Annotated in this window: 52 protein-coding genes and 2 pseudogenes (1 of these 54 running past the window's edge); 34 read left to right on the forward strand and 20 right to left on the reverse strand. The window is 69.5% G+C overall.

The window, feature by feature from the left end; genetic code table 11:
• Positions 1-158: 158 nt before the first annotated feature.
• The 7 genes from ACIQU4_RS38260 to ACIQU4_RS38290 form a co-directional block, all read right to left on the reverse strand.
• Positions 159-1,544 carry a nucleobase:cation symporter-2 family protein gene (locus ACIQU4_RS38260; protein ID WP_403741204.1) on the reverse strand — a complete coding sequence of 462 codons (1,386 nt, stop codon included), beginning with the start codon at positions 1,542-1,544 and terminating at the stop codon, positions 159-161.
• Between the two features lie 329 nt (positions 1,545-1,873).
• On the reverse strand, positions 1,874-3,277 hold the full coding sequence (locus ACIQU4_RS38265; RefSeq protein ID WP_403741207.1) for an 8-oxoguanine deaminase: 1,404 nt from the start codon (positions 3,275-3,277) through the stop codon (positions 1,874-1,876).
• Between the two features lie 191 nt (positions 3,278-3,468).
• Entirely contained in the window at positions 3,469-4,392 is a 924-nt protein-coding gene (gene pucL / locus ACIQU4_RS38270) for a factor-independent urate hydroxylase (RefSeq protein WP_403741210.1), read from the reverse strand.
• A 1-nt stretch (position 4,393) separates the two neighbouring features.
• Entirely contained in the window at positions 4,394-4,798 is a 405-nt protein-coding gene (gene uraH, locus ACIQU4_RS38275) for a hydroxyisourate hydrolase (RefSeq protein WP_403741212.1), read from the reverse strand.
• Positions 4,799-4,800: 2 nt separating this feature from the next.
• Complete coding sequence (gene uraD, locus ACIQU4_RS38280) at positions 4,801-5,319, reverse strand: 2-oxo-4-hydroxy-4-carboxy-5-ureidoimidazoline decarboxylase (protein WP_403741214.1); 519 nt, start codon at positions 5,317-5,319, stop codon at positions 4,801-4,803.
• Between the two features lie 153 nt (positions 5,320-5,472).
• Complete coding sequence (locus ACIQU4_RS38285; RefSeq protein WP_403741217.1) at positions 5,473-5,856, reverse strand: helix-turn-helix domain-containing protein; 384 nt, start codon at positions 5,854-5,856, stop codon at positions 5,473-5,475.
• Entirely contained in the window at positions 5,853-6,104 is a 252-nt protein-coding gene (locus ACIQU4_RS38290; RefSeq protein WP_403741220.1) for a thiamine-binding protein, read from the reverse strand. Before ACIQU4_RS38290 ends, ACIQU4_RS38285 begins: the two co-directional genes overlap by 4 nt.
• Positions 6,105-6,230: 126 nt before the next feature.
• On the opposite strand from ACIQU4_RS38290, the gene ACIQU4_RS38295 reads away from it, so the two are divergent.
• From ACIQU4_RS38295 to ACIQU4_RS38310, 4 genes are all read left to right on the forward strand, one after another.
• A complete protein-coding gene (locus tag ACIQU4_RS38295; RefSeq protein ID WP_403741223.1) occupies positions 6,231-7,064 on the forward strand; it encodes a TIM barrel protein in 834 nt (277 codons plus the stop codon).
• Positions 7,065-7,139: 75 nt separating this feature from the next.
• Positions 7,140-8,039 (forward strand): 2-hydroxy-3-oxopropionate reductase, encoded by a 900-nt coding sequence (locus ACIQU4_RS38300; RefSeq protein WP_403741226.1) that lies wholly within the window; start codon positions 7,140-7,142, stop codon positions 8,037-8,039.
• Positions 8,040-8,246: 207 nt separating this feature from the next.
• Positions 8,247-9,704: a catalase gene (locus ACIQU4_RS38305; RefSeq protein WP_403741227.1), complete on the forward strand. Its 1,458-nt coding sequence runs from the start codon at positions 8,247-8,249 to the stop codon at positions 9,702-9,704.
• A 660-nt stretch (positions 9,705-10,364) separates the two neighbouring features.
• Positions 10,365-11,156, forward strand: a complete 792-nt coding sequence (locus ACIQU4_RS38310; protein WP_403741230.1) for a class I SAM-dependent methyltransferase — start codon at positions 10,365-10,367, stop codon at positions 11,154-11,156.
• A gap of 77 nt (positions 11,157-11,233) precedes the next feature.
• Here the strand turns inward: ACIQU4_RS38310 and ACIQU4_RS38315 are convergent, their stop codons facing one another.
• Together ACIQU4_RS38315 and gcl are read right to left on the reverse strand one after the other, a co-directional pair.
• On the reverse strand, positions 11,234-11,872 hold the full coding sequence (locus tag ACIQU4_RS38315) for an ATP-binding protein (RefSeq protein ID WP_403741232.1): 639 nt from the start codon (positions 11,870-11,872) through the stop codon (positions 11,234-11,236).
• Between the two features lie 105 nt (positions 11,873-11,977).
• Positions 11,978-13,765 carry a glyoxylate carboligase gene (gene gcl, locus ACIQU4_RS38320; protein ID WP_403741235.1) on the reverse strand — a complete coding sequence of 596 codons (1,788 nt, stop codon included), beginning with the start codon at positions 13,763-13,765 and terminating at the stop codon, positions 11,978-11,980.
• Between the two features lie 292 nt (positions 13,766-14,057).
• On the opposite strand from gcl, the gene ACIQU4_RS38325 reads away from it, so the two are divergent.
• Both ACIQU4_RS38325 and ACIQU4_RS38330 read left to right on the forward strand, forming a co-directional pair.
• On the forward strand, positions 14,058-14,909 hold the full coding sequence (locus ACIQU4_RS38325; RefSeq protein ID WP_403741237.1) for a hypothetical protein: 852 nt from the start codon (positions 14,058-14,060) through the stop codon (positions 14,907-14,909).
• Between the two features lie 115 nt (positions 14,910-15,024).
• Complete coding sequence (locus ACIQU4_RS38330) at positions 15,025-15,516, forward strand: glutathione peroxidase (protein ID WP_403741240.1); 492 nt, start codon at positions 15,025-15,027, stop codon at positions 15,514-15,516.
• An 86-nt stretch (positions 15,517-15,602) separates the two neighbouring features.
• Here the strand turns inward: ACIQU4_RS38330 and ACIQU4_RS38335 are convergent, their stop codons facing one another.
• Together ACIQU4_RS38335 and ACIQU4_RS38340 are read right to left on the reverse strand one after the other, a co-directional pair.
• Positions 15,603-17,285, reverse strand: coding sequence for an AMP-binding protein (locus ACIQU4_RS38335; protein ID WP_403741242.1), 1,683 nt, complete (start codon positions 17,283-17,285; stop codon positions 15,603-15,605).
• A gap of 45 nt (positions 17,286-17,330) precedes the next feature.
• Positions 17,331-18,467 carry a winged helix DNA-binding domain-containing protein gene (locus ACIQU4_RS38340; RefSeq protein ID WP_403741245.1) on the reverse strand — a complete coding sequence of 379 codons (1,137 nt, stop codon included), beginning with the start codon at positions 18,465-18,467 and terminating at the stop codon, positions 17,331-17,333.
• 135 nt (positions 18,468-18,602) lie between these two features.
• Here ACIQU4_RS38340 and ACIQU4_RS38345 point away from each other — a divergent pair, with 135 nt between their 5' ends.
• The 3 genes from ACIQU4_RS38345 (at position 18,603) to ACIQU4_RS38355 (ending at position 21,395) form a co-directional block, all read left to right on the forward strand.
• Positions 18,603-19,775 carry a magnesium and cobalt transport protein CorA gene (locus ACIQU4_RS38345; RefSeq protein WP_403741248.1) on the forward strand — a complete coding sequence of 391 codons (1,173 nt, stop codon included), beginning with the start codon at positions 18,603-18,605 and terminating at the stop codon, positions 19,773-19,775.
• Between the two features lie 328 nt (positions 19,776-20,103).
• Positions 20,104-20,634: an SMI1/KNR4 family protein gene (locus tag ACIQU4_RS38350; protein WP_403741251.1), complete on the forward strand. Its 531-nt coding sequence runs from the start codon at positions 20,104-20,106 to the stop codon at positions 20,632-20,634.
• A gap of 224 nt (positions 20,635-20,858) precedes the next feature.
• A complete protein-coding gene (locus ACIQU4_RS38355; RefSeq protein ID WP_403741254.1) occupies positions 20,859-21,395 on the forward strand; it encodes a hypothetical protein in 537 nt (178 codons plus the stop codon).
• Here ACIQU4_RS38355 and ACIQU4_RS38360 read toward each other — a convergent pair.
• The 3 genes from ACIQU4_RS38360 to ACIQU4_RS38370 form a co-directional block, all read right to left on the reverse strand.
• Entirely contained in the window at positions 21,380-22,639 is a 1,260-nt protein-coding gene (locus tag ACIQU4_RS38360; RefSeq protein WP_403741257.1) for a tyrosine-type recombinase/integrase, read from the reverse strand. The two genes, ACIQU4_RS38355 and ACIQU4_RS38360, sit on opposite strands and share 16 nt — an antisense overlap.
• A gap of 44 nt (positions 22,640-22,683) precedes the next feature.
• Positions 22,684-23,001 carry a helix-turn-helix transcriptional regulator gene (locus ACIQU4_RS38365; protein ID WP_403741259.1) on the reverse strand — a complete coding sequence of 106 codons (318 nt, stop codon included), beginning with the start codon at positions 22,999-23,001 and terminating at the stop codon, positions 22,684-22,686.
• A gap of 119 nt (positions 23,002-23,120) precedes the next feature.
• Positions 23,121-23,405 carry a helix-turn-helix domain-containing protein gene (locus ACIQU4_RS38370; protein ID WP_403741261.1) on the reverse strand — a complete coding sequence of 95 codons (285 nt, stop codon included), beginning with the start codon at positions 23,403-23,405 and terminating at the stop codon, positions 23,121-23,123.
• Positions 23,406-23,646: 241 nt separating this feature from the next.
• Here ACIQU4_RS38370 and ACIQU4_RS38375 point away from each other — a divergent pair, with 241 nt between their 5' ends.
• The 4 genes from ACIQU4_RS38375 (at position 23,647) to ACIQU4_RS38390 (ending at position 26,911) form a co-directional block, all read left to right on the forward strand.
• Positions 23,647-24,540 carry a hypothetical protein gene (locus ACIQU4_RS38375; protein WP_403741469.1) on the forward strand — a complete coding sequence of 298 codons (894 nt, stop codon included), beginning with the start codon at positions 23,647-23,649 and terminating at the stop codon, positions 24,538-24,540.
• 71 nt (positions 24,541-24,611) lie between these two features.
• Complete coding sequence (locus ACIQU4_RS38380) at positions 24,612-25,235, forward strand: ATP-binding protein (protein WP_403741472.1); 624 nt, start codon at positions 24,612-24,614, stop codon at positions 25,233-25,235.
• A 29-nt stretch (positions 25,236-25,264) separates the two neighbouring features.
• On the forward strand, positions 25,265-26,143 hold the full coding sequence (locus tag ACIQU4_RS38385; protein WP_403741264.1) for a DUF2637 domain-containing protein: 879 nt from the start codon (positions 25,265-25,267) through the stop codon (positions 26,141-26,143).
• A gap of 117 nt (positions 26,144-26,260) precedes the next feature.
• Entirely contained in the window at positions 26,261-26,911 is a 651-nt protein-coding gene (locus ACIQU4_RS38390) for a plasmid mobilization protein (protein WP_403741266.1), read from the forward strand.
• A 92-nt stretch (positions 26,912-27,003) separates the two neighbouring features.
• Here the strand turns inward: ACIQU4_RS38390 and ACIQU4_RS38395 are convergent, their stop codons facing one another.
• Both ACIQU4_RS38395 and ACIQU4_RS38400 read right to left on the reverse strand, forming a co-directional pair.
• Entirely contained in the window at positions 27,004-27,552 is a 549-nt protein-coding gene (locus tag ACIQU4_RS38395; protein ID WP_403741269.1) for a GNAT family N-acetyltransferase, read from the reverse strand.
• A gap of 23 nt (positions 27,553-27,575) precedes the next feature.
• Complete coding sequence (locus ACIQU4_RS38400; protein WP_403741271.1) at positions 27,576-28,850, reverse strand: Tat pathway signal protein; 1,275 nt, start codon at positions 28,848-28,850, stop codon at positions 27,576-27,578.
• Between the two features lie 166 nt (positions 28,851-29,016).
• Between ACIQU4_RS38400 and ACIQU4_RS38405 the strand changes: the two genes are divergently transcribed.
• The 7 genes from ACIQU4_RS38405 to ACIQU4_RS38435 all read left to right on the forward strand — a co-directional run bounded on the left by ACIQU4_RS38405 (position 29,017) and on the right by ACIQU4_RS38435 (position 34,681).
• Entirely contained in the window at positions 29,017-29,409 is a 393-nt protein-coding gene (locus ACIQU4_RS38405; RefSeq protein ID WP_403741274.1) for a hypothetical protein, read from the forward strand.
• A gap of 192 nt (positions 29,410-29,601) precedes the next feature.
• Entirely contained in the window at positions 29,602-30,462 is an 861-nt protein-coding gene (locus tag ACIQU4_RS38410) for a glycosyltransferase family 8 protein (RefSeq protein WP_403741276.1), read from the forward strand.
• Positions 30,459-31,367, forward strand: coding sequence for a phosphotransferase (locus tag ACIQU4_RS38415; protein WP_403741279.1), 909 nt, complete (start codon positions 30,459-30,461; stop codon positions 31,365-31,367). The genes ACIQU4_RS38410 and ACIQU4_RS38415 overlap by 4 nt, the downstream gene beginning before the upstream one ends.
• Positions 31,364-32,095, forward strand: a complete 732-nt coding sequence (locus ACIQU4_RS38420; RefSeq protein ID WP_403741281.1) for a glycosyltransferase — start codon at positions 31,364-31,366, stop codon at positions 32,093-32,095. Before ACIQU4_RS38415 ends, ACIQU4_RS38420 begins: the two co-directional genes overlap by 4 nt.
• The gene (locus ACIQU4_RS38425) at positions 32,092-32,988 is read left to right on the forward strand and encodes a PIG-L deacetylase family protein (protein ID WP_403741284.1); all 897 of its coding nucleotides are present in this window, start codon (positions 32,092-32,094) and stop codon (positions 32,986-32,988) included. The genes ACIQU4_RS38420 and ACIQU4_RS38425 overlap by 4 nt, the downstream gene beginning before the upstream one ends.
• Positions 32,982-33,599, forward strand: coding sequence for a hypothetical protein (locus ACIQU4_RS38430; protein WP_403741287.1), 618 nt, complete (start codon positions 32,982-32,984; stop codon positions 33,597-33,599). Before ACIQU4_RS38425 ends, ACIQU4_RS38430 begins: the two co-directional genes overlap by 7 nt.
• Entirely contained in the window at positions 33,596-34,681 is a 1,086-nt protein-coding gene (locus ACIQU4_RS38435) for a glycosyltransferase (RefSeq protein ID WP_403741290.1), read from the forward strand. The genes ACIQU4_RS38430 and ACIQU4_RS38435 overlap by 4 nt, the downstream gene beginning before the upstream one ends.
• On the opposite strand, the gene ACIQU4_RS38440 is transcribed toward ACIQU4_RS38435, so the two are convergent.
• Positions 34,678-35,664: a phosphotransferase gene (locus tag ACIQU4_RS38440; RefSeq protein WP_403741292.1), complete on the reverse strand. Its 987-nt coding sequence runs from the start codon at positions 35,662-35,664 to the stop codon at positions 34,678-34,680. The genes ACIQU4_RS38435 and ACIQU4_RS38440 overlap by 4 nt on opposite strands.
• Positions 35,665-35,901: 237 nt before the next feature.
• On the opposite strand from ACIQU4_RS38440, the gene ACIQU4_RS38445 reads away from it, so the two are divergent.
• The 9 genes and pseudogenes from ACIQU4_RS38445 to ACIQU4_RS38485 form a co-directional block, all read left to right on the forward strand.
• Positions 35,902-36,978, forward strand: coding sequence for a serine hydrolase domain-containing protein (locus ACIQU4_RS38445; protein ID WP_403741294.1), 1,077 nt, complete (start codon positions 35,902-35,904; stop codon positions 36,976-36,978).
• 224 nt (positions 36,979-37,202) lie between these two features.
• On the forward strand, positions 37,203-37,697 hold the full coding sequence (locus ACIQU4_RS38450) for a Pycsar system effector family protein (RefSeq protein ID WP_327134103.1): 495 nt from the start codon (positions 37,203-37,205) through the stop codon (positions 37,695-37,697).
• A gap of 19 nt (positions 37,698-37,716) precedes the next feature.
• The gene (locus ACIQU4_RS38455; protein ID WP_403741297.1) at positions 37,717-38,421 is read left to right on the forward strand and encodes a Crp/Fnr family transcriptional regulator; all 705 of its coding nucleotides are present in this window, start codon (positions 37,717-37,719) and stop codon (positions 38,419-38,421) included.
• Positions 38,422-38,531: 110 nt separating this feature from the next.
• Positions 38,532-39,317: a hypothetical protein gene (locus ACIQU4_RS38460; protein WP_327134101.1), complete on the forward strand. Its 786-nt coding sequence runs from the start codon at positions 38,532-38,534 to the stop codon at positions 39,315-39,317.
• Positions 39,314-41,308, forward strand: coding sequence for a hypothetical protein (locus ACIQU4_RS38465; RefSeq protein WP_403741299.1), 1,995 nt, complete (start codon positions 39,314-39,316; stop codon positions 41,306-41,308). The genes ACIQU4_RS38460 and ACIQU4_RS38465 overlap by 4 nt, the downstream gene beginning before the upstream one ends.
• Positions 41,305-42,081 carry a hypothetical protein gene (locus tag ACIQU4_RS38470; protein WP_403741302.1) on the forward strand — a complete coding sequence of 259 codons (777 nt, stop codon included), beginning with the start codon at positions 41,305-41,307 and terminating at the stop codon, positions 42,079-42,081. The genes ACIQU4_RS38465 and ACIQU4_RS38470 overlap by 4 nt, the downstream gene beginning before the upstream one ends.
• A gap of 348 nt (positions 42,082-42,429) precedes the next feature.
• Complete coding sequence (locus ACIQU4_RS38475; protein ID WP_403741304.1) at positions 42,430-43,932, forward strand: ATP-dependent nuclease; 1,503 nt, start codon at positions 42,430-42,432, stop codon at positions 43,930-43,932.
• A gap of 836 nt (positions 43,933-44,768) precedes the next feature.
• Positions 44,769-46,172 (forward strand): TerD family protein, encoded by a 1,404-nt coding sequence (locus ACIQU4_RS38480; protein WP_403741307.1) that lies wholly within the window; start codon positions 44,769-44,771, stop codon positions 46,170-46,172.
• Positions 46,173-46,390: 218 nt separating this feature from the next.
• A pseudogene (locus ACIQU4_RS38485) lies at positions 46,391-46,576 on the forward strand (CorA family divalent cation transporter); the annotation flags it as partial.
• Positions 46,577-46,856: 280 nt separating this feature from the next.
• On the opposite strand, the gene ACIQU4_RS38490 reads toward ACIQU4_RS38485, so the two are convergent.
• Together ACIQU4_RS38490 and ACIQU4_RS38495 are read right to left on the reverse strand one after the other, a co-directional pair.
• A complete protein-coding gene (locus tag ACIQU4_RS38490; RefSeq protein ID WP_403741310.1) occupies positions 46,857-48,029 on the reverse strand; it encodes a serine hydrolase domain-containing protein in 1,173 nt (390 codons plus the stop codon).
• 62 nt (positions 48,030-48,091) lie between these two features.
• Positions 48,092-49,198, reverse strand: coding sequence for a serine hydrolase domain-containing protein (locus tag ACIQU4_RS38495; protein WP_403741313.1), 1,107 nt, complete (start codon positions 49,196-49,198; stop codon positions 48,092-48,094).
• Positions 49,199-49,409: 211 nt separating this feature from the next.
• On the opposite strand from ACIQU4_RS38495, the gene ACIQU4_RS38500 reads away from it, so the two are divergent.
• The 3 genes from ACIQU4_RS38500 to ACIQU4_RS38510 all read left to right on the forward strand — a co-directional run bounded on the left by ACIQU4_RS38500 (position 49,410) and on the right by ACIQU4_RS38510 (position 51,968).
• Positions 49,410-50,654 carry a sensor histidine kinase gene (locus ACIQU4_RS38500; protein ID WP_403741316.1) on the forward strand — a complete coding sequence of 415 codons (1,245 nt, stop codon included), beginning with the start codon at positions 49,410-49,412 and terminating at the stop codon, positions 50,652-50,654.
• Positions 50,651-51,358, forward strand: a complete 708-nt coding sequence (locus tag ACIQU4_RS38505; protein ID WP_403741318.1) for a response regulator — start codon at positions 50,651-50,653, stop codon at positions 51,356-51,358. Before ACIQU4_RS38500 ends, ACIQU4_RS38505 begins: the two co-directional genes overlap by 4 nt.
• Positions 51,359-51,806: 448 nt before the next feature.
• Entirely contained in the window at positions 51,807-51,968 is a 162-nt protein-coding gene (locus ACIQU4_RS38510) for a hypothetical protein (protein WP_403741321.1), read from the forward strand.
• Here ACIQU4_RS38510 and ACIQU4_RS38515 read toward each other — a convergent pair.
• Positions 51,899-52,090: pseudogene (locus ACIQU4_RS38515) on the reverse strand (short-chain dehydrogenase); the annotation flags it as partial. The gene ACIQU4_RS38510 and the pseudogene ACIQU4_RS38515 sit on opposite strands and share 70 nt — an antisense overlap.
• Before the next feature lie 139 nt (positions 52,091-52,229).
• Between ACIQU4_RS38515 and ACIQU4_RS38520 the strand changes: the two are divergent.
• A complete protein-coding gene (locus ACIQU4_RS38520; RefSeq protein ID WP_403741324.1) occupies positions 52,230-57,344 on the forward strand; it encodes a caspase family protein in 5,115 nt (1,704 codons plus the stop codon).
• Positions 57,341-57,671 carry the 5' portion of a hypothetical protein gene (locus tag ACIQU4_RS38525; RefSeq protein WP_403741327.1) on the forward strand. 35 nt of this gene lie beyond the right edge of the window, so 331 of the gene's 366 nt are visible here — the first part of the coding sequence; the start codon lies at positions 57,341-57,343; the stop codon falls past the right edge of the window. Before ACIQU4_RS38520 ends, ACIQU4_RS38525 begins: the two co-directional genes overlap by 4 nt.

Raw genomic sequence — 57,671 nt, forward strand, 5'->3', positions numbered from 1 at the left:
GGGGGGGTTGTTGTTCACCACCCCCGGGGGCGGCCCCCCCCCCCCCCCCCCCCCGCCGGGCCCCCCCCCCCGCCGGGGGGGCCCCGGCCGGGGGGGGCCCCCCCCCCCCCCGCGGGGGGGGGCCCCCCCACCGCCGTGGGCGGCCCGGACGGGCCGGGTCAGTGCACCGGGACCGGTTCCGGCGCAGCCGCCGAGGCCCGCTGGGCGCCGAAGTGGTTGAAGGCCAGGTTGAGCACGATGGCCACCACGCAGCCGGTGCTGATGCCGGAGTCCAGGACGACCAGCAGGTCCTTCGGGAACGCGTGGTAGAACTCCGGCGCCGCGATCGGGATCAGGCCGATGCCGACCGAGGCTGCGACGATCAGGGCGTTCTCGCCCTTCTCCATGGCCGCGCCCGCCAGGGTCTGGATCCCGCTGGCCGCGACCGAGCCGAACAGGACGATGCCGGCCCCGCCGAGCACCGGCAGCGGGACCACGCCGATGACGGAGGCCGCCATCGGGCACAGGCCCAGCAGGATCAGGATGCCGCCGCCCGCGGCGACGACGAACCGGCTGCGCACCTTGGTCATCGCCACGAGCCCGATGTTCTGCGCGAAGGCACTGCACATGAAGCCGTTGAACAGCGGGCTGAGCGCGCTGCCGAGCGTGTCCGCGCGCAGTCCGCCCTCGATGGTCTTCGCGTCCGCCGGCCGTCCGACGATCTTGCCCAGCGCCAGGATGTCGGCGGTGGACTCGGTCATGCACACCAGCATCACGATGCACATGGAGACGATGGCGGCCACCTGGAACTGCGGGGCGCCGAAGTGGAACGGGGTCGGGAAGCCCACCAGCGAGGCGTTCTTGACGGTGTCGAAGCTGGTCATCCCCAGCGGGAGCGCGATCAGCGTGCCCGCCACCAGGCCGAGCAGGATCGAGATCTGCTGGAGGAAGCCGCGCAGGAACTTGCGCATCAGCAGCACGATGACGAGGGTGACGGCGGCCATGCCGATGTTCTGCATCGAGCCGTAGTCGGTGGCGGTGCGGTTGCCGCCCTGCGACCAGTTGAAGGCGACCGGCAGCAGGGACACGCCGATCAGGGTGATGACCGTACCGGTGACGACCGGCGGGAAGAAGCGGACGAGCTTCCCGAAGTACGGGGCGGCGAAGAAGCCGACGACCCCGGCGACGATGATCGCGCCGAAGATGACGGGGATGGCGTCCGCGCCCTCCCCCTTGCCTATGGCGATCATCGGGGTCACGCCGGCGAACGAAACGCCGTTGACGAAGGGGAGTTTGGCGCCGATCTTCCAGAAACCGAGGGTCTGGAGGAGGGTGGCGAGGCCGGCGGTGAAGAGCGAGGCGCCCATCAGGAACGCGGTCTCGGTGGCGGAGAGTCCGACGGCAGGGCCGACGATCATGGGCGGGGCGACGACACCCGCGTACATGGCGGCCACGTGCTGGAGGCCGCTCGTGAACATCTTCAGAGGAGGCAGGGTCTCGTCGACCGGGTGCTTCTCCTCCGGTACTGCGACTGCATCTTTGCGAAACCTGGGCGTGTGTGCCACGGCTTCCTCCGGTCGGGTAACACGTCAGCAGGGACGTGGGTGTCTTGGAGGTGGTGCGAAAGCTGTGCAAGTCGAGCCTGTATGGAGTTGTGGGTGGTGGGGGTGGTGGGGGTGGAGGTGGGGGGGTGTTGCGAGTGGTGCTCGTTCTTGTCCCAAGAGGCGCGGAAACGATTCGCCCAAACCGTTCCAGCGAAGTAGTGGCACGAGTCACCGCCCCGGGAACGCCCTCGGAAAACCTCGGGCGCTTCCCGGGAACGGCTGCCGCGGACCCCGCTCGGGTCCGCGACGACCGGCCGGGGGCCGTCCCCCCCGGCCGGACTCCGAGGGGATCAGCCCTGCGCGGTGATGCGCGCGAGGCGCTGGGCCTCTTCGCGGGTGGACACCGCGATGGCGTCCTCGTCGGCGAAGAGGAGTCGGTTGTTCTCGACGATCTGCCTGCCGTTGACGAACGACGCCGTCACCGGGGCGGCCGCACCGAAGACCAGCGCGGTGACCGGGTCGGCGATCGAGGAGTGCAGGAAGGTGCTGATGTTCCAGAGCACCAGGTCGGCGCACTTGCCGGCCTCCAGCGAACCGATGTTGTCGGCGCGGCCGAGGACCTGCGCGCCACCGTACGTACCGAGGCGCAGGGCCTGGCGGGCGTTGAGCGCGGCCTCGCGGTGGACCGGGTTCAGCCGGTTGATCAGCAGCGCGTTGCGCAGCTCGGTGTGCAGCTCACCAGACTCGTTGGAGGCGGTGCCGTCCACGCCGAGGCCGACCGGTACGCCGGCGGCCAGCATGTCCGGGACGCGGGCGATGCCGGCGGCCAGACGGGCGTTGGAGGACGGGCAGTGCGCGACACCGGTCTTGGTACGGGCGAACGCGGCGATGTCGGAGTCGTTCATGTGGACGCTGTGCGCCATCCACACGTCCTCGCCGAGCCAGCCGGTCGACTCGAAGTAGTCGGTCGGGCCCATGCCGAAGAGCTCGTGGCAGAACTTCTCCTCCTCGACGGTCTCGCTGCCGTGCGTGTGCATCCGCACACCGAGGCGGCGGGCCAGCTCGGCGCCCTGCTTCAGCAGCTCGGTGGAGACCGAGAAGGGGGAGCAGGGGGCGACGGCGACCTGGGTCATCGCGTCGAAGGAGGCGTCGTGGAACTTCTTCACCGTCGCCTCGGTGTCGGCGAGCGCGCCTTCGAGGGTCTCGACGGCGTGGTCCGGCGGCAGGCCGCCGTCCTTCTCGCTGCGGTCCATCGAACCGCGGGCGAGGGTGAAGCGGACGCCCATCTCGGACGCGGCGCGGATGATCGAGCCGGAGAGGTCGCCGGCGCCCTTCGGGTACACGTAGTGGTGGTCCATGGCGGTGGTGACACCACCGCGGGCCATCGCGGCGAGGGAGCCCTGGGCGGCCGTGTACGCCATCTGCTCGTCGATGCGCGCCCACGTCGGGTACAGCGCGACGAGCCAGTTGAAGAGGTTGTGGTCGGTGGCCAGGCCGCGCGTGATCCACTGGTAGAAGTGGTGGTGCGTGTTGACCAGACCGGGAGTCACGAGGTGCCCGGTGCCGTCGATGCGGCGGACGACGTTGTCGAGGTTCTCGGGGGCCCTGCCCGCACCGATGGACTCGATCTTGTTGCCGGCGATGACGATGTGACCCGAGGCGTACTCGGTGTCGTTGGCGTCAACGGTTGCGATCGCGCAGTTCTCGATGACGATGCGCTCTACTGCGCCGTCCTGGGCTGCCGATGCTGCCATGGGACTTCCTCGTGCTTTCAGTGGCGGTGCGGGCACGGCAAAACCCAGGGGATTTGAGTGCCGGAGCCGGGGGCCTGACAGCTGACAGTACTGTCGCCCCGTGTGTTGCGTCCGGGTGCCGATTCAGGAAGTGGGGGGCGTGTCGTGCGGTCCCGGGGCCACTGCGGGGCCCCGGGACGCGCGTGCCGCGCTCAGAGGTTGGTCATGTCCACGGGGATGCGGGCGTCAACGCCGTCCCGCAGGACCGTGGCCTCGATCAGACCGTACGGACGGTCCGCGGCGAAGTAGACCTCGTTGTCGTTCTTGAGGCCGAAGGGCTCCAGGTCGACGAGGAAGTGGTGCTTGTTCGGGAGCGAGAAGCGGACCTCGTCGATCTCCGAACGGTGGTTGATGATGCGCGAGCCCATCTGGTACAGGGTCTGCTGCAGCGAGAGGGAGTAGGTCTCGGCGAAGGCCTGAAGCATGTGCTTCTTGGTCTCGGCGTAGGACTTCTCCCAGTTGGGCATCCGCTGCTCGTCGTCGGTCCAGTTGAAGCGCCAGCGACCCGACACCTGGGTGGCCAGGATGCGGTCGTACGCCTCCTGCAGGGTCGTGTACTTGTCCTTCACGTAACCCCAGAACTCGGAGTTCGTGGAGTTCATGACGATCAGGTCCTTGAGGCCGGAGATGACCTCCCAGTTCTGGCCGTCGTACGTGATCTGGGTGACGCGGGTCTCCATACCCTTGCGGATGAAGGAGTGGTTGACTTCGTCGGAGCCGATGAACTTGGAGTTGGCGTCCGAGGTGGCGATCCGGTCCCAGGCGTACTCCTCGATCCGGATGCGCGCACGCTGGATCGGCTCCTGGCTGTTCACGAACCAGCGGGCCAGGTGGATGCCGAACTGCTCGGCGGACTCGATGCCGTACTCCTTGGCGAACGCGTACACCGTGTTCTTGGTGGTGTCCGTCGGCAGGACGTTGGCGTTCGAGCCGGAGTAGTGGACGTCGTCCATGTCGCCGGAGAGGGCGACCGAGACGTTCAGGTCCTTGATGTGGTGGGTGTCGCCGTCCCGCGTGATCTTGACGACGCGGTTCTCTGCTTTGCCGTACTGGTTCTGGCCCAGAATCGTGGCCATGCTAGCTCCCTCGGTAAACGGAGTAGCCGAACGGGTTGAGCAGCAGCGGTACGTGGTAGTGCTCGCCGGGAGTGACCGCGAAGGTGATCGTCACTTCCGGGAAAAACGCACCGCTGTCCCTTACGCGGGGGGCGTCCTGCTGCGCCTCGGCTTGCTTCTTGGAACTGTGCTTATCAAAGAAGTACGTCTCGGTCTCGAAGTCGAGACGTACGTGGGTGGTGCCCTCCGGCAGCGCCGGCAGGTCCTTGCATCGCCCGTCCGCATCGGTGGCGGAGCCGCCCAGGGCCACCCACTCGCCGTCCAGACCCGTACGGGCCGACAGGGAGATGGCGACGCCCTCGGCGGGGCGGCCGATGCTGGTGTCCAGGATGTGCGTGGACACCGACGCGGTGGTCGCGGTGCTCATGCTCACGCTCCTTCTTCTGCGAGTTCGACGAGGCGGGTCAGACGGATCCGGTTGATCTTCACCAGCTCGCCGCGGGCGATCTCCCGCTCCTGCTCCGGCGAGTTGTCGATCCGGACCCTGACCGCGTCCCGCATGAACTCACCGGTCGCACCGGTGGCGCAGACGAGGAAGACGTGGCCGAACTTGTCCTGGTACGCCAGGTTCAGTTCGAGGAGTTCGTTCTTGAGCTCCTCCGAGGCACCGGCCATACCGCGCTGCTCGCGGGCGGAGGTCGGGTCCCCCGGCTTCGGCCGGCCGATCGGCGCGTGGCCTGCCATCGCTTCGGCCAGGTCCTCGGCGGTGAGCTCCGCCATGGCGGCCTCGTTCGCGGAGAACAGGGAGTCGGCGCCGGCGAAGGGGCGCTGGGCGAGCAGCTTGCTCCCCCATGCCGAACTGGCGCACACCTCGTGCAGCTCAGCCGTGGCCGCACTGTCGTCCAAGGCGTTGAACCGGGTGAGACCCGGGGTCGGACTCGAAGTCACGGTAGGCCTCCGTGGCCTGTTGTTGCTTGACGGGCTGCGCATAGCTAACGCCCTCGACAACACGGCGTCAACACTTTGTTGAAACTTCCCGTACACAAAAGCCGCCGCCCGGATGAATTGGGCGGCGGCTCGTCACCATGCGTCAGGAGGGTTTCACGATTGGTTGCCTTTGCTGGCGTTTTCCCTGTTCAAGTAGTTGTAGACCGTGAAACGGCTTACGCCCAGGGCGCCCGCGACCGTCTCCACGCCGTGCCGCACGGAGAAGGCGCCGCGCGCCTCCAGTATCCGTACGACGTCCTGCTTGGACTTCCGGTCGAGCTGTGACAACGGTACGCCGTGCCGGCGCTCCAGCGCCGCCAGGATGTGGTCCAGCGAGTCGGACAGCTGGGGCAGCCGTACGGCCAGCAGGTCCTGACCCTCCCAGCTGAGCACGACGTCGTCGGGCTGCGCCAGGGCCGGATCCATCAGCTCGCCGCCCATCGCGTCGACCAGCGGCTTGACCGCGGTGACGAACGGGTGGTCGCGGGGCTCGGTCATGGGGTGTCCTCCCCGATCACGTTGACCTGGAGCGAGACGCGGGTGGCCCCGGACTCCAGTGAGTCGCGCAGCAGCGCGGCCACCGCGGCCAGCACCGCGTCGGCGTCACCCTCGGCGGTGTTGCCGAACGGGCCCACGTCGACGGCGTCCAGCTGGGCCTTCTGGATGACCTCGCGAGCGGCCACGGCATGGGCGGGGGCCTCTTCGAGATCGAAGGGCTCGGTCGTGAACTCCACTCTCAATCGCACGCTGGTCAAGCTACCTCCCGGTCACTCTTTTTCGGCAGTCCGGGCTTGACATCCACGACGAGCCCGATGCAGTCTTCCATCAAGCAGAAACTAACTTCCGCAATACGGAAGGAGCGCACACCCCTCATGGGATACACGGACCAGCGCTTCGATGTGAACCTTTCGATCCTCTTCACGGAACTCCCGCTTCTGGAGCGTCCCGCGGCAGCCGCCGCGGCGGGCTTCACAGCGGTCGAGCTGTGGTGGCCCTGGATCGAGACCCCCACCCCCGCTCAGGAGGAGCTCGACGCCCTCAAGAAGGCTCTTGAGGACGCCGGCACCCAGCTGGTGGGCCTGAACTTCTACGCCGGCCGGCTGCCGGGCCCGGACCGCGGTGCGGTCTCGGTACCCGGCGAGGAGTCGGACCGCTTCAACGCCAACATCGACGTGGCCGCGGACTTCGCCGCGTCGGTGGGCTGCAAGGCGCTCAACGCCCTCTACGGCAACCGGGTCGAGGGTGTGGACCCGGCCGTTCAGGACGAGCTCGCCCTGGAGAACCTGGTCGTGGCGGCCCGGGCCGCGGACCGCGTCGGCGCGATCCTGCTGATCGAGACCCTCAACAAGCCCGAGTCGCCGCTCTACCCGCTGGTGAGCGCCCCGGCCGGCATCGAGGTCGTGGACAAGGTGAACGGGGCCACCGGCCTCGGGAACGCCAAGTTCCTGCTCGACCTGTACCACCTGGCGATGAACGATGAGGACCTCTCCGAGGTCATCGAAAAGTACGCCGCCAAGACCGGCCACGTCCAGATCGCGGACAAGCCGGGACGCGGTGCCCCCGGCACCGGCGAGCTGCCCCTCGAGGAGCTGCTCGACCAGCTGAAGAAGGCCGGATACGAGGGCTACGTAGGCCTGGAGTACAAGGCCGCCGACGCCGCCGCCTCCTTCGCGTGGCTGCCGTCCGAGGCCCGCGCCGCGAAGTAGGCGGACCAAGTCCGGGCGATCAGCCAGGCACCTCACGAACTTTTCGTACGAAGCATTAAGAGAAGGACCCTCATCATGAGCAACCCCACTGCGCTCCCGTCGATCGCCTGGATCGGGCTCGGAATCATGGGCTCCCCCATGGCCGAGAACCTCCTGAAGGCCGGCTACCCGGTCACCGGCTTCACGCTGGAGCAGGACAAGCTCGACCGCCTGGCCGCCGCCGGCGGCGCCGCCGCCGGCTCGATCGCCGAGGCCGTCAAGGACGCCGACGTCATCATCACGATGGTGCCCGCCTCCCCGCAGGTCGAGGCCATCTCGTACGGCGAGAACGGCATCCTGGAGAACGCGAAGTCCGGCGCGCTGATCATCGACATGTCGTCGATCACCCCGCAGACCTCGATCGACCTCGCCAAGAAGGCCGCCGAGAAGGGCATCCGCGTCATCGACGCCCCGGTGTCCGGCGGCGAGGCCGGCGCCATCGAGGCCGTGCTGTCGATCATGGTGGGTGGCGAGCAGGCCGACTTCGACGCGGCCCTGCCGATCCTCGAAACCCTCGGCAAGACCATCGTGCTCTGCGGTCCGCACGGCTCCGGCCAGACGGTGAAGGCCGCCAACCAGCTCATCGTCGCGGTGAACATCCAGGCGTGCGCCGAGGCCGTGGTCTTCCTGGAGAAGTCCGGTGTGAACCTCACCGCCGCCCTGGACGTCCTCAACGGCGGTCTGGCCGGCTCCACGGTCCTGACCCGCAAGAAGGACAACTTCCTGAACCGCGACTTCAAGCCCGGCTTCCGGATCGACCTGCACCACAAGGACATGGGCATCGTCACCGACGCCGCCCGCAACGTCGGTGCGGCCCTCCCGGTCGGCGCGGTCGTCGCCCAGCTGGTCGCCTCGCTGCGCGCCCAGGGTGACGGCGGCCTGGACCACTCGGCGCTGCTCCGCGCGGTCGAGCGCCTCTCCGGCGCCCAGATCTGAGCGCCTCCCCTCTCGCAGGGGCTCTGAGTTTCCGGATGGTGCCGGTGCTGACACCTGTCCTGTCGCGCCCAGGCGCCGGCACCGTCCGGATCACCTCTCTCCATCTTTGTTCAACAAACTGTTGACGCTGCGTTCGGCCTGAAATTAGGCTGTTCCGCATGACGGAAGACGCTTTCCGTCAGCAGGTTTCCCGTACGGAAGGTCACCATGTCGAAGCGCACGCTGACGACCGAGTCCGGCGCCCCGGTCGCCGACAACCAGAACTCCGCCACCGCCGGCGTCGGTGGCCCGCTCCTGATCCAGGACCAGCAGCTCCTGGAGAAGCTGGCCCGCTTCAACCGCGAGCGCATCCCGGAGCGCGTGGTGCACGCCCGCGGCTCCGCCGCGTACGGCCACTTCGAGGTGACCGACGACGTCACCGCGTACACCAGCGCCGCGTTCCTGAACACGGTCGGCAAGAAGACCGAGACCTTCCTGCGCTTCTCCACCGTCGCCGACTCCCTCGGTGGCGCGGACGCGGTCCGCGACCCGCGCGGCTTCGCGCTGAAGTTCTACACCGAAGAGGGCAACTACGACCTCGTCGGCAACAACACCCCGGTGTTCTTCATCAAGGACCCGATCAAGTTCCCCGACTTCATCCACTCCCAGAAGCGCGACCCCTTCACGGGCAAGCAGGAGCCGGACAACGTCTGGGACTTCTGGGCGCACGCCCCCGAGGCGACGCACCAGATCACCTGGCTGATGGGTGACCGCGGCATCCCTGCCTCGTACCGTCACATGAACGGCTACGGCTCGCACACCTACCAGTGGACGAACGAGCAGGGCGAGGCCTTCTTCGTCAAGTACCACTTCAAGACGAACCAGGGCATACGCTGCCTGTCGGGCGAGCAGGCCGCCGAGCTCGTCGGCAAGGACGCCAACTCGCACCAGACCGACCTGCTCCAGGCGATCGAGCGCGGTGTGAACCCGAGCTGGACCCTGTACGTCCAGATCATGCCGGCCGCCGAGGCCGCGGACTACCGCTTCAACCCGTTCGACCTCACCAAGGTGTGGCCGCACAGCGACTACCCGCTGCAGCGCGTGGGCCGCCTGGTCCTCGACCGCAACCCGGACAACGTCTTCGCCGAGGTCGAGCAGTCCGCCTTCTCCCCGAACAACTTCGTCCCGGGCATCACCGCCTCGCCGGACAAGATGCTCCAGGGCCGCCTCTTCGCGTACGCCGACGCCCAGCGCTACCGCCTCGGTGTGAACCACACCGTGCTGCCGGTCAACGCCCCGAAGGCGACGAAGGCCGAGAACTACGGCCGCGACGGCGTCATGGCGCTGCGCAACGGCTCGCGCCACGACAAGAACTACGAGCCCAACTCGTACCAGGGCCCCGCCGAGACCGGGCTCGCGCTCGGCGCCCCGAAGGCCGTCTCCGGCTACACGGGCACCCACGAGGCCCCGGCCCACACCAAGGACGACGACTTCTTCCAGGCCGGTGAGCTCTACCGCCTGATGTCGGAGGCCGAGAAGCAGCGTCTGGTGGCGAACATCGCCGGCGGCCTGTCTCAGGTCACCCTCGAGGATGTCATCGAAAAGAACCTGGCTCACTTCCACGCCGCGGACGCCGACTACGGCCGCCGCGTCGAGGAGACCGTCCGCGCCCTGCGCGACGCCTGAGCCACACAGCTGCACCGGGGACCTGGCGGGAGGTCAGGTCCCGGGTGCCGAGCCCGAACCGCGGACCCGGATGAGGGGTGGTACGCGGTAAGGGCCGGACGAGGACCGCGACGGGCGTGTGAGCCAGTGCGGTGGTAATGGGTGCCGAGGCCCGTCTCTTGACCTGAGGGAGACGACGCCGGAGCTCTCGTCACCGCCCGTCGCGGTCCCAGCCGCTCCTCCCACCTTCTCCTTATATACAGGGGGCCACGCACAGAGCCCCCTGTATATGAGCCGCCATACTCCGCCCGGCGGCGCGAATGTCCTGTCGCGCCAGCCTCGCACCGTCGGGCGGTCACACTCAAAGCGCCGAGTCACGGACGGTCCCGTGACTCGGCGCTTTGTCATGCGTGTCGTCTTCTCCGAACTGCTCGACCGGTGCCGACGCCGTCTGACCATCGGCCCCTGAACGTGGTCACGGTCCAGGTCACGAGACTCTTCGAAATACTTCCGCGACCCCGTCAACCAGCGCCTACGCACCCGCTGCGCAACCACCCGGCGAGCTCGTGGGCACCTCGACGCCCGCTAATTTCGTTGAGCCCGCACCTGTGATCGTGTTGGCTAGCGACGCCGAACCGTCGGTACCGCTGGTGTCCGCTTGGCTGTAGCAGGGAGTTACGCGTGCAGGACCATGTCGTCGACCCCGGTGCCCATAATCGGGCAGCCTGGGACAGGTATGTCCAGGAGGGCAACGAGTGGTCGAGGCCGGTGAGTGCTGAGGATGTCGAGCGCGCCCGCATGGGCGACTGGTCGATTGTTCTCATCGGGCGTGAGCCGGTCGACCGCTCCTGGCTGCCGACGGACCTGACCGGCAAGGACGTGTTGTGCCTGGCCTCCGGCGGTGGCCAGCAGGGTCCGATCCTCGCCGCCGCAGGGGCACGGGTCACCGTGTTCGACAACTCGCCCCGCCAGCTCGGCCAGGACCAGATGGTGGCGGCGCGCGACGGACTTGAGCTGCGCACCGTACTGGGCGACATGCGCGACCTCAGCGCCTTGGGCGACGCAGCATTCGATGTTGTGTTCCACCCGGTCTCGAACCTGTTTGTACCCGACTTGGCACCGGTGTGGCGTGAGTGCTTCCGCGTCCTGCGACCGGGCGGAACTCTGCTCGTGGGCTTCCTCAACCCTGATGTGTACTTGTTCGACCACGAGGCCCTCGACGAGCGCGGCGAGCTGGTCGTCGTGCACAAGCTGCCCTACAGCGATGTCACGCATTACTCCGCCGAGGAACGCGCCACGAAGTTCGGCGCGGATGCCGCTCTTGAATACAGTCACACCCTCAGCGACCAGATCGGCGGGCAACTCGCCGCGGGGTTCGTCCTCGCCGGCTTCGCAGAAGCACCGGACCAATCCAATGCATCCGCCCAATACATGTCGAACTATTTTGCGACGCTGGCGGTCAAGCCAGGCTGACCCAACCGCGGCGCCGAGATACCCAACTGACCTGCATAGTCTCATGAGTTGGTTCGGTCAACAGGCCATACGTGCGATCAGGCGGCGCGGCGGTCGTCGATCTCCACGGACAGGTACGGCCACACGTTCGCGAGAGCGGCCAGTTCGTCGGGGGTCGGTGCGCCGCCCGCTGCGCGCAGGGACTCGGCGGGGCGGAAGTGGACGGTCGTACCGGTCGTACCGGTAGCGCCGGCGTCGGCGATCGGCGTCAGGTCGGTGGTGGGAACGCCGTGTTCGTAGCGCTGGACCCAGGCTCCGCCCGCGCGGCGGTTGGTGTGGACGAGCCACTCGCTCAGCGCCGCCACGACGGACATGCCGCGCCGCGGGTGGCCGTCGGGAAGGATCTGCGCCTCGGGGTGGTCGAAGAACCGGAGGTCCTTCGTCGCCATGATCGGCTTCTTCACCGGCCGGCCGTGACCGTCGAGGCGGGTGTCGGTGCCCCGGCCCTCGTCCGCCACGGACACCGAGCCGTCGGCGTGGAGCGTGACGGTACAACGCCCTCCGCCGGTGCACTCCGCCTCGTCGGCCGCGTACGCGACGACTTCGAGCAGCAGGTGGGGAAGGCCGCCAGGGGCGAACACGGCCTGGTCCTGACGGATACGGCCGAGGTGGTCGGCGTCCACGGAACGTGCCCAGTCGTGCGTCGTGTTGCGCCAGGAGGCCACTGATCTGTCCATGGGAGCAGTATGCCGACCCGCTGCTCTCCGTCGGACAGCGCAGAGCGGCCCCCGCTCCTCCTCGCGGAGGGACGGGGGCCGCTTCGTACCGCAGTCGTCAGGCGATCAGACGGACAGCGGGCGGATCGCGGTCGGGGCGTGGCCCGGCTCGGTCGCGAGCTCCTCGAACTCGGTGACGTCGCTCATGTCGACCGTCTTGCTCATCGAGATGTTGGTGATGCGCTCCAGGATGGCCTCGACGACCACCGGGACGCTGTGCTCCGCGGCGAGCTTCTTGGCCTCCTCGAAGGCCTCGCCCAGCTTGTCCGGGTCGGTGACGCGGATGGCCTTGACGCCCAGACCCTCGGCGACCTTGACGTGGTCGACGCCGTAGACGCCCAGCTCGGGGGTGTTGATGTTCTCGAACTCGAGGTTGACCTCGAAGTTGATGCCCAGGCCGCCCTGCGCCTGGCGGATCAGGCCCAGGTAGGCGTTGTTCACGAGGACGTGGACGTAGGGGACCTTGTGCTGGGCGGCGACCGCCAGCTCCTCGATCATGAACTGGAAGTCGTAGTCGCCCGAGATCGCGACGATCGGGGTCTGCGGGTCCGCGGTGGCGGCACCGATCGCGGCCGGGATGGTCCAGCCGAGCGGACCGGCCTGGCCGCAGTTGATCCAGTTGCGCGGGCGGTAGACGTGCAGGAACTGCGCGGCCGCGATCTGGGAGAGCCCGATGGTGGTGACGTAACGCGTCTCCGGGCCGAAGGCCTTGTTCATCTCCTCGTAGACGCGCTGCGGCTTCAGGGGGATGTTGTCGAAGTGCGTGCGGCGCTGCAGGGTGGCCTTGCGCTCCTGCGCGGACGCGGCCCAGGCGGAGAAGTCCGGCAGCTTGCCCTCGGCCTTGAGCTCCTTGGCGACCTCGATGAAGAGCTCCAGCGCGGCCTTGGCGTCCGAGGCGATGCCGAAGTCCGGGGCGAAGATCTTGCCGAGCTGGGTCGGCTCGATGTCGACGTGGACGAACTTGCGGCCCTTGGTGTAGGCGTCCAGGTTGTAACCGGTGTGACGGTTGGCCCAGCGGTTGCCGATGCCGAAGACGAAGTCCGACTCCAGGAAGGTCGCGTTGCCGTAGCGGTGCGCGGTCTGGACGCCGACCATGCCGGCGGCCAGCTCGTGGTCGTCCGGGATGGTGCCCCAGCCCATGAGGGTGGAGATGACCGGGACGCCGGTCAGCTCGGCGAACTCGACCAGCAGGTCGGTGGCGTCGGCGTTGATGATGCCGCCACCGGCGACGATCAGCGGGCGCTCGGACTCCAGCAGGAACTGCAGGGCCTTGACGGCCTGGGCGCGGGACGCCTGCGGCTTGTAGACCGGCAGGGGCTGGTAGGTCTCCGGGTCGAACTCGATCTCGGTCAGCTGAACGTCGATCGGGAGGTCGATCAGGACCGGGCCCGGACGGCCGGAGCGCATCAGGTGGAAGGCCTGCTGGAACACGCCGGGGACCTGCGCGGCCTCCAGGACGGTGGTCGCGGCCTTGGTGACCGGCTTGGCGATCGAGGCGATGTCGACGGCCTGGAAGTCCTCCTTGTGGAGCTTCGAGACCGGAGCCTGACCGGTGATGCACAGGATCGGGATCGAGTCCGCGATGGCCGAGTACAGACCGGTGATCATGTCGGTGCCGGCCGGGCCCGAGGTGCCGATGCAGACGCCGATGTTGCCCGCCTTGGCTCGGGTGTACCCCTCGGCCATGTGCGAGGCGCCCTCGACGTGGCGGGCCAGCGTGTGCGCGATGCCGCCCACGTTCTTGAGCTCGCGGTAGAACGGGTTGATCGCAGCACCGGGGACACCGAACGCTTGTTCGACACCCTCGAGCTTGAGGATCTCCACTGCAGCGGCGGCAGCTGTCATACGAGGCATCGAGTTCTCCTGCGGGTCAGGCGGTCAGGCGGTCAGGCTGCTTCCGGATTCCAGAGTGTTTCCGCAATACGGAAGTTATGTTCTGCTATACGGAACAAGCTAAGCGGCCAGTCCCGGCACGTCAAGGAGCTTCAGGACCCCGGAACACACCAAAAGCCGCGTGTCACGCAAGCGACTTGTACGAACCACCGGGACGCGGCGGAATATCAGCGGAAAATCGAGGGCACGCTCGCCGCGGTGGTGGCCGGTGGTGGAGCATGGGCCTACGCAGAGCGACGGAGGGGCAGTACTCATGGCGGAAGCGGTACCGGTGCGCTGCCCGGCGTGCCTGCGCGAGAACGAATACGCCGCCCCGGTCTTCCCGTGCGCCTGCGGGAGTCCGGTGGCCCCGCCGCTGGACCTGGCGGCGCCGCCCCTGCCGCTGACGCACCGGACCTGGTCGGACACGTGGGTGGCGGTGCGCTGCGCGGCCTGCGGGCGGGTGAGCGAGTGGCCGCATCCGGAGCTGGGCTGCGCGTCGTGCGGGACGGTGGTGCGGATTCCGGTGCATCCGGTGGAGCCGGAGTCCGCGCCGGGCGGAGGCGTACGGGACGGGCTGCGTCCGCGTCCCGACGTACGGGGAGAGGTAGGGGGCGACGTACGGGGAGAGGTACAGGGAGACGTCCGGGGGCAGGCGCGGGCGGGGTCGGGTGACTCCGGCGGCCCCGGGCCGGCCGGACCCGGCGCTCCCGGCCGGCCTCCGGCGGCTCCCGCGCAGCGGCCCGCGTTCCGCCCGGTGACCATCCGTACCGCCCGGGACGCGGTGGCCACGGCCGCGCTGTACCTGCGGTGGCTCGGCTTCCAGGACGTCCGCCAGCCCGACGGGCGGCCCATCCCCTCGGCGGCCGTGGACCTGCGGGCCCCCGGACTGGTGGCCCAGGTGGACCCGACCACCGCGCCGGCCGGGCTGCGGGCCGTGGAGTGCGTCTGGCTGAACGGGCTGACGGCCTCCGCGACCAGCGTCTACTTCTCGCTGGCCGGGTACACGCAGGACGCCCGCTCCCGCGCTGACGACCTCGGGATACCGCTGTTCGTCATGGACCTCACGGGCATGCCGCAGCCGGTCAACGACCCGGCCGACGCGCTGGTGGGCACGGGGGCGTAGGGCAGTCGGGGGCCGGGCCGACCGGGCCGACCGGGCCGATCAGGCCGCGGGGACAGGACGTAGGCTCGGAGCACATGGCGGAACACGTATCCGTATCTGTGCCGAGGAGAGCCCGATGAGCCTGTACGACATCCCGCTGACCACCCTGTCCGACGAGCCCACCAGCCTGGCGGCCCACAAGGGCAAGGCGATCCTGCTGGTGAACACCGCCTCGCAGTGCGGTCTCACCCCGCAGTACTCGGGACTGGCTCGGCTCCAGTTCAAGTACGAGGAGAAGGGGTTCACCGTCATCGGCGTGCCCTGCAACCAGTTCGGCGGGCAGGAGCCCGGCACCGCCGACGACATCGCGACCTTCTGCGCGGCCGGCTTCGGCGTGACGTTCCCGATGCTGGAGAAGACCGAGGTCAACGGCGAGAACCGGCACCCGCTGTACACGGAGCTGGTGAAGGCCTCGTACGCCGACGGCGAGGCGGGCGCCGACATCCAGTGGAACTTCGAGAAGTTCCTGATCTCCCCCGCCGGTGAGGTCGTGGCGCGCTTCCGGCCGAGCGTCGAGCCCGAGGCCCCCGAGGTCATCGCGGCGATCGAGGCGCAGCTGCCGGCCTGACCGGACGTACGGGGGCGGGCCGGCCGTACGGGGGCGGGCCGGCCGTACGGTCGGCGGTCCGCCCCGGCGGTATCCGTACGCGCTGCTCAGCCGAGTTCGGCCTCGTCGTACTCGGCGCCCGACCCGGCCGCGGTGAGCTCCCGAAGCTCCACGCGGCGGATCTTGCCGGACACGGTCTTCGGCAGCTCCGCGAACTCGATGCGGCGGATCCGCTTGTACGGGGAGAGCACGGCGCGGGAGTGCGCGAACAGCGCCCGGGCCGTCTCCGGCCCGGGCTCCCAGCCGGCGGCGAGCGCGATGTACGCCTTCGGCACGGCGAGGCGCAGCGGGTCGGGGGCCGGGACCACGGCGGCTTCGGCGACGGCCTCGTGTTCGAGCAGGGCGCTCTCCAGCTCGAACGGGCTGATCTTGTAGTCGGAGGCCTTGAAGACGTCGTCCGAACGCCCGACGTAGGTGAGGTACCCCGCGTCGTCGCGCGAGGCGATGTCGCCGGTGCGGTAGAGCCCGTCCGCCATGGCCTCGGCGGTGCGCTCGGGGTCGTCCCGGTAGCCGGTCATCACCCCGGCGGGCCGGGGGCGCAGGTCCACGCAGAGCTCGCCCTCGTCCGGGGACTCCTTGCCGGTGACGGGGTCGAGCAGCACGATCTCGTACCCGGGCGCCGGACGCCCCATCGAGCCGGGCTTGACCGCGGCCCCCGGGAAATTGCCGACCTGGAGGGTGGTCTCGGTCTGGCCGAAACCGTCGCGGATGGTGATGCCCCAGGCCTCGCGGACCTTCTCGATGACCTCGGGGTTGAGCGGCTCGCCCGCGGCGACGGCCTCGCGGGGAGGGGTGCGGAGCGTGGTGAGGTCGGACTGGATCAGCATCCGCCACACGGTGGGCGGGGCGCAGAACGTGGTCACGCCGTGCCGGTCCATCTCCGCCATCAGACGCTCGGCGTCGAAGCGCGCGTAGTTGTGGACGAAGACGGTGGCGCCGGCGTTCCACGGGGCGAAGAGGTTGGACCAGGCGTGCTTGGCCCAGCCGGGCGAGGCGATGTTGAGGTGCACGTCGCCGGGGCGCAGCCCGAGCCAGTACATGGTGGAGAGGTGCCCGATGGGGTACGAGGCGTGCGTGTGCTCGACGAGCTTGGGGCGGGCGGTGGTGCCGGAGGTGAAGTACAGCATCAGCGGGTCGGTGGCCAGGGTCTCGCCGTCCGGGCTGAAGTGGGCGTCGGCCGCGTACATGTCCTCCAGCCGCCGCCATCCGGTGGGTACGTCGGCTCCGGCGGCGATCCGGGTGTAGGTGCCGGGGACCTCGTCGAACTTGCCGGTGTCGTCGGCGCGCACGATGACGTGCCGTACGTTGCCCCGCTCGATGCGGTCGCGCAGGTCCGCCGCGCCGAGGAGGGGGGTGGCGGGGATGACGACGGCGCGCAGCTTCATCGCGCCGAGCATGACCTCCCACAGCTCGCGCTGGTTGCCGAGCATGACCAGGACCCGGTCGCCGGCCGCGACGCCCTGGTCGCGCAGCCAGTTGGCGGCGGAGGACGACCGTACGGACAGCTCCCCGAAGGAGACGGACCGGCTGGTCCCGTCCTCCTCGACGATGCGCAGGGCGTCGGCGGCGTTGCCGGTGGCGATGTGGTCGAACCAGTCCAGGGCCCAGTTGAAGCGCTCGGGGCGGGGCCAGGTGAATCCGGCGTGGGCGGCTTCATAGTCCCCGCGGCGTTCGAGCAGGTAGTCGCGTGCGGCCAGGAACTCGGCGGTGGCGCCGGTGTTGTGCGTCATGGAAGGCATCGTGCCGTGCCGCCGGTGCGCCCCACCAGAGCGGCGTCAGCCGTGGATTGACCCGAAGCGTACTGAGGGGCGGCCGCCGGTCTCGGCCGTCTCGCTCTGCTCGCCCATCTCGCTCTGCTCGCCCATCTCGGCGATCATGCGCTCCCCTTCGGCGACGATGTGCTCCTTCTCCGCCTTCGAGACCTTTCCGAAGAGCTCGATGGTCAGTGTCCCCTCTTCCCACAGCCACAGCCCGGCGACGAAGCCGTCCACGAGGAGGGTGCGGTGGGACTGGTTCCCCGTCCAGGTGCGCCCCTTGAGCTCGGGGGCGATCACCCGGGTCCGGTCGGCGTGGGAGAGCAGCAGGTTGTCGAACTCCGGGAGGAAGCGGGGCGGGGCCGGGGTGCCGGCGTCGGGTCGGGGCGCGTCGGGCAGGTCGAACAGCTCGACGCCGTTCTCGTCGCGGAAGACGGCGAGCCGGGGGCGCAGCCGCTCGAAGGCGTCCCGCAGTCGGGTGAGCCCGGCCCAGGTCTGCATGTCCTTGACGGAGGCGGGCCCGAAGGCACCGAGGTAGCGCAGTACGACATCGTCGACCTGGTACTGCGGCGCGGCTTCGCCCGCCGCCGGCCTGCCGATCCACTGCTGCAGGGTGGTGAGCCGTACCTGCCCGCTGCGCCCCCAGACCCCGCGCGGCGTGACCTGGACGAGCGGCAGCCGGCACCGCGCGGCGACGGACAGCGACTGCGGATCGGCGTCCGGCCAGTGCCCCAGCAGCTCCTCGCGGATCTCGCCCATCGTGCGGGGCTCAGCCTCGACGAAGGCCCGGGCGAGCTCGCCGAGCCGCTGCGGGTCGACCCCGGCAAGGCCCTTGCGGAAGGCGTTGACCTCGCGGTCGCGGGCGGCCTGGACCAGCGGGCGCAGGGTCAGCGCGTCGTGCGCGGTGTGGGTGTGGATGGTGGACCGCATGGTGACCATCCGGACCACCTTCCGGGACTCCATCAGCTCCGCGAGGGCGGCGGGCCGGAATCCGACGAGCCGGGCGTGCAGCTGGAAGTACGGCGGCTTCACGTTCTGCGCCTGGAGTCCGAGCAGGTGCGCGACGGCGTCCTCGGCGGACAGTGCGGCGCGGCCGAGAAGCAGCTGGCGCGCGAGCGTGGCACGGTTCAGTGAACGGGTGTCGAGTACGGAGCCCATACCGGCAAGCTACTCGCACTTGCGGACGGATACTGTCCGCAACGAGAAGGGTCAGAGCGGCCCAGAACGACCAATATCCTTCCGATATCCTTCCTCTCGCCGAAGGAAAGATGCCGACTGGGGAGCTGACCTGCGATGCCGGAGCGCCCGGACCACCGCCACCGCCGCCCCGCACCGTCCGGGAAGCGCGCCGGATGGCGCCGTCCCGCGGCCCCGCCCGCCACGCCCCCCGCCTCCCCGCCGGCCGGCCCGGAGCCCGCGCCGGCGCCGGCGACTCCCCCGGACCACCGCAGCGTGATCGACTCCGCCGTCTACCGCGACGGCCGGCGCATCGCCTCCCCCGCGACCCTCGCGGAGACCTTCCGCCGACTGCGCGACCAGCCCGACGGCATGGCCTGGATCGGCCTGCACCGCCCCACCGAGCCGGAGCTCCACTCCCTCGCCGCCGAGTTCAACCTCCACGAGCTCGCCGTGGAGGACGCCCTGGAGGCCCACCAGCGCCCCAAGCTGGAGCGCTACGGCGACACCCTCTTCGTCGTCCTGCGCGCGGCGCGCTACCTCGACGCCCCGGAGGAGGTCGAGTTCGGCGAGCTGCACATCTTCGTCGGCCCGGACTTCCTGATCACGGTCCGCCACGGCGCCGCCCCCGACCTCTCCGCGGTCCGCCGCCGCATGGAGGAGACCCCCGAGCTCCTGTCCCTCGGCCCCGAGGCCGCCCTGTACGCGATCCTCGACGCGGTGGTCGACGGCTACGCCCCGGTCGTCGCGGGCGTCCAGAACGACATGGACGAGATCGAGACGGAGGTCTTCCGCGGCGACCCGGAGGTCTCCCGCCGCATCTACGAACTCTCCCGCGAGACGGTCGAGTTCCAACGCGCCACCCGCCCCCTGGTCGGCATGCTCCACGCCCTGATGGCGGGCTTCGCGAAGTACGGCACGGACGAGGAACTCCAACGCTACCTCCGCGACGTGGCCGACCACGTCACCCACACCAGCGAGCGCGTGGACGGCTTCCGCCAGGCCCTGACCGAAATCCTGACGGTCAACGCCACCCTGGTCTCCCAACAACAGAACGCCGAAATGCGAGCCCTGGCCGAAGCCGGCTTCGAACAGAACGAGGAGATCAAGAAGATCTCCTCGTGGGCAGCCATCTTGTTTGCACCCACGTTGGTGGGAACGATCTACGGCATGAACTTCGAGACGATGCCGGAGCTGCACTGGGCGGCGGGCTATCCCTTCGCGATTCTGCTGATGGCAGTGGTGTGCACGAGCCTGTACGTCATCTTCAAGAAGCGCGACTGGCTGTAGACCGCACACCAGCACCGTTGATCAACTTAGCTCTTGCGAACCCTCAAAGGTGGCCCGCAGGGCCCCCTGGGGAGAATCTGGGGAGAATCCGCAGGCCGCCCATGCCAGGCACTCCCCCGCACCTTGGGGCTGGCCCTCCCGTACTGCCGACTGCCTTCGACTGCACACGGTTACGGAAGGTAACGGCAACGGGTGGCACAGCATCTTCTGTGCCACCCGTTGTCGCGACCAGGTTTGCCCTGCCTCCCCCGACGCCTACAAACCGGCAGTCGTCCAACAACCTGGACCGTAGAGCGTCGATGTCCGACCCCCTGGCTAGCCTGTCCCAGTGACGCCCACCGATGACCGACAGTTCCCCGCCGCGCTGGCCACCGCGATGGCCGTTCGATTCGACTACGCCGACGGGAAGACCGGGGTCGACTTCGAGCCCTTCCCGGCCTTCCTGTCCGCTGCCGAGACCACCGACTGGTTCCAGGCGTGGACCGGGAACAGCGAGCTGGACGGCGGCGACTTCCGCGTGTTCGGACAGGACGGCACGGGCGGGTACGCGGCGTTCTGGCTCATCCGCCCGAGCCGGCCGCTGGCCGAGCAGCCCGTCGTCTTCCTCGGGTCCGAAGGAGAGACCGGTGTCGTCGCCCGCGATCTGGGCGACTTCCTGTGGCTACTGGCCGACGGCTTCGGCCCCTGGGAAGCCGCCACCTCGTACGAGCCCGACTGGAGGGCGCACCCCAATCCGGAGTTGGCAGCCATCGCCGAAGGATTCGCACCGCAACAGCGCCGGTCGGCGGCAGCCGTGATCGACCTGGCGTCCCAGGAGTTCCCCGACTTCGACGACACCATCATGGGGCTCTGCCGCTGAACCCAGCATCGTCACCCGCACGACCGGCCGGAATCACTGGACAAACCCTCGATCGGACGCGAGTGATCACCGCCGACCTCGCTGCTTCGGCACGCCGCCCTTGGCAGGAGAAGGGGAGGCCGCTCACTCAAGTCGCCACGCCCTGCCGCGTTCGAGCATCGCTGTAGCCTCTGGCCATGAACCATGGGGAAGGCGAGGACGCGCTGGTTCTGGAGGCTCGCGAGATGCTGGCCACCGGACAGGGCGAGGAGGCGGTCTTCGCCGAACTGGCCGCGCGCACCGGTGAGTGGGGCGCATGCGCGTTGGCCCTATGTCTGGCCCTGGGAGTGCCTCGGCCGGACGCCGAAGTCCGGATCCGCGAGGTTCGGCTCCTCTTCGACGAGTTCGAGGTGGGAGAGGAAGACCTCGTCGCCATGTTTCTCGCCTGTGGGCATGTGTTCGTCGTAGACCGGGTGCTGGACGGTCGCGGTGAGCGGATCCGCGACCTGTTGTGGACTGCCGCCTGCGCCCGCGGAGGCTTTCCTGGCGGCATGATCCCCTGGTTTCGTACCGGGGAGCTCACGAAGATCTTCCTGCTCTTCGCGCAGACCCGGTTCCGGGACGGGCGGGGCTCCCCTCCCGAGTTCTGGGCGGCCATGGTTGCGGCCGGGGAACTACTGGCGACCGAGGACGGCCCGGACCAGGCAGAGGTGACGGCTGGACTGGAACATTCCCGGGCGCAGGCGACCGCTGTCGGTACGGGCTCTCAAATGCGGCCGTGAGAGGAAACCAGGGCCTCAGGTACGTACTCGGGTACCGTGCCGAGCAGCGCGTCGATGGCCGCGCGGCCCTTGCCACCGGCCTCGGGCATGAAGTGGGCGTAGTGGTCGAGGGTGATGGTCGGGCTGGAGTGGCCGAGCCATCGGGCGAGGGTGACGACGGATTCACCCGCCTCGAGGATCACGGAGGCGTAGGTGTGCCGGAGTACGTGGAAGCCATCCTTGCGGGAGGCCTTCCAGCGCTGGCCCTTCTCCCGCACGGGGATCACGCCGGCCTTCGCGAGGGCGGGCTTCCACACCTCGTCGTTGAAGATGTTGGCGCGGATCGCGTTGCCGTAGGTTGTGGCAAGGACCAGCGGGAAGGAGCGCTTCTCCCGATCGGCTTCGGGGCCGCCCCAGGGCAGCTCGACCTCAACAGCCGGATGCTGCAGGAAGTGTGCGCGCAGCTCGCCGGCCACCGAAGGCGGCATGTCGACGACGCGGGTCTTCCCGCCCTTGGGAAGGGTGAAGTACAGGCGCCCGTACAGGAGCTGGACCTGTCGACGGACGCGGATGAGGCCGCGCTCGAAGTCGACGTCCGTCGGCGACAGCCCGAAGACCTCCCCCTGGCGCAGCCCACACCCGAGGGCGACGACGACGGCGATCCGGTACCGCTGGTTGATGACGTCCCGTACCCGCTGCGCGGTCTCCAGCAGCCACGCCTCCCGCTGGTCCTCGGGAGCCTTCGGCCAGCGCACCGACTTGGCCCGCATCGGATTGCGGACCAGGCGCTTGTCGTCGATCGCCGTCTCGAAGACGTTCGAGAGGGTGGTGAGGATCTGCCGGGCGTAGCGCGGTGCGCACTCGCCTTCGAGCGTGGCGATGTAGCCGCGCAGGACGGACGCGGAGACGTCCCGCAGCGCCACCTCGCCGATGTGCGGAAGGACGTGGAGGCGCACGCGCTCGTCGACCCGCTTGACCGTGCCCGGTGCTCCACGGACGCCCGCCTGCCAATGGTGCGTGACGTAGTCGGCGATGGTGATGGAGCCGTCGCGCGGATCGACGAACTCGCCCCGCTCGCTGTCGGTACCGGCCCTGCGGAGCCACGCCTTGGCGTCCTCCAGGGTGTCGAACGACATGCCGCGGACACCGGGAATGCCCGCGACCCGGTAGCGACTCCCCTTTCCGTACCGAGCCGTGCGCTCGCGCTTGCCGGTGACGGGGTCCTTCTTCTTGTTGATCCAGCGGTCTTCGATGTAGCCGGCCAAGTGTTTCCTTGCGGGTAGGGGTCGGGAGGGGCGGCCGGGAGGCGTCAGACGGTTGCCAAGTAGGTGGCGCGGCGCTGCGGTGCGGCGTTCACCGGGTTGAGGGCGGAGTTGGATCGGGAATCCGCCTGCTCCTGCTCCCGTATCCAGGCATCGAGCGCATCGATCCGGTACGTCACTCGCCCGCGGGCACCCATGCGGAAACTCGGCGGACCCTGACGCCGGTGACGCCAGACGTAGAGCGTCTTGGGCGAAATACCGAGGTATTCAGCCGCGTCCTGCACCCCGAGAAACGCGCGACTGATGGGCGGACGGTGACGGAATTCGGCAGCACTGACGGAGGAGACCGGGTCGACAGGAGACAAGCGAGAATCCTTAAGGCAGACGAAGGGAATGAAAGAGCCCCGCCGCCATGGGCGGCAAAGACGTACAGGACCACCAATGGTCCGGAGAATCCCCGGTTTCGGAAACCGGGGATCGTCGGCTATATTCCGCCCACCCCGGCGGGAGCCGGGTGCATCGGCACCGTCGTCAGCAAGATCTGCGGAGGGGTTCCGAGGGCGGCAGCGATGGCGACGAGGTCGTCGATGTCGCAGCGCCGGACCGTGCGTTCGATACGTGAGAGCGCGGTGAAGGTCATGGGGCGACCGAGTGCGGTGACGCGGGCGGCGAGCTGGCGCTGGGAGTAGCCACGGGCGACGCGGGCGCGTTCGATGGCGTGGGCGGCGGCCCGTCCGGCAGGTCCGATTTCAAGGGGGCGTGGCGGCATTGCTGTGTTGTAGCTTGCGCGCCCGAGCCTTCGGAAGGCTTTCCTGTCTGCCGTGAGCGATGCCAGCAAATTTCAGGGGAGATTTCGGCGACCGGGATTTCAGGTCTACCCTGCAGCCGGAAAGCCTTTCAGGAGTCCTAGAACCAGCTCTGGACTTCCGGGGCAGGGGTGTGGCTGTGTTGTCCACGCACCACTGCCCCGCTGTCTCCACGCCCCCAATTTCGAAAGGCGGTCGATCCTCATCGCCCGTATCCGCACCATCAAGCCCGAGGCCTTCGCCTCCGAGTCCCTGGCGGCCGTGTCCTTGACGGCCGAGCGGACCTTCTTCGGCCTGCTCACCCAAGCCGACGACAGAGGTCGCATCCGCGACCAGGCCGCCGTCATCGCCGGACAGCTGTGGTCGCTACGCCGCGAGCACGGCCCGGTGGAGGTCGAGGACGACCTGACGCAGCTCGACGCTGCCGGCCTGATCTGCCGATACGAGGGCGAGGACGGAAGGCAGTACCTGCACATCGTCTCCTTCGGCCGCCACCAGAAGATCAACCGCCCCAGCGCCAGCAGGATCTCGGACTGCCCGCACCACGACCTCGGCCTTCCCCGTGAGACCTCACTGCCTATGCGCGGAGCAGTCGCTGAGGCTTCCGTGAGAGGTCCGGGAGAAGACACAGAGCCCACCATGAGCCGAGAATCTGCAGGTCAGAGGCGATTCAGTGAGTCGTCACCGCGTGCTCAGGGAGGGCGCGTAGAGGCTGCGGTGAGCCCTCAGCGTCCGGATCTAGGACCTAGGAACAGGGAACTAGGAACTACCCCGTTGGGGGGCGCGAGCGCCCCCGCGCCCCAGACCGTCTCTGCGAAGGACCTCGTCACCGAGTACGCCGCGGCCTGCGAACACCGTCCGCCCACGAGCGTGCTCGGGCAGCTCGGACGGGAAACCGCGAAGCTCCTCGCCGAGGGCATCGACCCCGCCCACGTACGAGCCGGTCTGGACCGCCACCGGACCAAGGGCCTTCATCCGAAGACCCTGGCCAGTGTCGTGCACGAGGTCATGAACGCGGGGGCGCCCACGACCGCCGTCACCCACCGTCCCTGGACCAACCCCACCGACGTCGCCGCTGCCTACGGGGGTGCGCTCTGACCGCCACCACCCTGCCCCAGCCCTCCGGTCAGGCCGTCCGGGCCGTGGCGGGCATCCTGGCCCGCCGGGGCATGGACCCCGTCATCGGCTCGGAGGAACCGGAGCCCACACCCGAGCCTGTCAGCGCACTGGAACTGGCCGACGCCCGGATCCCCCCGCGATACCGGCATGTCCTCGCCGATCACCCCCAAGTCATCGCTTGGGTCGACGAGATCGCGTGTGCCGGACGCCCCGGCCCGAGCGGGACGCGGGGCATCGCAGAGGGTCCGTCGCTGCTGATCGCAGGTCCCACCGGCACCGGCAAGACCCACCAGGCCTACGGGGCCGTCCGTGCCCTGCTCGCTGCTGGCGTCCGCCTGCGCTGGGAGGCGGTCACAGCCGCCGACCTGTACGCCCGCCTGAGGCCGCGCCCAGGGCTCGACGCGGAACGTGAGCTGCACACCTTGGCCCGCTGCCCGCTGTTGCTCCTGGACGACCTCGGCGCCGCCAAGGGCAGCGAGTGGACGGAGGAGCTCACCTACCGGCTGATCAACCACCGATACGAGTACCTGCGCCCCACCCTTCTCACGACCAACCTTCCCATCCCCGAGCTCCGCACCGCCCTCGGCGACCGCGTCGCTTCCCGCCTCTCCGAGATGACCCACCGGGTCGTCCTCGACGGCGCCGACCGCCGCCGCACCTCCTCTGCCGCTTGAACGCGCCCACCCTTTGGAGCACCACCCGCTTGACCACCACCTCCCACCGCACGCAGACGGCCGAGCGGTACGCCCTGGCCTTCGCAGGCTGCGTCATCGTCGCTCTCACCGCCGCGGGCTTCTGGCTCTCCTACGCCCACCTCGCCGAAGTCGCAGGTCTGCACGGCCTTGGGGCTTCCCCCACCCGCCAGTGGGCATGGCCCGCCACGCTCGATGCCTTCATCGTCGCCGGGGAAGTGCTCATGCTCCGCGCCAGCCTCCGCCGGGAAACCGATGGGTGGGCGATCGTCCTCACCGCAGCCGGATCGCTGGGCTCCATAGCCCTGAACGTCGCCGGCGTCAGCAGGACCGACGGCGCCCCGACCCCAGCCCTCGACTACATTGTCGCCGCTGTCCCACCAGCAGCCGCGCTCTTCGCCTTCGGCGTCCTCATGCGGCAGATCCACCGCCACGTCGCCGACGACGAGTCCCGCCACAGTCGCCGCCCGGCAGGGGAATCCTCAGCGCATCCTGCGGACCTGGACGGTCCCCGCGCGCACCCCGCCACAGCGCGGCTCCCATACCCAGAAGGGTTCGTGGACCCTCACAGCCCTCCACGCGAGGGTGGCCGCCCCGCTCCGGCTGACGCCCTGCAGGATGCATCAGGCGATGTGGCGGAAGAGACCGATCAAGTGGCGGAAGCCCACGTCCCGCCGAAGAAGCGCACCGGTCGCAAGCCCGCCGCCACCGACGACGAACTCCGCGCCATCGCCCGCATCGCCCCGCTCGGACGCAACGGACGCGCGTCAAGCCGCCACATCGAGACGGCTGTCCGCGCACGCGGCCTCTCCATCGGCAAGGACCGCCGGGACAAGATCACCCGGCAGGTCCAGGCCGAACTCGACAGCGGCAGAGCCGACGCTGCGTAAGCCCCGTCCGAAGTCATGCTGCTCCCCCGCGCATCCGTCGCGGGTCGAGCTGGCGTTCGTACGCCACATCCCCACAGCACCGAAGCCGTTGCAGCCCGACCAACAGGAGGCACTCTCATGCACGACGACCCCAAGGCCACGAGTCCCAACGACCACCAGCAGGCGGCCCCTACCCAAGCCCGAGACGGAGCAAGTTATCCCTTTGGACACTCCACCATCGGCGGAGTGTCCAAAGGACTCACCGCCCCGGGGGGACGGAGCCTCGTCCGGCGCCGGGGGACGCCTGACGAGGAGGCTGCGACCGCGGAACGGACGCAGCCGGGGAAAGAGCAACAGTCCGCGTACGAAGCCACGTACGCCTCCGCTACCCCTCCAGCGCCCCGTACACGACGCCGTACCCACAAGCACCCCCGGCGCTCCAAAGTGTGCAGCGTCCGTGTGAACGATGACGAGCACGCGCTCGTCGCGACTGCCGCGAAGGCTGTCGGTTGCACCGTCGCCGGCTTCTTCGCCCGAGCCGCCCTCAGCGCGGCCCACGACCCGGGCAACAGCGCCGCGGCCATCGCCGGGCGTCGTGAGACCGTCACCGAGCTGTTCTCTGCCCGCAGGCACCTCGGTCAGATCGGCAACAACCTGAACCAGCTGACCCGCGCCGTCAATTCAGGCGCCCAGCCGACCGACGCCCAAATCAACGCCGCACTCGACTCGGTCCGCCGGGCGACAGCCCGAGTCCAGGACGCCACCGATCAACTCCTCAGCGACTGCTAGGACTCACCATCACGACCCCGCATCCACGAGCGAGGGAGCGTGCCCGGGGTTCCCATCCCCGGCGTCAGGATCGCCCTGCAGATGTACTGCCGTCACCTGAGCGCGCGGAGCATGGTGGTGTACACCGGGGCGTCGGGGAACGGCTGCTGGTCGCCGATGTGCTGGTACCCCCAACCCTCGTAGAGGGCCTTCACCTTCGGGTGTCCGGGCTCGACGAGCAGCGTGACGCGCTCCTCAGTGCGGCCGGCCAGCAGTTCCTCGTGGATCCGGTGCGCTAGGCCCGTGCCCCTCCAGGGAGCCCGGACCATGATCTCGAAGAGGGCGAGGGTTCGGGTGCCGTCCTCGGTCGTGTCCGCCTCGGGAAACGGCTGGAGCATGTGGGCCCACCAGCCGGTGTTTTGGGGCAGGGTCGCGGCGTAGGCGTAGCCGGCGGCCTCGCCACCGTCGTAGGCGACCACGGCCTCCCAGGACGGGCGGGAGGAGTGGCCGGTGAGACGACCCTCGAAGCGGTCGACGGAGAAGAACGGGTCCTCGCCGATCTCCTTCTCGTACACCTCGGCGTACACACCGACCAGGGTGGGGCGGATGGTGGGCAGCTGGTCGGTGCCGTAGCGGTGAAGGGTGATCTCCGGGGCGGGCATGGTGCTCCTTGTCGCGTGACGGTTCAGGCAGTGCGGGTGCGGTCGTTCCACTGGCGGGTGACGGCGGACTTGGGGGCCGCCTGGTTGAGTGCGGAGGTGAAGCTGCCCAGGAGATGGGGGACCCGGCCGGCGTCGGCGCCGGTCGGGGCGATGACGCGTGTGGCGGTGGCCACGGCCTGCTCGACATCACCCTGCGCGACTTGCGCGAGAGCCGCCTGGGACAGGTAGTAGGCCCGGTTGCGGTGCTGGTCGTCGCGGAGGTCGGCGATGCACCGGTGGGCGTGGAACTCGGCCTTCTCAGCCTCGCCGAGCCGGTAGTGGGTGATGCCGGTCAGGCCGTGGAGCTCGCCCCGGGTGTAGAAGGCGACGGAGGACGGACGGGCCTCGGCGGGATCGGCTCGGTCGTAGGCACCGTGGGCCCGGTCCAGGGCTCGGAGGGCCCTGGTCTTGTCACCGAGGCTGGCGGCGGTCAGGGCGATGCGGGAGTGGGTCAGCGAGGCGTAGAGGGGGTCGGTGCGGTGTGGCCGGGTGCCGGTGCAGGCTTCGGCCGCGGCGAGGGCGTCGGCGTACCGGCCGCGCTGTCCGGCGAGCATGGCGGCGTACCTCCAGGTCTGGTGCTGGACCTGACCGTCTCCGGAAAGCCCTGCGAGCGTGACGGACTGCTCCAGGTAGCGCTGGGCCTCCCCCAGCCGGCGGGCGTCGATGGCGGAGAACATGGCGAAGGCCGTGAAGGACGCGGCGACGGCGTAGAGGCGGGAGCGGACCCGCTGGCTGGCGGAACCGTGCTGCTGGAGGCTGAGCGTACGGGCGGCGAGATCGGCGGCGCGCTTCTCCAGAACGGGGCCACCGCCGTTCTGGTCGTCCAGGAGCCACAGTTCGGCCAGGAGGACGCGCAGGCGGTCGACGTCGGAGTGTCCGACGGTGGGTCGGGGCGCTGCGGTCGCGGTGCCGGTGGACACGGCGACGGCGGCGCCGGTGGCTACGGAGATGAAGCTTCGACGGCCAAGCACAGGGTCCTCCAGTCGTGCTGAGGGCGTTGCGGCGTAGGGGCGGGCACGGGGCACGAACCCCAGGTCGGTCCCAGGAAGCCCGGAGACGGCCTCCAGGGCCTGCCACTGGCGGTCCTGGGGCGAGCGGTTCTCTCCCGACAGCCACCGGTAGACCGTCCGTTCGGTGACGGCGCCGCGGTGGCCGGTGAGGTCTGCCATGGCGTCGTTGACCTGCTCGGCAAGCGCGCCCGCGCTGAGCCCGTGTTCCTTCATCCAGGTCTCTAATTCCGCGTTCCGCTTCCGCACCATGCAGTCACGGTAGGGGTGGAGCCGCCATCCGAGGTAACGCAGGTCGGGACTTTTCGTCAGTGGTCACGCGAGTAGCTGCGAGCGGATTCGTCATGTCCAACACGGCTCGCTCACGGGTTACTTGTCCGCACAGCCGAACTGGCAGCAGGCGGATGGGAGCGGAATCGTGACCGTACTAGCGCACGAAATGGCGGCAGCCCCGGCCGAGGTGTCCACGGTCGCCTCCGCCAACCAGAAGACCGTGATCGCCTCCGCGGCTGCCGCTGTCGCCGGGGACGTCGAGGCCGCACTCGCCCTCGCCGGCCACCACCCGGCCGGGGAGGCGGCCGTACGGCTGCGGGAGCGGCTGCGGGAGCACGTCCACACCCTCGCAGTGCCCGCCGGACGGTACGCGGACCTACTGCCGGAGAGTCGGCAGAAGGACATCGCGGCCGGCACCGTGCGGTTCGCCCGCAAGGTCGCCCGGGACTGCGGGAGCGATCCGGCGATAGCGCTGCGGCTGCTGGCCAAGTCGGTGGCCCACCTCGCCCGGAACACGGACCTCCTGCGGTCTGCCTGAACCGTTTCCGGCGCTGGCCTGCCTGGGGCGCCGGTGCCGCAAGCCCTCCACCTGCCCGGCCGCGGCAGGTGACCGCAGCACCTCGCCGACACCGGTGAGGCAGTCGGCTCCCCCGAATACGGGGGCGGAGCCGGCCACCATGCCCCGGCCCTGCCGGCCAGTCCCGTCGAACCTCGCCCTGGAGGCACCCGCGTGTACGCGATCGGCATGTGCGTCGATGCCCGCTACCTGCTACCCGCCCTGGTCACGCTCGGCTCGGTCGCCGACCACCTGCCGGTGGCCGACCGCCGCGAGAGCGCGGTACGGGTACTGACCAACGGCCTGTCCCCGGGGCAGGCCGCCGTGATGCAGTCCTTCGCCCGCCGCTGCGGGTTCGGCTCCTTCGACCTGCGCTGGCAGGCCCCGCCGCCCGAGAGCGTCATGGCGGACGCCGCCTACATCTCGGTCGCCACCTACCTGAGGTTCGGGTTCACCCCCGGCTTCCTCGACCGGCCGTTCCTGATCTACGTGGACGCCGACGTCCACGTGCGCGGAGACCTCTCCGCACCTCTGGACGGACTGCCGGCGGACCGGATAGGCGCCGTGCAAGACGAGTTCAACCCGGCCGTCGGGCAGTGCCCGGCACTGCCCGGGGTCGCGGAGCGCTGGCCCCACCTGGTCGGGCGCACCTACTTCAACGCCGGGATGCTGTGGGTTCCCGCACACATGCTCGCCCCCATGCGGGCCGGGGTCCAGCGGGCCCTGGTCGGCGGGCGGCAGTACATCAAGCACAACGACCAGTGCGCCCTGAACCTTTGGCTGCTGTCCTCCGGGGCCGCGCACCCGGTCGGGCCGGTGTTCAACCGGTTCGAGGTGGACCGGTTCCTCCAGCGGGGGGACTGGGTCCGCCGGGTCCTCCGCCGCCCGGTCACCCGCCGGGACGGGCACGTGGTGCACTTCGTCGGGGGCCAGAAGCCGTGGATGCGCTCGTGCCCCGGCACGGAGGACGTGCGTGCCTACCGGCAGCAAATGCACCGCACGCTGCGGCACCTGGCCGGGGCAGGTGCACGGTGACCGGCGGCACGGTCCTGGCGGTAGAGAGGGCCTGCACGGAACTGGCCGGGTCGGCTCCGGCCGAGACGGTCCGCATCCGCAGCGGACCCAAGACGGCCGTCTACCGGGTCCGGCTCGTCGACGGCCGGCCGGTGGTGGTGAAGCTGTTCGCAGCCGACGGCTCCCACGGCGCAGCCGACGAGGCTCGCCTCCTGGCCGCCGTCACCGCCGCCGGGCGGGTGCGGGTACCGGCCGTGATCGGGCACGGGCCGGTTCCTGGCCTGACCGTCTCAGCGCTGGTCACCGCCGATGCGGGAACAAGCACCCTGGGCGATGCCGTCCGGGCCGGGCAGATGCCGCGTCCGGCGGCCCTGCTGCGGCTTGCTCTGCTGATGGCTGCCTTCCATAGCGTCAAGGCCCCGGCCGGGGTCCCCCTGGCGCCAGGCATCGGCCAGCAGGTCAGCGCTCTGGCCGCCCACTGCCCAAAGCAGGTCTTCGTCCGGCTCGCGCCGGCTCTGGAGGTCATCGCGGCCGGGGCACGCCTGGAACGACTCGTGTGGTGCCACGGAGACTTCCACCTGGAGAACGTGATCCGTGGAGGTGACCGGCGCCTCACCGCCACTGAACACGGCCGGCCCCGCCTCCCCGACTACCTCGTGGACTTCGAGGCCGCGACCGTGGAGGTCCCCGAGTACGACCTCGCCCAGACCCTCGTGACCTGCGACGCCCTGGAGCCATCCGACCGGGTGTTCATGGCCGCTGCCTACGGACGACCCATCGACACCCGGCTCTTGGACGCCTACGTGGCCTTCCAGGCCGTACGCGGCTGGACCTATGCCGCCCACCGGGAGGGCCGCAACCACGACGCCTGGGCGGCCCGCCTGCACCTTGCCCTGTCCCCACACTCAGGAAGGACCGCGCCGTGACCGACCCCGATCTGTCGGTGATCATCCCCGCCTACAACGAGGCCGAGTACCTGCCCCGCTACCTGCCCACCGTCTTCGCTTCCCTCCGGGCCTGGGAAACCCTCTCCGGCCTCGTGGGGGAGGTGATCGTGGTGGACAACGCCTCCACCGACGGCACCGCGACCGTCGCGAAGGAACTGGGGGCCAGGGTGGTGACGGAGCTGGTCCGCAGCATCGGCCTGGCCCGGAACACCGGAGCCCGCGAGGCCGAGGGGCGGATGCTGTTCTTCGTCGACGCAGACGTGGCCCTGCCGCTGGAGGGGATCACGGCCGCCGTTGCCGCGATGGACGCCGGGGCCGTCGGCGGGGCGATCCCACCGCTCTACACCCCCGCGCGGTTCGGGGCCCGTCTGCTCTGCGCCTACTGGGACCACCACCGCGCCCGCCACGGGGGCGCCCAGGGCGTCAACCAGTTCTGCACCCGGGACGCCTTCAAAGCAGTGCACGGCTACCGCCCCGACTACTTCATGAGCGAGGACATGGAGTTCTTCGCCCGCCTGACCGCCTACGGCCGCCGCACGGGCGGGCCGGTTGCAGTCCTTGAAGACCTCCGCGTGCGGCCCTCCACCCGCCGCTACGACGCCTGGTCCACGGCCCGGATGCTCTGGTGGCAGAACCCCGTGGTCGTCCGCATCGGCCTGACCTCGCCCCTCTTCTGGCGCAACTGGTACGCCACCACCGTCCGATGATCGGAGAACCCCAGGTGACCCGCCTTCCCCTGCCGGACGCCGACGGCATCTACACCTTCCCCACCGACCTCCTGACCGCGCACCGGTCCTGGATGGACTCCCTGACCGGGGCGAAGGAGATCATGACGCTGACGGCGCCGCTGACCCTCGCGCCGTACTGGATCGAGCCGCGCAAGCCGTCCGGGCGGCCGGTGGTCGTCATCGAACCCCACCACGACGACTTCGTCCTGTCCGCCTCCGGAACCTTCCTCGCCCGTCCACGACCGCTGACCGTGGTCACCGTCTTCACCCGCTCCCGCAGCGTCCATCCCTCCCTCGAAAGCACCTACAACAGCGTGGAGACGGTCTCCGGACTCCGCGACCGCGAAGCCGCCCAGTCCCTGTTGCCCCTGGGGGCGGCCCGGGTCGGCCTGGGGCACAAGGACGCCGAGAAGCCCTATCGGGCACCCGAGCCCGCCCAGGTGGACCGGATCACCTCCGAACTCGCCGAGGTGCTGGACGGGATGGACGACGCGGAGCTGCTCGCCCCGGCCGCCGTTACGCGCCACCCGGACCATCTCGCCGTCCACGAGGCGGCGCGCCGCCTGGGCTGCCGGTGGTTCTGGGAGGACGCCGCCTTCTGGTCCACCTACGGCCTGTCCGGATGCGACCAGCAGCTGTTCCGACAGCGGGTACGCGATGTCTTCGAACCGGAGCTGGAGGACATCACGGCCACCGTCCTGGACAAGGTGACCCTGCTGCACATGCACAGCTCGCAGATGCACCCCGCGCGAAAGATGTACCGGCCGATCCGGCACGCCCACACCGTCGCCGCCAACCTGCTGCCCGACCCGGACAGCCGTCCGCGGGGCCAGTTCGCGGAACGCTTCTACCGGCTCGGGGGGTCGTGGTGATCCTCGGCCTGGAAGGCCCCTCGTACGGGGGTAAGACCTCTGCCCTGGGGCGGCTGCGCCGGGTGCCGACGATGCGGGACGCGTTGTTCTTCTCCTGCTACGTGAAGTCGTTCGCGCGCCGCGAGGACATCCCCACCCCCTCCACCCGGTCGGCAGACGAGCAGGTGAAGGCGTTCATGACGTTCATGGAGATCGAGGGCAACCGCGTGGACGCAGCTCGCTGCCACGGCGGACTGATCGTCCTGGACCGGACCGTCGACACCCTCCTCGCCCACGCTCACGCCATGGACGAGATCTACGGCTTCAACGTCCTGCCCGAACTGACCGGTCGGGCCGAGGAGATGCCACACCTGAGGCCGGACCACACCCTGTACCTGGACGTGACGCCCGAGCTCTTACACCTGCGGCGCAAGGCGGCCGGACACCACGAGGTCGAGCCGGACTATTTCCTCCACGACCCCGCCTTCCTCACGCATTTCCGCGACTATTTCTGCCGCCCGGCTCACCGCCCTGCGACTGCGGAGTTGGCCATCGCCTCCGGGGACGGCGACCGGCAGGAGACGGCCGCCGTGGTGCAAGCACTGCTCACGTATTGGGCGGGTGTCCGGTGACCGGCCCGACGGTGGCGTTCGTATGGCGACGGACCCCGCCACCGCTGCTGATCGGGGGCGCGGAGGTCTCCCAGCAGCTCCTGGCGGAAGAGTTCGTCGGGGCCGGCTGGCGGGTCGTCTACCTCGGCAGCCACGAGGCCCCCTGGAACGGGTCCGCCCAGATCGGCCACCTGCGCGCCCACCTCCGGGCCCACGGAGCCGTGTGGGAGGAGGCCGGCGGGGAGGTCCGCTACCGGTGGAACGGTGTCTCGTGCCGGGCCGTGCCGCAGGACAGGGTGGAAGCGACGCTGAAGGGCCTCCTGGCCGAGGCCCGGCCGGATCTGGTGGTGACCTCGCAGGAACAGGCGGCCGACCTGGCCTCGCTTGCCCGCCGGTCCTCGCGGGTCGCCGGGTGGCTGCACTCGGTCTCGGCCAACAGCATGGGAGTCCTCCACGGCCGACCGCACGTCGCCCTCGCCACATCGGAGTTCGTCGCGGGACGAGCCCAGGCCCACGCCGACACGAAGGTAGTCATCTTCTACCCGCCGTTCGCGCCAGCCGAAGGCGCCGGGCCCCTCCTCGCCGCGGGGCGCGGCACAGCCGGTCGCGTCCCCGGCGGCGTGCTGATGGTCAATCCCATCCCCGCCAAGGGTGCGGCCCTCCTGCACCAGCTGATCCGCCGGTTGCCCACCCTCCGGTTCACCCTCGTCGAGGGCTGGTGGGACACGGCCAGCGAGTTCACCGCGTACCCGAACGTCCACTGGGTGTCCCGCACCTACGCCATGGGACCGATCTACGCCGCGAACGACCTGCTGCTCGTGCCCTCCCAGGTCGAGGACGCCTTCCCCCGGGTGATCGTGGAAGCCGGGCTCCACGGCGTACCCACGATCGGCTCGTCCCGCGGAGGCATTCCCGAGGCGGTCGGGGACGGCGGAGTGATCCTCCACCCCGACGACGTGGACGGCTGGGTGCAGGCGATCGAGTCGGCCGACCGGACCGGCCTCGGCGCGAGGGCCCGCGCCGAGGCAGCGCCGCTGGTCCGGCCGTGCCTACCCGAGCTGGCTGCCGCCGGACTCATCCCGGCGGCAGCAGCCGTCGGCTAACGGGCCGCGTAGGCGGCCTGCACCTCGTCGGCGCGGTCGGTCCACCAGTTCAGCAGTGCCTCGTCCGTCAGGAACATCTCGCCGAAGGTGGGATCCTGGCGGTCAAGGTAGAACTCCAGCTGCCAGAAGTCGGTCAGCCGCTTCCACCACAGTCGCTTCACCGCATCGGCGAGGTCACCCTCGGACAGATCGATCACGGACCGGTATCCGGAACAGAACGCGGCGACACGGTCGAGGTCGAAGGCACCACCCACCCCGAACTGCACCTGCGCAGTCCGCGCGACCTCCTCCCCGTACGGACGGACCCCGAGCCGGTCCCAGTCCAGGACCGCCACCACCCGGCCGTCGCGACGCAGCAGGTTGCGGTACTGGAAATCGCCATGCGTCCACCCGTGGGGCCCGGCCGGCACCTCGCCGTCCGGCCGGGCATCGGCGTACCGCGCGAGAAGGCCGCGGCGGTCGTGCAGGGCCTCGGCGGCGGCCTTGTCGAAGTCCGTCACCGGAGCGGAAGGCAAGCGGCTCAGGAGACCAGCAGCGGCCCGGTCTGCCGCGTCCACGTCGCGGACCTTCGCCACCGGTGCCTGCTCCGGAACCGGGCCGGGACCATGCCGCCGCAAGCCCTCGTGGAGGCGGCCCAGCAGAGCACCGAGATCGCGGACCTGGTCGAGCGGGAGATCCGTCCCTTGAAGGTGCTCGCCCTCCACCCACGGCAGGACGCAGTAGCCGTGACCGCCGACTTCCGCCACGAGGTCACCGTTGGCCGCGCTCAGCGGCGCCGGCACGGGGATGCCCTCGCGAGCCAGGTCCACGAGGACCGCAAGGTTCCTGCGGACCTTCGGCAGAGGAACGTCGGTGATCTCCTTGAGCGCGAACACTCCAGCAGCGGTCACGAGCCGCCAGTTCCGGTTCATCAGGCCGTGGGCGAGGAACCGCCGATCACTCACCGCGCCCAGCCCGAACGCGTCGGACAGGCTAGGCAGCACTGCCGTCAGAGCATCTTCTCGAGTCGTATCCGTCACCCCCAGCACGGTACGCCGACGCCGAATCGCGCACCCGAATTCGTCACCCAGATCCCCACTGAGAGTCGGAGGGAGAGGCGAGCCGAGATCGCTTCCGCCACCAGCTCGCCTGACTCCGCCCGTGGCGGAGCCGGAACAGTCCTGGCGGCCTCACTACCCTGACCGACGGACCACCCGCGGCCGTACGACGATCGGGAGACCATGACGACACACTCCACCGCCCGAATCGACGACCTCCTGCAGACCGGCGTGCGCGAGGAGGTCTACCCCGGCGCGGTGTGGGCGGTCGGTGACGCCGACGGCATCCGCGCGAGCGGAGCCGTCGGCGTCCTCGATCCCGACCGGCCCGACGAGCCCACGCGGCTGGACACCGTCTTCGACGTGGCCAGCCTCACCAAGATCCTCGTCGTCTGGTCCACGATCGGCACGCTCGTCGAAGAGGGCAAGCTCGACCTCCACGCCCCTCTGGGCACCTTCTGGGACGAGGTCGCCGGCCACCCCCTGGCCCGGGCCACGGCCCACCACCTCCTGACCCACACCGCGGGCCTGCCCCTGCGCGCCAACCTGAAGAACCTCTACGGCACCGACCCGCAGGACATCCGCGACGGCGTCCTCCACGAAGCCCTCCACCGCCCACCGGGCGAAGCCGTCGAGTACACCGACCGGGCCGCCCTCGTCCTCGGCTACCTCGCCGAGCACCTCTCGGGCCAGCGCCTGGACCGGCTCGCCACGGACCGCGTCTGGCACCCCCTGGGCATGACCCGCACCCGATTCGGCCCCCTCCCCGCCGCCGAGGCGGCCCGCTGCGCCCCCACCGAGTACGACGAGACCATCGGCACCCACCTCAAGGGCACCGCCCACGACTTCTCCGCCCGCCTCCTCAGCGGCGTCTGCGGCATCGCCGGCACCTTCTCCGTCCTAGACGACCTCGCCCTCTTCCTCCGCCACATGCTCGCCCCCGCCCAGGCCGCCTTCGGCCCGACCTGGATCAAGGACTCCCTCCGCCTCCAGACCGGCGCCCTCACCCCCGCCCGCGGCCTCTTCTGGCACCCCGCCCCCGGCACCGACGCCGCCGAGGACATCTGGGTCCACTACGGCTTCACCGGCACGGGCATGTGGATCAGCCCCACCCAGGGCCGCTGGGCCGTCCTCCTCACCAACAAGCTCCGCTTCAACCGCGACCGCGAACCCATGACTGAGATCCGCAATGCTTTCCGTGCCACCGCGCTCACCACGCCGGATCCTGGTGTCTCCACATGGCGGCATGTTCGTAGCTGAACTGGGATGGTCTCTGCCTCTAGACCGGTGGGAATGTCGACGACACCTCGACGACCGCCTCTCCGCGGCCCGTCAGTAACCCCAGCCGCCCTCGTTGCACTGTTCGATTGGCAGACCCGGTTCAGGCCAAGATGTCCACCACGCGTTTTCGGACGGCTATGCCTGCGCATCCTTCAGCGCAGCAACAGTGAGTAAACACTCGCTGCACTTGGGGGGATGCCACCGTGTCGACCGAGCCGACCGAAACAGCATGGAAGATCCAGTCAACCGTCGCGGATGCCACGGCCAAGGCGGACTCGAAAGCCGCGCTTGCCCTGACCCTGCAGTCCACCACTCTGGCCGTACTGAGCCTGCTGGCGAGTTCCCGGCGCGCGGCAGGCGGGTTCGAGTCCGTCCCGGCGCAGACCCTCTTGTGGCTCGGTGTCGTACTCATCATGGCAGGGGCCGGTTGCGCCGCATGGGCTGTTTCACCCCGGCTCGGCAAGGAGCGGCGAGGACCAGATCCGGATGGCGACTTCCTGTACTTCGGACACTTGCGGCTCATGGAACCAGCCGTGCTGGAGAGGGCACTGCGGAGCACTGACCCGCTTCCTTCTCTCACCCGGCAAGTGGTGGTGATGAGCGAAATCGCCTGGGCCAAACACCGCCGGGTGCAGTGCTCTCTCGTCCTGGCAGTCGCGGGCTGCGGCTCCTTCGCCGTAGCCACCGTCTTCGCGTGACATGCCAGGAGGTGTCAGGGTGAACTTCCTTTCCCTCGTCTCTCCCGATGTGTGGCGTGACTTGATCGAACGCGGGCATCGGCGCACCTACCGGAGCCAGGCGGTGCTGCTGGCCCAGGGGGAGTCGCCCGACGGCGTGATTGCGCTAGTCGACGGCCTAGTCAAGGTGGTACAGGGCAATGAGGCTGGGGATCGTCTAACGCTGATGCTCCGCGGCCCCGGCGAAGTCCTCGGCGAAATGGGTGTGCTACTCGACCGGCCCCGATCGGCAACCGTAACTGCGGTACGGCCCTGCATCGGTGTCGTGATGGCCGCACACGCCTTCCGTGGATACGTTGCGCGGCATCGCCTGGAGCCGGTCGTGTACCGACTGAGCGTGGACCGGCTGAACAGCCAGGAACGTCTGCGCGCGGACCTTGCTCATCTGCCGCCGCCAGCACGCCTGGCTCGGGTGGTCGCCCACCTCGCGGACGAAGTGGGTCACCGGGACGGGAGCGGCGGTGTTGTCGTCGAACTCGGAATACCCAGAGAGGACTTAGCGACCATGGCGGGCATGAGCCGGTCGTCCGCACTCGCCGCCCTCGCACGTCTACAGTCCGACGGCATCGTCACACTCGGCCGTCGGCGGGTCGTTGTCAAGGATCCTGCCTTGCTGAGAGCCGCGGCCCAGGACGACGGAGCGGAAGACGGCGATCGGCCGCCGCGCGGAGCTCCCGTGATGTGACGTGCCGCACACCCGTACCGTCCAGCGCTGGACGGTCGGCTACCTGCTCCTCGAACAGGGTGGTGCTCTCCCCTCCGCGTCGGTGGGGAGAGCAACGAGAGGAGCAGCACATGCTGCCGTCATGGGAGCCCTTGTGGCCCTACCGGGCCGTGCTGGCCGTGGACGCCAGGGACTTCGGAGCGCTTGACAGCAAGGGGATGCAGCGAGTCAATGCCGACATCCCTCCCTTGCTGGCCCAAGCGCTGAGCGCAAGCAACGTCAGCGCGCACTGGGAGCGGCGCGTGTTCGGTCAGCACACGGGCGACGGCTACGTCGCGGGCATGGACCCCGAGGTCCTGCCCGCGCTGGTGGGGCACTTCCCCGACGCGCTTCGCCAGGCGCTCGGCCGTCGGCGGGCCGAGAACCCGCACCTTAGCCCGCTGCAGTTGCGGGTCAGCATCCACGTCGGGCCGTTGCCTCAGAGCGGTCTGGGCGTGCCCATGGTGCACACCCACCGGCTTCTGGACGACAAGGCACTGCGGGCGGTCCTCGAGCGCGGGCATCCCGATATCACCAACACCGCGGTGATCGTCTCCCAGCGCGTGTACGAGGACGTCTTCGACAGCGGCTGCGTCAACGACGACGTACTGCCAGCGCACTTCCATCGGCATCTGGTGAGGGTGAAGAAGTTCGAGCAGCCGGCCTATCTACACCTTCCCGGTTTCGACTGGGGGCTCGCGGATCCGGACATCTTCGAGCCGTCGGCTGCGGCCGGGGACGAGGAGGGATCGGGAGCCGCGGCGCACGTGGCGCCGGCTCCCACGGCTCCGGCAAATCCCGGCGCGGTGAACTTCCAGCAGTACGGCGAGCAGAGCACCCAGGCGTACAACCTTTACGGCGAACGAGGGCAGCGATGAGCGACCGGCACACCGAAGCCCCCGACCCGGCGAAGCCGCCGGCGCAGGGAGCCCCGACCGCCGCGCCGCCGTCGAACACTGAGTACCACCAGTACGGCAACAACAACGTCCAGGCGCATAACTACGCCGTGCACCTGAACCGGGACTACGTCCAAGACCTGCCCATCGACGGGAGCGACCCCGCCTACCGGGCGAGCGAGGACGAGCGTTTCGCCGAGCCCCGGGAACCGAACCGGCTACCGGACGCCGCCAAAATCCTCGAAACACACGGCGTCGTTGTGCTGTGTGCGCCGACTGGCAGCGGCCGGCGGACCGCAGCGGTACGGCTCCTGCGCCGCGCAACGGCACTGCGGGCGCTGGCGCTGTTCGACCTCGAACCGGAATGGGCCAAGCCCGTAACACAATGCCTACCCGTAAAGTCGGCGACGGGGTACGTGCTCGACCTCTCCGACCTCCCGGACGAGCCGCCCGCCCGCTTCGGGCAGGACCTGCTCCGGCATGGAGCCAAGCTGTCCGAACAGGGTTCTTTCCTGGTCGTGCTCGCCACCCCGGGCGACTGGCAGGGCGCGTGGGCCGACGCCACCGGCGACGTCACCGTTCGACTGGAGTCTCCCAGCGCACGGCACCTGGTTGAGGCCGAGCTCGAAGCGAACGGTCACGCGGACCGGGTGGACTGGCTGGCCGACGAGAAACTCTCGCCGATCTGGGCAGCCGACCCCTCCGCTCGTGAGGCGTGCCGATTGGCCGGTCTCCTCGGTATGGTCGCGGGCAGGGAACAGCTCAAGGAAACCGTGGACCGATTCGGGGACTGGCACACCACGGTAGAAAGGCTACTCAACAAGCGCGGTTCGGTGGACGGGAGCCCATCGTTGCTGTCCACTCGGGTCACCGTGTGGGCGGGAGCGCTGCTCGACGGGGGCCGACGCAGTTCCATCATCCGCGCGTCCGACGACCTGCTCGCCTCGCTCGGTCAGGCCCGCGGTCCGGCCGATGTGCTCACCGACGCAACTTCATCCAGTCGGCTCCGAGCTGCCGAGCTCGTGCCCGTCGGCGACCGCGCTCACCACGACCGGAGCTGTCAGGGGCTACCTGCGGCCATCCTGCGTCATCTGTGGGACGAGTTCCCCACCCAGCATGACCTGCTGACGACGTGGGCGGTCGGTGTCGCCGCGAATCGATCGGTCCAGGAGGGCGACGCCCGCCTGGCAAGCGAGGCTCTCTTGCGCTTGGCGGTGCGTCGGCACGACAGGAAGGTTCTCGATGCCCTCGCGACGGGGCTCACCGGCCCTCGCCGCATCTTGGCCGTCGAGGCGCTCACGAAGGCCGCGACCGATGCCGAACTCGGTCGCTACGTCAGGGACCGGCTCCTTCACTGGGCGGAGTCCTCCAATGCGGAGAAGCGCGATCTGGTCGTCGACGTCTGCGGCGGCCCCTGGGGTTTGGAGCAGCCGGCGCTCGCGCTGACCCGTCTGGGCAAGGCAGCGGGCGGAAAGGAGTTCGGGGCCGAGAAGCTGGTCGACGCCTTCCAGCAACTCCTCCGTCAGGCCCCCGGCCTCGTGGACAAGACTGTCGTGCAGTGGCTGAGGAAATACGGAACCGAGACCGACGAAAAAGCTCACCGCCAGGCCTTGGGGGCATTCCTGGCACTCGTCTCCAGTGACCCGGGCTCGGACCTGGTACTCGCCTCCGCGCGCAACGCATATAGCAGGGAAGCCTTCGTCAACGCCTGGCAGGCGTTGCTGGACATCAACGACGCTGTGGACGCCGTGCTCCGCCAGCTCACCCGATGGCAAAAGCGCTTCGAACACGACGCCGACCGCAGGGACGCAGCGATTGCCCTTCTCGCTGAGGTCTTCGCCCCTCCGCGACTTCGCGGGCCTTTCGACCAGCTTCTGGTCGCTGAGGGGTCGGTGGTCCAGCCGTTCTGGAGGGACATCCTCGGCCACGCCACGCAGCACTACAGCCTCGTCCAAAGGGTGTCACAGGCGTGACCGATCGTCCCGGTCCCTGGTGGAAGCAGCGGGTCGGCCGGTTCACGGCATACTGGCCCACCCGCCTGCCGGGCATCCGCTTCCTCGCAGGCGGCACCCTCACCCATCTGGTCCCGAACCGGGCAGTCGGGAACCACCATGGGGCCGCCGCGCGAGCTGCAGCCCACCTGGCCTTGGACGAAATCGGCCGCAGTATCGCCAGGAAGCACCGTCCCGAGGAGCTGGAGTGCGCTCGGCAACGGCTCACCCTGGCGGTCTCACCGTGGCACAGTCCCGACGCCCGTCCCGGCCTTTGGCTCAGCGCACGACTCACCCTAAGGCTCCCCCGAAAGGACGCTGACCGGGCCCAAGGGCACCAGGACGCCCTGCGAGAAGTGGAGCTCCGGCTCGAGCAAGACCAGTTGCGTCTACAGGAGCTGGCTCGGGCCGTATGCACCGACCGGGAGACCGCCCGCCTGTGGTGGCTGGAGCGACATCTGGACGACCTGTCGTCCCTCGACTGGGCGTCGTTCAGGAACACCATCCTGCCCTTGGCGGGGGCGTCGGCTACCGACAGCACGCAAACCGAGCGACTCGCACACACCCTTCTCTACATCTGGGAGCAGTTGGATTCCGAACCGGGGCGGCAAGCGCGCTTCATCGCCACCGCCCACACGCTCTTCGAGCAGATGGGTTGGCCTGATGGGTTCCCCTGGCCGTCGCCGTCCGAAGCTCCGAAGCCCGTGACGTCGTCCCCCGCAACCATCCCCTTCGCAACGGAGGACGAACAGTGAAGACCTCCATACTGCGCTGGCTGCTAGACCCGCTCACCAGTCTGCTCGCCCTCTGGTTGTGGTCCCGTGAGCGCGGCCGTAGGCCGTACGACGCGGCGTGGCGACTGGCCAGGGTCACGCGTCACCCGGACGAGCTCTTATACCGCATTCACGGCCACCGCCCAGACGATCCTGAAGACCTGCTTCCCTGAACTCCGGGCGGTGCAGCCTGACGCGAGACAGAAGCCAGAGAGACGCGGCGTGATCGTTGACGGCCTTCGAAACGTCTCGAAGTGGAGCGTGGAACTTGCCTGAACGCTTGGGCCCACGACCACCGACCGGCATCATGTCCTGCACCCGATCACCATCGTGGCCGCAGAGCAGAGAGAGACCATTGTGAACGCACGCCGCCAACCTCTCCCCACCCTGTCGTCTTTGACCCACGAATGGAACACGGCTCGAACCGCGGCCAAGGGATGGGCACAGTTCCTGGACTCGGTCCAAATAACCGGTCTGCGCGGTTGGACCGGCGAGACGGTCGAGTTCAGGTTCCCAGTCGTCGCAATTGCTGGTGAGAACGGTGCAGGCAAGAGCACCGTTCTAAAGGCTGCCGCCGCTGCCTACGTGGCTCAGCAAGAGGGCGGGCTCACGTTCAATCCGGACGACTTCTTCCCAAACACCCCCTGGGAGACCGTTCAAGGCGTCACCCTGCGCTACCAGCTCCGGCGAGGCGAACAGATCGAGACGACCACGATGACCAAGCCCACCAGCAGGTGGCGCGGCATGCCTCGCCGCGTCCACCGACCCCTGTTCTTCCTGGACATCAGCCGCACCCAGCCAATCAACACCTTGATCGGCTACGGGAAGATAGCCAAGCAGTCGAACTTCGCTGGCGACCTCACGCCCGCCAGCGAAGCCGACCGCGCTCTGCTCTCGCGCATAATGAACAAGACGTACACCGCGAGCAGCATCGCCACGTACCAAGACAAGCGAATCGGCGTGCTGAGTATTGGCGCCGGCGCCTACTCCAACTTCCACCAGGGAGCAGGAGAAGATGCTACCGCTGACCTGGTCGCCCTGTTGCGTGGCGCCCCCAGGAACTCCTTGGTCATAATCGACGAGGTCGAGGCATCCCTGCATCCCCGTGCGCAGCGAAGGTTGATGGCGGAGCTCTTCGAAATTGCCAAAGACAACAGGATCCAGTTCATCCTCTCCACACATTCGCCGACCATTCTCGAACAGCTTCCGACCGAAGCGCGGGTCTATGTCCAAGCCCCGCGAGGCGGCGGGCGACACATCATGTACGGGGTAACCGCCCACTTCGCCATGTCTCTCATGGACGATACAGAGCACCCCGAGCTCGTTCTCTTCTGCGAGGATGCCGAGGCAAGCACGCTGATCGACGCGCTGATCACCGAAGAGGCACCCGACATCAGTAAGCGAGTCGAGATCCTTCCTGCCGGTGCGGCCTCTACCGTCGTAATCTTGGGAGGTCTGGCGGACAAGAACCTACTGCCTGCCCCCTGCCTCAGCGTGCTGGACGCAGACCAGAAGATAAGCGCGGGTTGCCTAAGGCTGCCTGGTACAGCTGCTCCGGAAGTAGAGGTTTTCGCCGCGCTGGACGAACCAGCATGGGAGAAGGTCGCGGCCAGGCTTGGAGTGCGGATCGGCGACCTGCTAGAGGCCGTGGACGATGCCCGGCAGATCGGAAACCACCACGCGTGGACGCGAAGGGTGGCCGATCGCCTAGGTCCGCGAGTACGTGTCGACCGGGTTTGGGAGAACATCGCAGCTGTCTGGGCTCAAGAGGCTGTCGACCCGGTTGAGCGTGCTGACTTCGTCGACGCGATCAGGCACCGGTTCAGCGAATAGCGCCGACCGCAAACCGGCCTCACTGGTGTGGGCTGCCGGGGCGAGGAACACCACCACAGTGGGCTGGTGCCAGCCAAGCCTTCACAAACGAACACGGCCGCCTAGAAGCGCTGGACGGCGCCAACCTGGTCCACATCTTCAAGGAGCACATAGGCATCGACGACCCCTGGGCCGGTACCGCCGAAGTCCTGGCCCCGGTTGCTGATTCAGCACTGGATGGACGAGGCGGTCGGGTTTGCGGGAACACAGGGCTCCACGAAGTGATGTCGCCACAGCCAGCGCCCCGCGGCCTCTCGCTGTCCGCCAGCGATACGAGCGAAGCCCCAGCATCGAAGCCGGAAGGCTGACAGACTCTCCTGAGCAGCGAGGGAGGCTCCATGGGTTTCGGATTCCGCGTTGGTGTGCCCGGGCTGAGCGTGCGCGTCTCGACGAGGGGTGTACGGACCTCCATCGGGCCGCGGATGGCACGCGTGAACGTGGGCGGAGGTCGGACGACGCTTTCCTCGGGCATGGGGCCCTTGTACGCCTCCACCGCGCTGGGCAGTGGACGCCGCCGGACCACCACGAGCCGCACGCCACGTTCCGGCTCGCGCCCGCGGGCCGCCGTACCCTCAGGCGCACAGCTGGAGCGGGCTCGCCGACAGGCCGAGCGGGCCCAGCAGGAGGCGGAACGCGACGCGGCGATCGTACATTTGCGGGAACTGCGGCAGCAGATGACCAGCGTGCACTTGCAGTCTTTCGTTCCCGTCCACCCGCCAGCGGTGCCCGGGCCCCCGCAGCTGGGTCTGCCCTGGGCGTTGGCCGAGGCCAAGGCGTTCCATCTGGCAGGGCTTGGCGTGTTCGCACGGGCAGAACGTGCGGAGGCGAAGCGGCGGGCCGAGCAGGACGCACCGGCGTACCTGGCCGCCGAGCAGGCACGATTGCACGGCATCCACGGGGCGCTGACCGCCGAGGCACATCAGTGGTGGCAGTCCCTCGTCGCGAACGACGAGGCGACCGTGTGCGAGACGGTGAACTACGCCTTCTCCGACAACCCAGCCGCCGGCTGTGCGGTCGGAGTGGACGGCTCCGTGATGTCCGTGGTGATGCGGCAGCACGACATCGACTCATTGCCCGACCAGACTCCCGGGGTCACCTCCAGCGGACGCCCCACGCTGAAGACGCTGACGAAGCGGGACCGGGTCCTGTGGTGGCTTACAGCCATGGGCTCCAACGTCATCGCCACCCTCAAGGAGGGATTCTCCGTCGCGCCGGGGGTCACCGCGATCGACCTGGCAGTGATCACTCGTATGCCGGACACCCAGCGGCTGGGATTCGCGACGTACGGCCGGTGGACCCGCCAGGCCATCGAGACGAGCCCCTGGCGGCAGCCCGAGGACGCGCTGCGGTTCCTCGACCTCGGACAGGACGTCGCCTGTGTCGTCTCCACTACCGGCTCCGGAAATCTGTCGAGCACCATCAAGCCGCTGGACATCAGTCGGCTGCCCGGCCTCCAAAGCCTGCTCGACCACGCCCAGGACGGAGCCGCCTCGGTTGACACCACGCTGGCTGGCCTGGACGGAGACCTCCTTGCCAACGTCCCCGCCGCCCACGATGCACCGGCCGCAGACCACTACCGGATCCACACGTTCGCCGAGTGGAGAGCCCAGACGCCGTCCGCGACCCAGCCATCCGTCATCAGCGAGCCCGTTCTCGCCGCCCCGGCGGCACTCACGCCGGGGCAGAACCTCACGTTGCCCGACGAGGCGTGGGAAGGGCTGAACATCGCGTTCAGCTTCGATGGCGCGGATGCCGACCTCACCCTCTTCCTCACCGACACGCAAGGCCGAGTCGCCTCCGACGACGACTTCGTCTTCTACAACCAGCCGTCCGCCGCCGACGGGGCGGCTCGGCTCCTGGGGAAGCAGCACGATGGCGCGCATACCGTCGAACGCGCCGCCGCCCACCTCACCGCCCTGCCCGAGCACGTCCAGCGCATGACGATCGCGATCAACATGGACGTCGACACCGGACTGACGTGCGGCTCCCTCACCTACGCGGAGCTGTCCATCGGATGCGCTTCCGCCGCATGGACCTTCCAGCCACCCGCCGACCCCGCCATCAAAGCGATGGTTATCGCGGAGCTGTACCGACACACGTCCCCCGAGGGCAGGCCGGTGTGGAAGCTCCGAGCAATCGGACAGGGGTGGGCCGACGGGCTGAACGGTTTGGCCAGGGCGCACGGAGTCGACGTCGCGTAGCCCATCGTGCACAGACGCCCCACTAAGCAGCAGCGGGTCGTCGCCGCACGCTCTCCGCTGGGGAGGATCTGGGGAGAATGAGGCCCTGTTGGGGAGCGGCTGGGGAGGATCGGCCGTGCAAACGGGCGGCACGGCGAAAGAGCCGGAAAGGTGGATCGCCGCAGGTCAGAGCGCCTTGTCAGCCAGTTCCCGCAGGTCAGCGGTGTGAGGGTGACGACTTCAAGAAGATCTCCTCGTGGGCGGCCATCTTGTTTGCACCCACGTTGGTGGGAACGATCTACGGCATGAACTTCGAGACCATGCCGGAACTGCACTGGGCGGCCGGCTACCCCTTCGCGATCCTGCTGATGGCAGTCGTCTGCACGAGCCTGTACGTCATTTTCAAGAAGCGGGACTGGCTGTAGCGGAGTTGCTGCTCCGGGGTGGGAGCATGCGCAGCACCGAGGAACGGGGCCATCGCTTCCTCGCCTGCTGTTCGACCAGGGCCGGACGGGCGGTGTTCACGTTCCCCAGGACCGTGATCGGGACGCCGATGCCAGGGGCCTCGCAGAGGATGCCGAGGGCGAGGCCCCGGCCCACTTCGTGGACGATGTCGATGTGGCGGCTGTGCGTACACATGAGGCCGACGGACCCGACGTCGTGTCGGGTCCGTCGGTCGTTTTCACGGGATGCCCTCGGCGGGGTTCAGCGGCACAGGGCGGTGTCCACTGCGCGTTCGAGGTTCCTACGGCCCGCCTCGTCGGTCAGCTGCATGGTGACCGCAATGTTGGCGGCGCGGCCGTCGTCGGTGGCGCCGCCCCGGGTCTCGTACCCGGGGAAGCTGCCGCCGTGGCCCCAGGAGAGGCCGCCGCACGGCAGCGGCCTGCTGACGAGTCCGAGTCCGTAGCGGGCGCCGGGGCCGAAGGTCGCTTCGGCCGGGACGGTGGACCGCATCTGGGCGAGCTGGGCGGGGGGCAGGAGTCGGCCGGCCAAGAGTGCGCTGAAGAAACGGTTGAGGTCGGAGCCGGTGGAGACCATCTGGCCTGCCGCCCAGCCCCAGGAGGGGTCGATCTCCGTGATGTCGTGCAGCGGCGCGTCCGCCGATTCCCGGTAGTAGCCGTGGGGGTGGGGCTCCCGGATGCTTGCGTCACCAGGGGCGGGGAAGTACGTGTGGCGCAGCCCGATGGGCTTGATGATGCGCCGGTCGATCTGCTCGGCCAGGGGGCGGCCGGTGACCTCCTCGACGATCAGGCCGGCGAGCACGTAGTTGGTGTTGCTGTACTTCCAACTCTTCCCGGGGCCGAACTCGGCCGGGTGCTTGAGGGCTGTGGCGAGCAGTTCGCGGGGGGTGTAGTACCTGACGTCGTCCCCGAGGTAGTTGCTGTAGTTGGGGAGTCCGCTGGTCTGCTGGAGGAGCTCGCGGACGGTGATGCGTCGCCCGTCGATCCCCTCCCCGCGGACGAGGCCCGGCAGGTAGGTGTCGACGTCGGCGTCCAGGTCCATCCTCCGCTCGGCGACGAGCTGGAGGACGACGACCGCGACGAAGGTCTTGGTGTTGCTGCCGATCCGCACCTGCCCGTCGACGGGTACCGGTGCGCCGGTGGCCAGGTTGCCGAGCCCTGCGGTGTAGGTCCGGGTGCGGCCGTCACGGTCCTTGATGCTTGCCAGCGCGGCGGGCATACCGTCGTCGCGCACCAGCGCGTTCAGGCGCTGCTGTACGGCGTCCGGCCTGGGGGAGGCGGAGGCGGCGGGCGGGGCGAGGGCGCCCAGTGTCATGACGCCGATGGCCACCCCGGCTGCGGCGTGCAGGGCCCGACGCCGTCTGTCGCCCTGATATCGGGCCGAGGAACGAAGGCCCTGCCGGGTCTGTTCACGCATGAGTCAACTCCTGAGGAATCATTGGATTGTTGCTCGGGTTGCCGGGTTGCCGGGTGCCTGGTTCATCCGCACAGGGCCTTGTCCACGGCGTCCTTGACGTGCTGCACGGCCGCCTCCTCGGTCGGGATGCTGGTGACCGTGACGTTGGCGGCGCGCCGGCCGTCTTCGGTGACACCGCCCCGGGTCTCGTAGCCCGCGATGTCGCCGCCGTGGCCCCAGTAGACGCCGCCGCACGACAGCGGCCTGCTCGTGAGCCCCAGCCCGTAGCGGAGGCCTGAGGTCCCGGCGGGGACCGTCGTGCGCATCTGGGCGAGCTGGGCCGCCGGGAGGAGGCGGCCGGCGAGGAGTGCGGTGAAGAAGCGGTTGAGGTCGGAGTTGGTGGAGATCAACTGGCCTGCCGCCCAGCCCCAGGAGGGGTCCATCTCCGTGAAGTCGCGCAGCGGTCCGTCCGCCGGGTTGCGGTGGTAGCCCTGGGGGTGCGGCTCTCGGATGGTCATCTCTCCGGGGGCGGGGAAGTAGGTGTGGCGCAGCCCGATGCGCTTGATGATGCGCCGGTCCATCTCCTCGGCCAGGGGGCGGCCGGTGACCTTCTGGACGATCAGGCCGGCCAGGACGTAGTTGGTGTTGCTGTATCCCCACGTTTTCCCCGGATCCGCGTCGGCCTTGTACCGGAGGGCGATGTCGAGCAGCTCGCGGGGTTCGACGTACCGGTTCCTGATCTCGTCGTCGTCGACGTGGACGCCGTAGTCGGGGAGTCCGCTGGTGTGCTGGAGGAGCTGGCGGACCGTGATGTGGCGTCCGTCGATCCCCTCTCCGCGGACAAGGCCGGGCAGGTAGGTATCCACCATGGTGTCGAGGCCGATCTTCCCTTCGCCGACCAACTGCAGGACCACCACCGCGGTGAACGCCTTGGTGTTGCTGCCGATCCGTACCTGGCCGCCCCCGGGCACCTTCGAGCCGGTGGTCAGGTCACCGACTCCTGCGGTGTAGGTGCGGGTGCGGCCGTCACGGTCCTGGACGCTCGCCAGCGCGGCGGGCATGCCGTCGTCGCGCACCAGCGCGTTCAGGGCCCGCTCGACAGCGTCCTGACCGGCGGCGGCGGAGACGGAGGGCGGGGCGAGGGCGCCCAGTGTCATGACGCCGATGGCCACCGCGACCGCGGCCGACACGGCCCGTCGCCGCCTCCCGCCGTGATGCTGCCGGGTCGAGGGAGGAAGGCCCTGCCGGGTCTGAGCTCGCATGAGTCAACTCCTGAGGAATCGTTCGGTGGAGCACGATCCTGGTTTCCAGGGCCCTTTGACCGCATCGCGGGAAGGCGGGAGAAATCGCTCCCCCGATCGGGGGAGGCTGCCGGTGGGCTGCCCGGTGATACTGGCGATCATGATCAGGGGAATTCGGCCGCTGTTGCGCGGCTCCACGTACTCAGGTGTGCTGTTCGCCTATTGCGGCGCACTGGCCAGCCTTCCGCTGCTGCCTTTCGCCCTGTTGCCGGCGCTGTCGTGGCGATCCGCTCCCGAAAGCGTGCAGCTCGTCCTGGTCCTGCTCGTCTGGGCGGTCCTGGTCGGCGTGGTCGGACTGGCGCGCCCCGTCCGACGTGCGCTGGTCGTGTCCGCCCGCCGGCTGCTGCGAGTGCCGCTGCCGATTCCCGTGGTCGGTCGCCGCACTTCCGGTTCCCCCGGCCTCGACCACTGGCGGACCCCGCTCTGGCTGGTGCTGCACGTGGCCGTCGGGTGGGCGGGGGCGCTGGCGAGCGGGGTGCTGTTCATCATGGGCCTCGCCCTGCCGGGGAACTGGCTCGGAGGCGAGGCGCGGGCGAGTCTGTTCGGCACGTCGGTCCGGGTGTCGGGCGGGTGGAGCAGCTGGGTGGTGGCGGCCGTGTGCATCCTGCTGGCGGCGGCCGTCTGCGTACTGGTGACGAAGACCCTGCGGTGGTTGGCGCCACGGCTGTTGGGGCCGTCGGCAGCCGAACGGCTCGCACTGGCTGCCGAGCGGGAACTGCTGCTGGCCGAACGCAACCGGATCGCCCACGAGTTGCACGATTCGATCGGGCACACGCTGACGGCGGCCACCATCCAGGCGGCGGTGGCCGGCGAGGTGCTCTCCGCCGACCCGGCGGCGGCGCGGGCCGCCATGCGCAGCATCGAGGAGTCGACGCGGGCCGCGCTGGAGGACCTGGACTACGTGCTCGGAGTGCTGCGCGAGGAACAGTCGGGGACGGCGCCGACCCGGACCCTGGCCGACCTGCCCGAACTGCTGGACCGCCTGCGGCACGCGGGGGCGGTGGTGGAGCCGGAGCTGTCGGGCGCTCTGGCGCAGGTGCAGGGGACGCTCTCCCGGGCGGCGTACCGGATTCTCCAGGAGGGGCTGACGAACGCGCTGCGCCACGGGGCGGGCGGCCCGATCGAGGTCCGCGTGGCGGCCGGGCCGGACGGACTGGACCTCACGGTGGTCAACCGGACCGGGGCACGGACGGGCCCGGGCCCGGGTACCTTCCCGACCTCCGGCCACGGTCTGCCCGGACTGGCCGAGCGCGTCAGGCTGCTGCACGGTGACTTCCAGGCCGGCCCGGACGGGACGCAGCACTGGCGGCTGTCCTGCCGGCTGCCGGCACGGGCGTCGGCGTGAGCGGATCCGACGCGGGCGGGAGCACGGCCCTGCCTGCCGTCACCAGCCCCTCCGTCACCCTCCTGATCGCGGACGACGACGAGGTCACCCGCAGCGGCCTGCGCATGCTGCTCGCCGCACAGCCGGGGATCACGGTGGTCGGCGAGGCCGCCGACGGCGTCGAGGCGGTCGAACGGGCGAGGATCCTGCGACCGGACGTGGTCCTGATGGACGTCCGGATGCCGCGTCTCAACGGGATCGAGGCCACCCGCCAACTCGTCGCCGAAGCGGCCGGACCGCCGAAGGTCGTGGTGATCACCACCTTCGAGAACGACGGCTACGTCACAGCCGCCCTCAGCGCGGGCGCCAGCGGCTTCGTCCTCAAGCGCCTCCCGGTCCGCCGGATCGCCGAGGCGGTCCGGGTGGTGGCGGCGGGCGAAGCGGTACTCTTCCCGGCCGCGCTGGGCCGCATGGTCGCCCCCCGCCCGCTGGGCTCCGCAGAGGCCCTGCCGCGGGCCGCCCTCACCGGCCGGGAGGAGGAGGTGCTGCGCCTGATGGCCACCGGGCTCTCCAATCCGGAGATCGCGGAGTCCCTCACGGTGAGCCTGGAGACGGTCAAGACCCACGTCGGAAATGTGCTGACCAAGCTCGCCGCGCAGAACCGGACCCATGCGGTGGTGATCGCGTACGAGTCCGGCCTGGTGGTCCCGGGCTTCGCCGGCTGACCGGCTTCGGTACGGGCCACGACGTAGCTCCGCCTTGCGGTCCACGGTGCCGCGATCTCCGGATCGCCCTCCAAGACGCGGATGTCCACGGTCACTACGCGCGTCGCTGCCATTGCGTAGCCTGCCCCGCCGCTTGGGTCGGGCACTGGCCAGCGGGGATCCGTCTTTCCGGGCAGCCGCGGCTGGGGAGAATCCGGGGAGAACGAAGCCGCCTCGGGGAGCGGCTGGGGAGGATCGGCCGTACAAACCGGCTACCCCTTCGCGATCCTGCTGATGGCGGTGGTTTGCACGAGCCTGTACGTGATCTTCGAGAAGCGCGACCGGCTGTAGCGAACCACCGCACAAGCTTGATCGACTTAGCGCAAGCGAACGGTGGACCACGCGCCCGCCGTTCCCGACCTGAGCCGCGCCGCGCCGCGCCGCGGCCATTCGGGCCTCGTACTGTCTGGTGCCCGCCCTCCTCGCCTTACGGGGCAGCGGCCCGGTCTCGCACGCGCTGCCCAACCGGTCGCGCGGCGCGACGATCGCCGCCGTGCTGCGGGCGGACGAGCCGCTGTCCACGACCGGGTCGGTCCCGACGACGGAACCGGCCGCGGGTGAGGCCCGGTAGAGCACCGCGGCGGCGTTCTCCTCGGCCCCGGCGACCCGGCCGAGCGGGTTCTGCGTCTTGACCCGCTCGGCACGGTCGGCGTCGCTCTCGCCGGGGAGCAGGGACATCGGGCCGGCCGACGACTTCATCATGGGACTCTGCCGCTGAACGCAGCCCCGGGCAGCGGCCTTTCGCTCGCGCCACCGGTGTTCGCCCTCGGCGGCTTTCCCTTGCCGGTCGGATGCCATCATGTGATCGTCGGAGGGGAATTCGGGGGGCCGGGTGGAAGACGTCGGACGTGTAGCGCTCTTGATCGGCGTGCGGGACAACCCCGGTGCCGCGCAGCGCCTCCGTCCTCTGGGGGCCACCGTCGACGCGGACCTCGAGGCCATGAGTGCCGCACTGCAAGGGAGCGGCTACCTCGTCGAGACCTTGCGTGATCCGACGCGCAACGAGATCACCGAGCGCATCACTGCCGTGGCAGCGGATGCGGTAGCCGGAAGCACGCTGCTCCTGTACTTCACCGGGCACGGCGTACGCATCGGCGACACCGACTACCTGGTGCCCGCCGACGCCCGGGCCTGCGCCGGAATCGACGACGACCGCGGCGGTTGGGGCCGGCCGCACGTGCGCGAGTCCCTGCTGGATGCCGACATCAGCAGGTATCTGACCGACTGCGATGCCGGCACCGTCCTGTGGATCATCGACGCCTGCCGCTCGGCCGAGGACGCGGAAGACGTCATGTTCGGAGGTCGCATCCTCACGGGGCCGCCCCGTTCCGGCTTCGCCGTGCTGACCGGATGCGGGCCCGGTGAGCGCAGCGGCTACTCGGAGGCCGGCAGTTTCTTCTCGCTCGCCCTCGCGCGGGCCTTCGACCCGCTGACCGAGGCCGCCACGACAGAGCAGGTGTACGAGGTGGCCCGGCGGGAAACGACGGCCCTGGCCCGGCGCGCGGGAGCCCGGCCCCAGCAGGTCCGGATCCACTACGTCCCGGACCGGGAAGCCGAGACCAAGGCGCGGGAGATCGCCCGGGGCAGGCGCCTTCTGGAGGCCTTGCAGGACGCCGTGCGCGTGCCGGAGCTGTGGAACCACGTGCCGGCGCATGGGACGGAGTCCGTCACCCACTTCCAGGACTGTCTGGCCCTCCTGGCCGTGGACGTGGCACGGCACGTCCACCACGCGCAGGAGCGGCTGCACGACCCGTGGGCCGACGACGAGTTCCCCGTACGCCTGTTGCGCGACGTGCTGCCGATGCTGCTGCCGAAGGACGCCGAGCTGTCCGCCCTGGAAGTCACCGCCCTGATCGCAGGAGTCCTGCTGCACGAGGCGGCCTGGGCCGGCCGGCTGAGCCAAGCTGCCGAGATCCACCCGAAGTGGGTGCGCCGCAGGTCCGATGCCGACGACCAGCGGCGGCACTACGAGCAGATCACCGAGCACCACCCCCAGATTACCGAGAAGCTCGCGGACTGGTACTGGTGGGAGTCCACTGCGTCGGACGACCGCCACGCCGTGGTGCTGTGGTTGGTGCACCAGTGGATCGCCGAACGGTTCGCCACCGACGAGGAGGCCGTGCCCACGGCGTGGAGTGACGGCTTCGCGAACCGGTTGTTGGAGCTGACCAGCCTCTCGGCGGACAAGACCCACACGGCGGGCACGGCCACCGGCCGGGCGGCGCAGCTCTCGGCCGCCCTGCGGACCGTGGCCGCCGGCCTTCTGCTCGGGGAACCGTCCGAGGATCAGCGAACCACGCTGCCCGGCCGCCATGTCGTACGGAAGGCTCCGCAGCAGCTGCGGGCCCGCCCGCTCGCAGCACTGCTCCGGCTCGCGGGCCTGCTCGCGTTCGATGCCCGGCGGATGCCGGAAGTCATCGCCGAGCACCTGGCGGTCTCCGATCCGGTGGTGCCGCACGAGGTGATCACGGTGCTCCGTGACGCCGTGTGGGACCTCGACCGGAACGGTGAGGCACCCGCCTACTTGCATCTGGACGCCGTCTGCTCGCACCCCGCGATCCACGCCGCCCTCGCCTCAGCGGTCGAGGACGCCGACGAACTCGTCCATGCCCTCGCCGAGACGGCGGATCGGCTCCCCACCGGAGACGACGCCTTGTTGAGAGGGCTGCCCACGCGGCTCACGGACCACCGGCTGAGACCGGACAAGCAGCACGGCCTCGACGCGTACGACGTTCCCCTGGCCCGCTTCTCCCTGGCCCAGACGGAGATCCGGCGCCTGCTCATGGGTGAGGAGCTGTACGACGGGAAGCCGACGCTCGCCCTGCGGGAGCTCTACCAGAACGCGTTGGATGCCTGCCGCTATCGGGAGATGCGGATCCGCTACCTGCAGGGCTGCGCGAAGGAACCGCGGCCCTGGGCCGGCGACATCAGCATCCAGGTCGGCCGGGACGAGCACGGCCGCTACGTCGAGTGCCTCGACAACGGGGTCGGGATGACCGAGTTGCAGCTCAGGAGCACCTTCACCCGGGCCGGCCGGCGATTCGACCAGGCCCAGGGGTTCCGTCGTGAGCAGGCTGCCTGGCTGCGCCATGACAGAGCCCTGCGGCTCTATCCGAACAGCCGCTTCGGCATCGGCGTGTTCAGCTACTTCATGCTGGCCGACGAGATGGTGATCGTCACCCGGCCGGTCGGCCCGGACGGCAAGCCCGCCGCGAAGGCGCTGCGCGTGGAGATTCCGGTCAGCGGCAGCCTGTTCCGGGTGCGGGAGGCCGACGAGCGCGGCGGCACGGTCCTTCCCGACGGCGGGACCCGGGTGCGCCTGTATCTGCGCGACGACCACATGTTGACCGGAACGGCGTGCGTATCCGCGCTCCGTTCGCAGGTGCTGGTCAGCGAGTTCGCCCTGGAGGTCCGTGGAGAAGACGGCCCGGGAGCCTCCTGGCCGCCCGGTCTCCTGGAGCCGGGCGAGGGCAAGTTCTCGGTCGCCGCGGAATCCGCCGTCGAAGCGGTACCCGGCACCTTGTGGTGGGTCGAGGGGGACGGAGCGATCGTGTGCGACGGCATCGTCTCCGACAGGAACACCTTCGGCTACGTCCTCAACCTGGCGGGCGAGTACCGGGGCAAACTCAGCGTCAATCGGAACAAGTTGGAAGAGTACGACGTGCGGTGGGCGCACGAGCAGATCCGTCTCGGCGCCTGCGCCCTTGCCCAATGGCCCGGACTGACCCTCGACTGGCTGTGGTCCTTGGAGTCCCGGCACCCCGCGCTCGCCCGGATCGTGTGGCAGGAGTGGCGGGGCAAGGGTGTCCGGGTGGCGGCCGGCTACGGCCGTACGGTGAACCTGGACGAGGTCGGATGGTTCCGCCTGGATGCACACCTGCGAGGACGGGCGGATCGCGGGGACAAGGACCGCCGGCTCCATGACCCGCTCCGGCCTTGGCGTGCCACTGCCCTCGGGCAACGGCCCCACAGCCTGAAGGAGGCGGCTCCCTCGTCCCTCGAAGGCCATCCGGTGCCGCAACCGGGCTGGTCGAAGGTGGCTGCCGAGGTCGAGGGGGACTGGCGCAACGCGGTGAAGGTCGCCCAGACACAGCAGGTCGACGTATCGGAGGTGCTCCGCGCGGCCCGGGGCCTGCGGATCGTGCACCCCCGGCTGGCCGCACCGGCGGTGTTCGGCAGCGGCGATCTCGACTGGACGCCGAATTTCACCGACGGGAGCATCGTGTCCGGGCTCCTGGGTCCTGAGCGGAACGCCTGGGCCGACCTCAGCATGACCATCGGTGGCCGCAAAGCACCCGCGCGGCCTGCCCCCGACTCGATCTACTACCGGCACCCGCCGGAAGACCTCAGCGGGATCGTGCGCACGTCCGCCGAATACCGCACGGAGCTGGGCAGACTGGCGGACGCGTGCGCCAAGTACGCCCCCTTCGTGGCAGCGCCGCTGCCCGTCGCGCCTGATCATCACCGTGACCACGTGTGCAGTCAGGACGAACTTGCCTTCCTCTACGTGCAGGAGGACGAACACACCTGGCGCCCCACCACCACGGCATGGGACATCCGCGTGGCAGCGGTCCGTGCCGGCTGCAGCCCGCACGAGGCCCTCCGGCGCATCACCCCCTACGGCTGGCTGCGCCCGGTTCCCGATCCGGCAGCCGTGGAACGCGTGGCCTCCGTTCCGTCCCACCTCTTCGACATCCTGCGGCGGTACGTCGTGGACGGCGGCGACGGGCGCACCATCCTGCCCTGGGCCGCAACGATCGACCTCGCCGCGGAATGGGAGATCCCGTTGCGCAAGGCGGAGCGGATCCTCGAGGCGCAGGCGCAGGAGCTCCGGCTGGTGCACCGACGGCGGTACGTGAAGGGTTCGGCGGAAGGGAAGTTCGTTCCCTCACCCGAAGCCGGCCAACTCGTGGCCTGGCTCCACGAGGCGGACATCCGCCTCGAAGGCGGTGTGTCGCTCCGGGACCTCGCGTACGTGCGGCCGTACCAGACGTCCTTCGAGGAGCTCTCCTTGAGTGTCGACGAACTGCGCGCCGCCGGGGTGTCCCTGCCCGACGCCGCGCGCCTGCTGCAAGCCTGGGACGACCTTCCGACGCCCAGCAGATACGCATTCTCCGGTGCCGATCCGTCCTTCGACGCCGCGGACTACCCGGTCCCGGCCACCTCGGCCGTGCTGTTCACTGCGAGTCAGCAGTTGCGCGAGAACCTGTCGTTCCTGTGGGAGACGGCGAGCAAGGTATCGCAACGCCTCGGCCTCGACCCGGGGTTGACCTCATCGGCACTCCCGAAGAAGCTGGCGGACTTCTCCCCCTCCTGGCATGAGACGGCGGCCCTGGTCACCTACGGTTTCGACGAGGAGAGCGACGCCGAGTGGTGTGAAAGCCCGAGCTGGACGCCGCTCACTGCGCAAGGCCTCGCCCTGTACGCCCAGCAGCGCCACAAAGGCGTACGACAGGCCTTCAAGGCACTCGTGCCCCTGCGACGGATCGGCGCGCTCATACCGGAGCTGGATGCCGCATCCGTGGCCGCGCTACCCGGCGAGGTGCCCGACGACCGCACCATGGCGACCGTCGACCCACAACTTCGCGTGTCCCCTCCCGGCTCCCCGCTGGCGCCGCTCGACCTCGTCAGCATCGCCGGCCGCCTCGGCGAGCCGGTGAGTCGCACGTGGCAGCGGATCAGACCCTTCCTGTCCCTCGACGGAGCGCCGCCGACGATCACCGGCGTGCCCGAGGTCGTACCCCTGTGGCAGGACCTGTCGCTGCTCTCCGAACGGCTGGACGGCAGGCTGCCCGCACTCGGCGGGGTGGTGAGCCGGGAGCGGGTGGCCGCATGCGCCCGGGCCGTCGGGAAGACACCCGCATGGGTCCGGGAGCGGCTGACGGTGTACACGGAAATGTTCGGGCTGGAACCGGAGCCCGCCGAGACGGAGGAGGACGGCTCATGACGGCGACGAACGGCCGCTCGCACGACCACGGCCTGGTGTACGCCGAGGTGGACCTCGGCGAGGTGGACGCCGCGCACTTCAGCCAACGGACCGCCCCCGAGGGCACGGGGGTGATCGTCACGGGGACCTGCCCGCGTTGTCACGGCCGTACGGAGTCACCCTTCCCGTGGGGGATGCCGGGGACCGGGACCAAGGGGGCCCTCAGCCGCCTTCTCGGAGGCCTTGCGCCAGGCAGGGAGGCGGGCGAGCCGGACCCCCTGTCCGAGGAGACGCACTACTGCGAATGCGGGCACGCACATCCCGGCTGCCCCCCGGACACCTCGTTCC

This window comes from Streptomyces sp. NPDC090741 (assembly GCF_044769045.1).
In the GTDB taxonomy this organism is placed as follows: domain Bacteria; phylum Actinomycetota; class Actinomycetes; order Streptomycetales; family Streptomycetaceae; genus Streptomyces.

Coding starts and splice junctions, on each gene's coding strand:
- ACIQU4_RS38445 (WP_403741294.1), top strand. CDS start 35,902: ATGACGACACACTCCACCGCCCGAATCGACGACCTCCTGCAGACCGGC.
- ACIQU4_RS38390 (WP_403741266.1), top strand. CDS start 26,261: ATGCACGACGACCCCAAGGCCACGAGTCCCAACGACCACCAGCAGGCG.
- ACIQU4_RS38345 (WP_403741248.1), top strand. CDS start 18,603: ATGCCGGAGCGCCCGGACCACCGCCACCGCCGCCCCGCACCGTCCGGG.
- ACIQU4_RS38340 (WP_403741245.1), bottom strand. CDS start 18,467: ATGGGCTCCGTACTCGACACCCGTTCACTGAACCGTGCCACGCTCGCG.
- ACIQU4_RS38305 (WP_403741227.1), top strand. CDS start 8,247: ATGTCGAAGCGCACGCTGACGACCGAGTCCGGCGCCCCGGTCGCCGAC.
- ACIQU4_RS38335 (WP_403741242.1), bottom strand. CDS start 17,285: ATGACGCACAACACCGGCGCCACCGCCGAGTTCCTGGCCGCACGCGAC.
- ACIQU4_RS38300 (WP_403741226.1), top strand. CDS start 7,140: ATGAGCAACCCCACTGCGCTCCCGTCGATCGCCTGGATCGGGCTCGGA.
- ACIQU4_RS38465 (WP_403741299.1), top strand. CDS start 39,314: ATGAGCGACCGGCACACCGAAGCCCCCGACCCGGCGAAGCCGCCGGCG.
- ACIQU4_RS38285 (WP_403741217.1), bottom strand. CDS start 5,856: ATGACCGAGCCCCGCGACCACCCGTTCGTCACCGCGGTCAAGCCGCTG.
- ACIQU4_RS38380 (WP_403741472.1), top strand. CDS start 24,612: ATGGACCCCGTCATCGGCTCGGAGGAACCGGAGCCCACACCCGAGCCT.
- ACIQU4_RS38370 (WP_403741261.1), bottom strand. CDS start 23,405: ATGCCGCCACGCCCCCTTGAAATCGGACCTGCCGGACGGGCCGCCGCC.
- ACIQU4_RS38325 (WP_403741237.1), top strand. CDS start 14,058: ATGGCGGAAGCGGTACCGGTGCGCTGCCCGGCGTGCCTGCGCGAGAAC.
- uraH (WP_403741212.1), bottom strand. CDS start 4,798: ATGAGCACCGCGACCACCGCGTCGGTGTCCACGCACATCCTGGACACC.
- pucL (WP_403741210.1), bottom strand. CDS start 4,392: ATGGCCACGATTCTGGGCCAGAACCAGTACGGCAAAGCAGAGAACCGC.
- ACIQU4_RS38395 (WP_403741269.1), bottom strand. CDS start 27,552: ATGCCCGCCCCGGAGATCACCCTTCACCGCTACGGCACCGACCAGCTG.
- ACIQU4_RS38330 (WP_403741240.1), top strand. CDS start 15,025: ATGAGCCTGTACGACATCCCGCTGACCACCCTGTCCGACGAGCCCACC.
- ACIQU4_RS38425 (WP_403741284.1), top strand. CDS start 32,092: ATGATCGGAGAACCCCAGGTGACCCGCCTTCCCCTGCCGGACGCCGAC.
- ACIQU4_RS38500 (WP_403741316.1), top strand. CDS start 49,410: ATGATCAGGGGAATTCGGCCGCTGTTGCGCGGCTCCACGTACTCAGGT.
- ACIQU4_RS38460 (WP_327134101.1), top strand. CDS start 38,532: ATGCTGCCGTCATGGGAGCCCTTGTGGCCCTACCGGGCCGTGCTGGCC.
- gcl (WP_403741235.1), bottom strand. CDS start 13,765: ATGCCTCGTATGACAGCTGCCGCCGCTGCAGTGGAGATCCTCAAGCTC.
- ACIQU4_RS38315 (WP_403741232.1), bottom strand. CDS start 11,872: ATGGACAGATCAGTGGCCTCCTGGCGCAACACGACGCACGACTGGGCA.
- ACIQU4_RS38355 (WP_403741254.1), top strand. CDS start 20,859: ATGCTGGCCACCGGACAGGGCGAGGAGGCGGTCTTCGCCGAACTGGCC.
- ACIQU4_RS38295 (WP_403741223.1), top strand. CDS start 6,231: ATGGGATACACGGACCAGCGCTTCGATGTGAACCTTTCGATCCTCTTC.
- ACIQU4_RS38400 (WP_403741271.1), bottom strand. CDS start 28,850: ATGGTGCGGAAGCGGAACGCGGAATTAGAGACCTGGATGAAGGAACAC.
- ACIQU4_RS38265 (WP_403741207.1), bottom strand. CDS start 3,277: ATGGCAGCATCGGCAGCCCAGGACGGCGCAGTAGAGCGCATCGTCATC.
- ACIQU4_RS38490 (WP_403741310.1), bottom strand. CDS start 48,029: ATGCGTGAACAGACCCGGCAGGGCCTTCGTTCCTCGGCCCGATATCAG.